Annotated in this window: 49 protein-coding genes and 1 other RNA gene (1 of these 50 running past the window's edge); 45 read left to right on the top strand and 5 right to left on the bottom strand. The window is 42.7% G+C overall.

The features are described from left to right. The 24 genes from EAI95_RS09715 to pepC form a co-directional block, all read left to right on the top strand. Positions 1 to 186, top strand: partial view of a YlxQ-related RNA-binding protein gene (locus EAI95_RS09715; RefSeq protein ID WP_023022287.1) — the 3' portion only. Its footprint begins 114 nt before the window's first position; the window shows 186 of its 300 coding nt (coding positions 115-300); its start codon lies beyond the left edge, outside the window; it ends in the stop codon at positions 184 to 186. Between the two features lie 16 nt (positions 187 to 202). Further along, positions 203 to 2,926 carry a translation initiation factor IF-2 gene (gene infB / locus EAI95_RS09710; RefSeq protein ID WP_023022289.1) on the top strand — a complete coding sequence of 908 codons (2,724 nt, stop codon included), beginning with the start codon at positions 203 to 205 and terminating at the stop codon, positions 2,924 to 2,926. A gap of 72 nt (positions 2,927 to 2,998) precedes the next feature. Then, on the top strand, positions 2,999 to 3,349 hold the full coding sequence (rbfA, locus tag EAI95_RS09705) for a 30S ribosome-binding factor RbfA (protein ID WP_023022291.1): 351 nt from the start codon (positions 2,999 to 3,001) through the stop codon (positions 3,347 to 3,349). A gap of 144 nt (positions 3,350 to 3,493) precedes the next feature. Continuing rightward, positions 3,494 to 5,125 carry a Na/Pi cotransporter family protein gene (locus EAI95_RS09700; protein ID WP_023022293.1) on the top strand — a complete coding sequence of 544 codons (1,632 nt, stop codon included), beginning with the start codon at positions 3,494 to 3,496 and terminating at the stop codon, positions 5,123 to 5,125. A gap of 579 nt (positions 5,126 to 5,704) precedes the next feature. Then, positions 5,705 to 6,856, top strand: a complete 1,152-nt coding sequence (nagA, locus tag EAI95_RS09695) for an N-acetylglucosamine-6-phosphate deacetylase (RefSeq protein WP_120701211.1) — start codon at positions 5,705 to 5,707, stop codon at positions 6,854 to 6,856. A 338-nt stretch (positions 6,857 to 7,194) separates the two neighbouring features. Next, complete coding sequence (locus EAI95_RS09685; protein ID WP_042507434.1) at positions 7,195 to 7,413, top strand: hypothetical protein; 219 nt, start codon at positions 7,195 to 7,197, stop codon at positions 7,411 to 7,413. A gap of 11 nt (positions 7,414 to 7,424) precedes the next feature. Beyond that, entirely contained in the window at positions 7,425 to 8,267 is an 843-nt protein-coding gene (locus tag EAI95_RS09680; protein ID WP_129822855.1) for an aldo/keto reductase, read from the top strand. Positions 8,268 to 8,514: 247 nt separating this feature from the next. Continuing rightward, positions 8,515 to 13,017 carry a S8 family serine peptidase gene (locus tag EAI95_RS09675; RefSeq protein ID WP_129822853.1) on the top strand — a complete coding sequence of 1,501 codons (4,503 nt, stop codon included), beginning with the start codon at positions 8,515 to 8,517 and terminating at the stop codon, positions 13,015 to 13,017. 502 nt (positions 13,018 to 13,519) lie between these two features. Further along, positions 13,520 to 14,437 (top strand): glycine--tRNA ligase subunit alpha, encoded by a 918-nt coding sequence (gene glyQ, locus EAI95_RS09670; protein WP_000038760.1) that lies wholly within the window; start codon positions 13,520 to 13,522, stop codon positions 14,435 to 14,437. Between the two features lie 208 nt (positions 14,438 to 14,645). Beyond that, positions 14,646 to 16,682 (top strand): glycine--tRNA ligase subunit beta, encoded by a 2,037-nt coding sequence (glyS, locus tag EAI95_RS09665; protein WP_129822851.1) that lies wholly within the window; start codon positions 14,646 to 14,648, stop codon positions 16,680 to 16,682. Between the two features lie 33 nt (positions 16,683 to 16,715). Then, positions 16,716 to 16,973 carry a DUF896 family protein gene (locus tag EAI95_RS09660; RefSeq protein WP_023920274.1) on the top strand — a complete coding sequence of 86 codons (258 nt, stop codon included), beginning with the start codon at positions 16,716 to 16,718 and terminating at the stop codon, positions 16,971 to 16,973. Positions 16,974 to 17,368: 395 nt separating this feature from the next. After that, complete coding sequence (gene rsmH, locus EAI95_RS09650) at positions 17,369 to 18,319, top strand: 16S rRNA (cytosine(1402)-N(4))-methyltransferase RsmH (protein WP_006596867.1); 951 nt, start codon at positions 17,369 to 17,371, stop codon at positions 18,317 to 18,319. A gap of 12 nt (positions 18,320 to 18,331) precedes the next feature. Beyond that, a complete protein-coding gene (ftsL, locus tag EAI95_RS09645) occupies positions 18,332 to 18,667 on the top strand; it encodes a cell division protein FtsL (RefSeq protein WP_006596866.1) in 336 nt (111 codons plus the stop codon). Continuing rightward, positions 18,660 to 20,945 (top strand): penicillin-binding protein PBP2X, encoded by a 2,286-nt coding sequence (gene pbp2X, locus EAI95_RS09640; RefSeq protein WP_129822847.1) that lies wholly within the window; start codon positions 18,660 to 18,662, stop codon positions 20,943 to 20,945. The genes ftsL and pbp2X overlap by 8 nt, the downstream gene beginning before the upstream one ends. A 1-nt stretch (position 20,946) precedes the next feature. Beyond that, positions 20,947 to 21,948, top strand: a complete 1,002-nt coding sequence (gene mraY / locus EAI95_RS09635) for a phospho-N-acetylmuramoyl-pentapeptide-transferase (RefSeq protein WP_129270649.1) — start codon at positions 20,947 to 20,949, stop codon at positions 21,946 to 21,948. 127 nt (positions 21,949 to 22,075) lie between these two features. Then, a complete protein-coding gene (locus tag EAI95_RS09630) occupies positions 22,076 to 23,419 on the top strand; it encodes a DEAD/DEAH box helicase (protein ID WP_129822845.1) in 1,344 nt (447 codons plus the stop codon). Positions 23,420 to 23,642: 223 nt separating this feature from the next. Next, positions 23,643 to 24,449 (top strand): amino acid ABC transporter permease, encoded by an 807-nt coding sequence (locus EAI95_RS09625; protein ID WP_129822843.1) that lies wholly within the window; start codon positions 23,643 to 23,645, stop codon positions 24,447 to 24,449. Continuing rightward, positions 24,446 to 25,189 (top strand): amino acid ABC transporter ATP-binding protein, encoded by a 744-nt coding sequence (locus EAI95_RS09620; RefSeq protein ID WP_129822841.1) that lies wholly within the window; start codon positions 24,446 to 24,448, stop codon positions 25,187 to 25,189. Before EAI95_RS09625 ends, EAI95_RS09620 begins: the two co-directional genes overlap by 4 nt. Before the next feature lie 195 nt (positions 25,190 to 25,384). After that, on the top strand, positions 25,385 to 25,612 hold the full coding sequence (locus EAI95_RS09615; protein ID WP_006596860.1) for a DUF4059 family protein: 228 nt from the start codon (positions 25,385 to 25,387) through the stop codon (positions 25,610 to 25,612). Positions 25,613 to 25,670: 58 nt separating this feature from the next. Next, positions 25,671 to 26,585, top strand: coding sequence for a thioredoxin-disulfide reductase (gene trxB / locus EAI95_RS09610; protein WP_023027724.1), 915 nt, complete (start codon positions 25,671 to 25,673; stop codon positions 26,583 to 26,585). A 198-nt stretch (positions 26,586 to 26,783) separates the two neighbouring features. Continuing rightward, positions 26,784 to 28,241: a nicotinate phosphoribosyltransferase gene (locus EAI95_RS09605; protein WP_129822839.1), complete on the top strand. Its 1,458-nt coding sequence runs from the start codon at positions 26,784 to 26,786 to the stop codon at positions 28,239 to 28,241. After that, positions 28,238 to 29,062, top strand: a complete 825-nt coding sequence (gene nadE / locus EAI95_RS09600) for an ammonia-dependent NAD(+) synthetase (protein ID WP_129270655.1) — start codon at positions 28,238 to 28,240, stop codon at positions 29,060 to 29,062. The genes EAI95_RS09605 and nadE overlap by 4 nt, the downstream gene beginning before the upstream one ends. Positions 29,063 to 29,118: 56 nt before the next feature. Beyond that, positions 29,119 to 29,670 (top strand): GNAT family N-acetyltransferase, encoded by a 552-nt coding sequence (locus EAI95_RS09595; protein WP_129822837.1) that lies wholly within the window; start codon positions 29,119 to 29,121, stop codon positions 29,668 to 29,670. 68 nt (positions 29,671 to 29,738) lie between these two features. Further along, a complete protein-coding gene (gene pepC / locus EAI95_RS09590; RefSeq protein ID WP_129822835.1) occupies positions 29,739 to 31,076 on the top strand; it encodes an aminopeptidase C in 1,338 nt (445 codons plus the stop codon). A 61-nt stretch (positions 31,077 to 31,137) separates the two neighbouring features. On the opposite strand, the gene pbp1a is transcribed toward pepC, so the two are convergent. Further along, positions 31,138 to 33,255, bottom strand: coding sequence for a penicillin-binding protein PBP1A (gene pbp1a / locus EAI95_RS09585; RefSeq protein WP_129822833.1), 2,118 nt, complete (start codon positions 33,253 to 33,255; stop codon positions 31,138 to 31,140). Next, a complete protein-coding gene (recU, locus tag EAI95_RS09580) occupies positions 33,256 to 33,849 on the bottom strand; it encodes a Holliday junction resolvase RecU (RefSeq protein WP_129822831.1) in 594 nt (197 codons plus the stop codon). 66 nt (positions 33,850 to 33,915) lie between these two features. Here recU and EAI95_RS09575 point away from each other — a divergent pair, with 66 nt between their 5' ends. From EAI95_RS09575 to EAI95_RS09555, 5 genes are all read left to right on the top strand, one after another. Beyond that, positions 33,916 to 34,443, top strand: a complete 528-nt coding sequence (locus tag EAI95_RS09575; RefSeq protein ID WP_129270663.1) for a DUF1273 domain-containing protein — start codon at positions 33,916 to 33,918, stop codon at positions 34,441 to 34,443. A 69-nt stretch (positions 34,444 to 34,512) separates the two neighbouring features. Continuing rightward, a complete protein-coding gene (gpsB, locus tag EAI95_RS09570; RefSeq protein WP_006597079.1) occupies positions 34,513 to 34,857 on the top strand; it encodes a cell division regulator GpsB in 345 nt (114 codons plus the stop codon). 22 nt (positions 34,858 to 34,879) lie between these two features. Beyond that, an RNA gene (rnpB, locus tag EAI95_RS09565) (RNase P RNA component class B) lies at positions 34,880 to 35,245 on the top strand. Between the two features lie 64 nt (positions 35,246 to 35,309). Next, a complete protein-coding gene (locus EAI95_RS09560) occupies positions 35,310 to 36,482 on the top strand; it encodes a class I SAM-dependent RNA methyltransferase (protein WP_129822829.1) in 1,173 nt (390 codons plus the stop codon). Continuing rightward, entirely contained in the window at positions 36,479 to 37,918 is a 1,440-nt protein-coding gene (locus EAI95_RS09555) for a cell division site-positioning protein MapZ family protein (protein WP_129822827.1), read from the top strand. Before EAI95_RS09560 ends, EAI95_RS09555 begins: the two co-directional genes overlap by 4 nt. Positions 37,919 to 37,961: 43 nt before the next feature. Here EAI95_RS09555 and EAI95_RS09550 read toward each other — a convergent pair whose 3' ends face one another. Continuing rightward, positions 37,962 to 38,444 carry an S-ribosylhomocysteine lyase gene (locus EAI95_RS09550; protein ID WP_006596848.1) on the bottom strand — a complete coding sequence of 161 codons (483 nt, stop codon included), beginning with the start codon at positions 38,442 to 38,444 and terminating at the stop codon, positions 37,962 to 37,964. 270 nt (positions 38,445 to 38,714) lie between these two features. Here EAI95_RS09550 and EAI95_RS09545 point away from each other — a divergent pair, with 270 nt between their 5' ends. From EAI95_RS09545 to EAI95_RS09485, 13 genes are all read left to right on the top strand, one after another. Next, a complete protein-coding gene (locus EAI95_RS09545; protein ID WP_129822825.1) occupies positions 38,715 to 40,322 on the top strand; it encodes a ribonuclease Y in 1,608 nt (535 codons plus the stop codon). A 209-nt stretch (positions 40,323 to 40,531) separates the two neighbouring features. Continuing rightward, positions 40,532 to 41,161, top strand: coding sequence for a guanylate kinase (gene gmk, locus EAI95_RS09540; RefSeq protein ID WP_006596846.1), 630 nt, complete (start codon positions 40,532 to 40,534; stop codon positions 41,159 to 41,161). Between the two features lie 28 nt (positions 41,162 to 41,189). Continuing rightward, positions 41,190 to 41,504: a DNA-directed RNA polymerase subunit omega gene (gene rpoZ, locus EAI95_RS09535; protein WP_126403850.1), complete on the top strand. Its 315-nt coding sequence runs from the start codon at positions 41,190 to 41,192 to the stop codon at positions 41,502 to 41,504. 62 nt (positions 41,505 to 41,566) lie between these two features. Beyond that, entirely contained in the window at positions 41,567 to 43,957 is a 2,391-nt protein-coding gene (locus EAI95_RS09530; protein ID WP_129822823.1) for a primosomal protein N', read from the top strand. Between the two features lie 11 nt (positions 43,958 to 43,968). Next, complete coding sequence (gene fmt, locus EAI95_RS09525; RefSeq protein WP_129822821.1) at positions 43,969 to 44,904, top strand: methionyl-tRNA formyltransferase; 936 nt, start codon at positions 43,969 to 43,971, stop codon at positions 44,902 to 44,904. Beyond that, complete coding sequence (gene rsmB, locus EAI95_RS09520) at positions 44,894 to 46,207, top strand: 16S rRNA (cytosine(967)-C(5))-methyltransferase RsmB (RefSeq protein WP_129822819.1); 1,314 nt, start codon at positions 44,894 to 44,896, stop codon at positions 46,205 to 46,207. The genes fmt and rsmB overlap by 11 nt, the downstream gene beginning before the upstream one ends. 21 nt (positions 46,208 to 46,228) lie before the next feature. Continuing rightward, positions 46,229 to 46,969 (top strand): Stp1/IreP family PP2C-type Ser/Thr phosphatase, encoded by a 741-nt coding sequence (locus EAI95_RS09515; protein ID WP_129822817.1) that lies wholly within the window; start codon positions 46,229 to 46,231, stop codon positions 46,967 to 46,969. Further along, positions 46,966 to 48,837 carry a Stk1 family PASTA domain-containing Ser/Thr kinase gene (gene pknB, locus EAI95_RS09510; RefSeq protein WP_129822815.1) on the top strand — a complete coding sequence of 624 codons (1,872 nt, stop codon included), beginning with the start codon at positions 46,966 to 46,968 and terminating at the stop codon, positions 48,835 to 48,837. The genes EAI95_RS09515 and pknB overlap by 4 nt, the downstream gene beginning before the upstream one ends. A 130-nt stretch (positions 48,838 to 48,967) precedes the next feature. After that, on the top strand, positions 48,968 to 49,663 hold the full coding sequence (liaF, locus tag EAI95_RS09505) for a cell wall-active antibiotics response protein LiaF (protein WP_048691924.1): 696 nt from the start codon (positions 48,968 to 48,970) through the stop codon (positions 49,661 to 49,663). Then, positions 49,660 to 50,679 (top strand): sensor histidine kinase, encoded by a 1,020-nt coding sequence (locus EAI95_RS09500; protein ID WP_129822813.1) that lies wholly within the window; start codon positions 49,660 to 49,662, stop codon positions 50,677 to 50,679. The genes liaF and EAI95_RS09500 overlap by 4 nt, the downstream gene beginning before the upstream one ends. Further along, positions 50,657 to 51,289 (top strand): response regulator transcription factor, encoded by a 633-nt coding sequence (locus EAI95_RS09495; RefSeq protein WP_129822811.1) that lies wholly within the window; start codon positions 50,657 to 50,659, stop codon positions 51,287 to 51,289. Before EAI95_RS09500 ends, EAI95_RS09495 begins: the two co-directional genes overlap by 23 nt. A 44-nt stretch (positions 51,290 to 51,333) precedes the next feature. Beyond that, entirely contained in the window at positions 51,334 to 52,740 is a 1,407-nt protein-coding gene (locus tag EAI95_RS09490) for a Cof-type HAD-IIB family hydrolase (protein ID WP_129822809.1), read from the top strand. Beyond that, positions 52,737 to 53,105, top strand: coding sequence for a S1 RNA-binding domain-containing protein (locus EAI95_RS09485; protein WP_048715304.1), 369 nt, complete (start codon positions 52,737 to 52,739; stop codon positions 53,103 to 53,105). Before EAI95_RS09490 ends, EAI95_RS09485 begins: the two co-directional genes overlap by 4 nt. A 51-nt stretch (positions 53,106 to 53,156) precedes the next feature. Here the strand turns inward: EAI95_RS09485 and cysK are convergent, their stop codons facing one another. Beyond that, positions 53,157 to 54,086: a cysteine synthase A gene (gene cysK, locus EAI95_RS09480; RefSeq protein WP_125329919.1), complete on the bottom strand. Its 930-nt coding sequence runs from the start codon at positions 54,084 to 54,086 to the stop codon at positions 53,157 to 53,159. Between the two features lie 91 nt (positions 54,087 to 54,177). Then, the gene (locus EAI95_RS09475) at positions 54,178 to 54,810 is read right to left on the bottom strand and encodes a YigZ family protein (RefSeq protein WP_129822807.1); all 633 of its coding nucleotides are present in this window, start codon (positions 54,808 to 54,810) and stop codon (positions 54,178 to 54,180) included. Positions 54,811 to 54,865: 55 nt separating this feature from the next. Between EAI95_RS09475 and EAI95_RS09470 the strand changes: the two genes are divergently transcribed. The 3 genes from EAI95_RS09470 (at position 54,866) to raiA (ending at position 57,465) form a co-directional block, all read left to right on the top strand. Further along, a complete protein-coding gene (locus EAI95_RS09470) occupies positions 54,866 to 56,164 on the top strand; it encodes a DEAD/DEAH box helicase (protein ID WP_129822805.1) in 1,299 nt (432 codons plus the stop codon). 62 nt (positions 56,165 to 56,226) lie between these two features. Continuing rightward, positions 56,227 to 56,832 carry a ComF family protein gene (locus tag EAI95_RS09465; RefSeq protein ID WP_229046351.1) on the top strand — a complete coding sequence of 202 codons (606 nt, stop codon included), beginning with the start codon at positions 56,227 to 56,229 and terminating at the stop codon, positions 56,830 to 56,832. 87 nt (positions 56,833 to 56,919) lie between these two features. Next, positions 56,920 to 57,465, top strand: coding sequence for a ribosome-associated translation inhibitor RaiA (gene raiA / locus EAI95_RS09460; RefSeq protein WP_006596830.1), 546 nt, complete (start codon positions 56,920 to 56,922; stop codon positions 57,463 to 57,465). Positions 57,466 to 57,671 lie beyond the last annotated feature (206 nt).

The following is a 57,671-nucleotide window of genomic DNA, read 5'->3' as shown; positions in this document are numbered from 1 at the left end:
TTTCTAGCAGATGATGCCGCTCCCAATCTTACCAAAAAAATCACAGATAAATGCCACTATTATGGCGTTCCGGTATTAACCGTGTTTTCAACACTAGAATTAAGCACTGCCATTGGTCGCTCACGAAAGGTTGTGGCCGTGACAGATGCTGGATTTTCAAAGAAAATGAGGTCTCTTATGGAATAGAAGAGGAGGACAGCAATTGTCTAAGAAAAGATTGTATGAGATTGCCAAAGAACTAGGCAAGGAAAGTAAAGAAGTCGTCACACGTGCGAAAGAATTAGGGTTGGAGGTAAAGAGTCACGCTTCTAGTATTGAAGGTGAAGCTGTTGAGCGTTTGGTGAATAGTTTTGCATCAAAGGCTCCTCAAACTCCTAAAGTGACGGAAGAAAAACAAGTAAAAGTTGTGCCGGTTGCAAAAGAACCCGTTGCAAACAATACAGAAAAAACAACTGAAACAGCTGTAGCACCTGTTGTGAAGCCAAAGAGTCGTAATTTCAAGGCGGAACGTGAAGCCCGTGCGAAAGAGCAAGCTGAACGTCGTCAACAACAAGGAAATCGACCTAAAAAACAACAAAACGACCGTCGGGACGGAGATCGTTTCCAAAATCGCAATGAGCGAAAGAATCAAGGGAATGACCGTCGAAATCAAGGGAATGATCGTCGTCGCGATCAAGCTGGAAATGGTCAAGGACGTCCAAATCCAGTAAACGGTGCACCCAAGATTGATTTCAAAGCCCGTGCTGCAGCATTAAAGGCAGAGCAAAATGCGGAATATGCACGTGGTAGTGAAGAACGCTACAAGCAAAACCAGGCAGCCAAGGTTGAGCAAGAACGACAACAACGTCGTAAGCGCGAAGAAGTGGTTGCCACTGAAGTTGTCGCTTCACAACCAAAGGCGGAGCCAGTGAAAGCAACTCCAGTAGCGAGTCCAAGTCCTGCAGCAGTTGATACACGTCGGAAAAAGCAAGCTAGACCAGACAAAAAACGTGAAGATTTTGATCGTGAAGAAGATGGTCCAAGAAAACAACAAAAGAATCGAAGTAGTCAAAACCAAGTGAGAAATCAAAGAAATAGTAACTGGAATAACAACAAAAAGAATAAAAAAGGAAAGAATAACCGCAATGAAGCTCCAAAACCAGTAACAGAGCGTAAATTCCATGAGTTGCCAAGTGAATTGGAGTACACAGATGGAATGACGGTTGCGGAAATCGCAAAACGGATTAAGCGTGAGCCGGCAGAAATCGTTAAGAAGCTCTTCATGATGGGCGTGATGGCGACACAAAACCAATCTTTGGATGGCGATACCATTGAACTTCTGTTAGTGGATTATGGAATTGAAGCTAAGAAAAAGGTTGAAGTGGATAATGCGGATATCGAGCGCTTCTTCGTCGAAGATGGTTATTTGAATCCAGATAAATTGGTGGAGCGTCCACCAGTTGTTACCATTATGGGACACGTTGACCATGGTAAAACAACCCTTTTGGATACCCTTCGTAACTCACGGGTTGCGACAGGAGAAGCCGGTGGGATCACCCAGCATATCGGAGCCTACCAAATCATGGAAAACGGCAAGAAGATTACCTTCTTGGATACACCTGGACACGCAGCCTTCACCTCTATGCGGGCACGTGGTGCATCTGTTACCGATATTACCATCTTGGTCGTAGCAGCGGATGACGGGGTTATGCCTCAGACGATTGAAGCCATTAACCACTCAAAAGCGGCTAACGTTCCAATTATCGTTGCCATTAACAAGATTGATAAACCAGGTGCCAATCCAGAACGTGTTATTGGAGAATTGGCAGAACACGGCGTTATGTCAACTGCTTGGGGTGGAGATTCTGAATTTGTAGAAATCTCAGCCAAGTTCAACCAAAACATCGATGAGTTGTTGGAAACGGTCCTTCTTGTAGCTGAAATCCAAGAACTCAAGGCAGACCCAACAGTCCGTGCTATTGGTACCGTTATCGAAGCGCGTTTGGATAAAGGAAAAGGTGCGGTTGCAACTCTTCTTGTGCAACAAGGTACTTTGAATGTCCAAGATCCAATCGTTGTCGGGAATACTTTCGGGCGTGTCCGTGCCATGACCAATGACCTTGGACGTCGGGTTAAGGTTGCAGGTCCTTCCACACCAGTTTCGATTACTGGTCTAAACGAAGCGCCGATGGCGGGTGACCATTTTGCGGTTTATGAAGATGAAAAATCAGCGCGTGCAGCGGGTGAAGAACGTGCCAAACGTGCCCTCTTGAAACAACGGCAAGCAACTAATCGTGTCAGCCTTGAAAACCTCTTTGATACTTTGAAGGCTGGTGAAGTGAAATCTGTTAATGTCATTATCAAGGCTGATGTACAAGGTTCGGTTGAAGCCCTTGCTGCTTCCCTTCAAAAGATTGAAGTAGAAGGTGTCAAGGTTACCATCGTTCACTCAGCGGTTGGTGCTATCAACGAATCAGACGTTACCCTCGCAGAAGCTTCAAATGCCTTCATCATTGGATTTAACGTCCGCCCTACTCCTCAAGCGCGTCAGCAAGCTGAAGCTGATGAGGTAGAAATCCGTCTTCACTCAATCATCTACAAAGTGATTGAAGAAATGGAAGATGCCATGAAGGGAATGTTGGATCCTGAGTTTGAAGAGAAAGTCATCGGGGAAGCGGTTATTCGTGAAACCTTCAAAGTCTCTAAAGTGGGTACCATTGGTGGATTTATGGTCCTCAGTGGTAAGGTCACTCGTGATTCCAAAGTTCGTGTCATTCGTGACGGTGTCGTGATTTATGATGGCGCTCTTGCTAGCTTGAAACATTATAAAGATGATGTCAAAGAAGTAACCAACGGTCGCGAAGGTGGATTGATGATCGAAGGCTACAATGATATCAAGACGGATGATACCATCGAAGCTTACATCATGGAAGAAATTAAAAAATAAACTGTTAACTAGGAAAGAAGAGAAGAAATCTCCCATTTCCTAGTTTTAAAGACAGATCAGAAAGGAGTTCCTATGGCAAGTCATTTTCGGACAGACCGAGTAGGGATGGAAATCAAGCGTGAAGTCAACGAAATTTTGCAAAAAAAAGTTCGTGACCCACGTGTTCAAGGTGTCACCATTACGGATGTTCAGATGCTAGGCGATTTGTCTATGGCTAAGGTCTACTATTCGATTATGAGTGACCTGGCTTCAGATAATCAGAAGGCTCAGACAGGGCTTGAAAAAGCAACAGGAACCATCAAGCGCGAATTAGGTCGGAATTTAAAATTATATAAGATTCCGGATTTAACCTTTATCAAAGATGAATCCATTGAATATGGAAACAAAATTGATCAAATGTTACGAGAGCTTGATAAAAAATAATGAACAAAACGATAGATTTTGTAGAGTCTATCGTTTTTTTAGGACAAAATTCAGAAGAAATTTCAAAAAAAAACTTGTGTCCAAGTGGTGGATGTTTTAAAATAGAGTGAGTAAACTTTTATCGAATGATGATGGAGGAAAGAAATGTCCATTGATTGGCAGAACATTTTATTTAACTTCTTAGGTGGCTTGGGTCTCTTTCTCTATAGTATTAAAACCATGGGAGAAGGCTTGCAACAGGCTGCAGGGGATCGCCTTCGATACTATATTGATAAATATACGAGTAATCCCTTTCTAGGGGTTCTAGTAGGGATTGGGATGACTGCTTTGATTCAGTCTAGTTCAGGGGTTACAGTGATTACGGTCGGTCTGGTGAGTGCTGGACTTCTAACCCTCCGTCAAGCTATTGGTATTGTTATGGGGGCCAATATTGGAACTACTGTTACCTCCTTTATCATTGGTTTTAAATTAGGAGACTACGCCTTGCCTATGCTTTTTATCGGAGCGATTTGTCTCTTCTTTACCAAAAATCGTTTGGTTAATAATGTTGGACGAATCGTTTTTGGTGTCGGTGGTATCTTCTTTGCCCTCAACTTGATGAGTGGGGCTATGGAACCTCTTAAAGATTTGCAAGTTTTTCGTGACTACATGGTGGAGTTGAGTAAAAGTCCTATCTTGGGTGTCTTTGTCGGATCAGGATTAACTCTTTTGATTCAGGCTTCCTCTGCAACCATTGGTATCTTACAAAATCTCTATGCTAGTCATTTGATTGACCTTAAAGGGGCTCTCCCAGTTCTCTTTGGTGATAATATCGGAACGACCATTACAGCCATCATTGCTTCCTTGGGAGCAAATATTGCGGCCAAACGTGTGGCGGGTGCCCATGTAGCCTTTAATGTTATCGGAACCATTATCTGTCTTGTCTTCCTTGTTCCGTTTACATCTTTGATTCAATGGTTTGAAACGACTCTTCATTTGTCTCCCGAGATGACCATAGCCTTTGCTCACGGGACCTTTAATATTACCAATACCATCATCCAGTTCCCCTTCATTGGAGCTTTGGCTTACTTTGTGACGAAATTGATTCCTGGTGAGGATGAAGTGGTCAAATACGAACCACTTTACTTGGATGAAAATCTGATTACCCAAGCTCCTTCGATTGCTTTAGGAAATGCCAAAAAAGAACTATTGCATTTAGGAACCTATGCTGAAAAGAGTTTCGACTTGGCCTATCGCTACATTGTAAATCAAGAAGAAAAGCTAGCTGAAAAAGGCCATAAAACAGAAGAAGCCATTAATACCATCGATGATCAGTTGACCAAATACTTGATCCGCTTGTCTAGTGAAGCTCTGAGTCCAAAAGAAAGTGAATCCTTGACTAATATTTTGGATTCTTCTCGAGATTTAGAGCGGATTGGAGACCACGCGGAATCCTTAATCAACCTGACGGACTACCTCATTCGGAAGAAAGTTGTGTTTTCTGATAATGCCTTGGCTGAATTAGAAGATATCTACCAACAAACTGCTACTTTTGTTAAAGATGCACTTAGAAGTGTAGAAGAGGATAACCAAGAGTTGGCAGCAGAGTTGGAACAGCGCCATCAGGCAATTGAAAAGCTCGAAAAGAAATTGCGGAAGACCCATATTTCTCGTCTAAACAAGGGCGAGTGTACACCTCAAGCAGGTGTCAACTTTATTGATATGATCTCTCACTATACACGTGTTGCAGACCATGCCATGAATTTAGCAGAGAAGGTACAATTAGAGCAGATCTAAAAAAGCAAAAAGAGGCTGGGACAAAAGTCCTAGCCTCTCAATTGTCTTTGGATTGTCGAGCAAGACGCAGTGGTTGAGTAGGGATCTACTAGGCTGATTTCATCAGCTTTTACAGTCCTACTCAACTGTGCGGAGGTGGGACGACGAAATCGAATCTAACGAGTGACCGATTTTTGTCCCACTCTCTTTAGATTGGTATAACATTTTTTTTAAAACTTTCCTTAGGTGAGTACGGACGTCAGCGAACTTCTTCGAAGTTCCATGACTAATTATTGAGCCTAAGGTCTCAATAATTCCGTGTACCTAGACCTTAATTGATCTAGGCACTTTTCTCACAGCGGAAAGTTTTAGATCTGCCTAATTTCTCAAAAAAGATAATTTTTTAAAAAAATCATCTATCTATTTTATGGAAAAAGTTTGTCAATATTCTGAAATCCAGTTCTTTAGAACTGGATTTCTTATTGTATTTATAAAGAATATTAATATATTTAAATAAAATAGGTCTAGACCATTTACAAATGTAGCACAAAGGATTATAATGTGTATGAATATATCGGTAGAAAAAGAAAGGAAATCACCATGACAACCTATATACAAGCAGATCAATTCTTTTATCCCCATGGAATTCGTAAGGGAGGATATCTAGAAATTGTCGATGGCAAATTCGGAAAACATGTGGATCAGCTACCAGAGGGAGCTACCGTTTTGGACTATACCGGCTATAGTATTGCTCCTGGTTTGGTCGATACGCACATCCATGGATTTGGTGGAGTTGACGTTATGGACAACAACATTGAGGGGACCCTTCATACTATGAGCGAGGGGCTCTTGAGCACAGGGGTTACTAGCTTTTTGCCAACAACTTTGACCTCTTCTTATGAGCAATTATTAGCAGTAACTGAAAACATTGGCGCACGATACCAAGAAGCTTCCGGTGCAAAGATTCGTGGGATTTACTTTGAAGGACCTTACTTTACAGAGAAGTACAAGGGAGCTCAAAATCCAGCCTATATGAAAGATCCTCGGATGGATGAATTCCGTGCATGGCAAAAAGCAGCCAACGGCTTGCTCAATAAAATTGCCCTTGCTCCTGAGCGGGAAGGTGTAGAAGACTTTGTCCGTACAGTAACAGGAGAAGGGGTGACGGTTGCGCTTGGGCACTCCAATGCAACCTTTGACGAAGCCAAAAAAGCAGTGGATGCTGGAGCTAGTGTCTGGGTGCATGCCTATAACGGAATGCGTGGCTTGACGCACCGTGAGCTTGGAATGGTTGGGGCTATGTACCAACTTCCTCATACTTATGCAGAGTTAATCTGTGATGGCCATCACGTTGATCCAAAAGCCTGTGATATTCTCCTCAAACAAAAAGGAGTGGAAAATATCGCTTTGATCACTGACTGTATGACAGCTGGTGGCTTGGAAGATGGCGACTACATGTTGGGTGAATTCCCTGTTGTCGTAGAAAATGGAACAGCCCGTTTGAAATCGACAGGGAACCTGGCTGGTTCGATCTTGAAGCTTAAAGATGGATTGAAGAATGTTGTTGAGTGGGGCATTGCCAATCCTCATGAAGCGGTCATGATGGCGAGTCTCAACCCTGCTAAATCCGTCCATATTGATGATGTCTGTGGCCAAATCCGTGAGGGTTATGACGCTGACTTTATTGTATTGGATAAAGATTTAGAGTTGGTAGCAACCTTCTTGGATGGCCAAAAACGATTTGAAGCTTAATGGTGAAAAATAGGTTCAAATACGAATCGATTGCTTTTGATTTCTTTTACCAGTTTTAAAATTGAATTTCTTCCATGAGGCTGGGACAAAAGTCCTAGCCTCTTAATTGTCTTTAGATTGTCTAGCAAGACGCAGTGGTTGAGTGGGCTCTACTAGGCTGATTACATCAGCTTTTACAGCCCTACTCAACTGTGCGGAGGTGGGACGACGAAATCGAATTCTAACGAATGACCGATTTCTGTCCCACTCTCATTTAAATAGGATTCCTTAGCCTAGCCATTTGTCTCTTTGCTCCGATACATGGTATAATGAAATTAATTGAATCGCGAGGTAGTTTTATGCATAAGATAAATGTACGTTTTTTATTGATGGGGTTGTTTTTCTTTATCTATGGTATGTTACGCCGTAGTCCCGTCATTCTAGTGGCAGGTAGTGCCTTTTTACTCTACGCCTTTTTTAGTAAGTCGATGGTGCAACCTAAGGAAAATATCTTTAAGCCAAAGTTGCGCTTGAATGCGAAGACTTCTAAGTCTGGTAAAAAAAACAAAGGAAAGTGACGGGCAATAAGATGAAGAGCTACAAACTAAATGATGGACGCCAAATTCCTGTACTAGGTTTTGGTACTTGGAAGGCGAAAGATGGCGAAGAAGCTTATCAAGCAGTAAAAACAGCCTTAGAAGCGGGCTATCGCCATATTGATACGGCAGCCATCTATCAAAACGAAGAAAGCGTCGGAAAGGCTATCCGGGATAGTGGTATTCCAAGAGAAGAACTTTTTGTAACGACCAAGTTGTGGAATAATCGTCATACCTATGAGGATGCTTTCAATGGCCTAGAAGAATCTTTGCACAAATTGGGACTAGACTTTATCGATTTGTATTTAATCCACTGGCCAAATCCTGTGACCCACCGAGAAAATGAGGCCTGGAAAGAACGGAATCGTGAGGTTTGGAGAGCCATGGAAGATATGCAGGCAGAGGGAAAGATTCGCTCTATTGGTGTGAGTAACTTCCTGCCCCATCACCTGGATGCTTTGTTAGAGAGTGCCAAAGTTTTTCCGGCGGTCAATCAGATCCGCTTGGCCCCTGGAGTCTATCAAGAGGAAGTGGTCCGTTATTGTCGTGATAAAGGAATTATATTGGAGGCATGGGGACCATTTGGCCAAGGAGAGCTGTTCCAAAATGAGACAGTTCTTACACTGGCTAAACAGTATGACGTGACACCAGCCCAGCTTCTCTTAGCTTGGAGTCTAGCAGAAGGATTTTTACCTTTGCCCAAGTCAGTGACTCCTGAGCGCATTGCAAGTAACCTACAATGCTTTGCGATTGCATTATCCCCAGAAGACTGTGAGCTCCTTCGGAAGATCCCAGTAGAGGCGGGAGCACCAGACCCAGACACTAAAGACTTTTAAGATCGTTTATTTATAGACAGTGAGAGGTTACTCTCGCTGTCTTTTTTGTGTAATAAGATGGAAAAACGAACAATTTGTTTTAGTTATCTAAGTATTTGAATATCGAAACCACAAAAAGCAAACGAAAAATAACTAATTAAAGATATCGTGCGGAAATATTACAATTTGATAACAAAGTTAATGTTGAGTGAATTTTCTGAAAAATTAGGAGTATAATAAGAATAATTTAGTATATAGGGGGAATTTTATGAGTAAACAGCGTTTCTCATTGAGAAAATATAAGTTTGGTGTTGCATCGGTGCTGTTAGGATTTGTTCTTGTCTTTGGAGCAGGGAATGTAAGTGCTGATGAAGCGAAACAGCCAGAGACTGCAGTCGTTGCATCTGCAGAAGCAAATCCAGTATCGCCAAGTGAGTCTGCGTCTCCTGTAACGAATCAGGCAAGTGAGCAGACTGCAGGCTCAGTAGTTGAAAATGGTAAAGTTGTTAACGAGCCAGCCTCTTCAGAAAAAGAGGCAACAAGTCCATCTGTCGAATCAGATAGCCAAGTCCTTGCGCAGGAAGCAAAAACAGAGGCTCAAGCTACTGAAAAGCAAGCGGAAGTCGTAACTAAAACCGAAGAAAAAACTGTAGAAAAAACTGGAGAAAAAGCATCCGAAGGACAGGAAAAAACAGAAGCAAAACCTTCTTCAACAGAGGAGAAGAGTGAGGCTAAACCTGTATCGGAAGCAAGAACCGAAAAGAAAGCTGAAGATAAGCCATTAAGTATCAGCAGCAATACGATTATTAATGTGCCCCAAACTTGGGAAAAAGGCTACAAGGGTGAAGGGACTGTTGTTGCAGTCATTGACTCTGGTTTAGATGTCTACCATGAAGTGTTGCGGATTTCAGATCCTACAAAAGGGAAATTCAAAAATCAAACAGAATTAGAAGCTGCTAAAAAAGCAGCGGGAATTGACTACGGAAAATGGTACAACGATAAGGTCGTCTTTGCCTATGATTATATGGACGGAGATGACAATATCAAAGAAAAAGACCATGATTCACACGGTATGCACGTAACAGGGATCGCGACTGGGAACCCTGACAAAAAAGCTGGGGATGGCAACTACGTATATGGAGTTGCTCCAGAAGCCCAAGTGATGTTTATGCGGGTTTTCTCTGATCGTAGTGGATCCACCAGCGATGTTGTCTATGTAAAAGCGATTGATGACGCAGTGGCATTGGGAGCCGATGTCATTAATATGAGTTTAGGATCTGGGACAGGATCTACAGTGAATGCTAGTCCTGCTGTCAGAGAAGCAATCCAACGAGCACGCGCAAAAGGAGTTAGCGTCATTATCGCGGCAGGTAATAGCAATACCTATGGATACGGTTATGACAACCCAAGTGCTGAAAACCCTGATTACGGTGTCGTGGGTAGTCCTTCAACCGTAGAAGAGTCTATTTCAGTTGCCTCAGTAAATGATTCATTTGTAACAGAAGAAGTCTTTACAGTACGTGGTTTGGAAGACAATGCCGACTTGGATAAAGGGAAGTTTACCTATACAGCAGCTGAAACAGATGCTAATTTTGAAAATGGGAAAGAATATGACTATGTGGATGCTGGTTTGGGGCGTGAGAGTGATTTAGAAGGTCTCGATTTGACTGGTAAAGTCGCCCTCATCAAACGTGGTGAAATCACCTTCTCAGATAAGGTCGCTAATGTCTATAAAAAAGGAGCGATTGGCGCCCTCATTTACAATAGTGTCGAAGGCGCGAATGTCAAAATGGGCCTCGAAGGCGATGCGAGAAAGATTCCTGCGGTATTTATTTCTAAGCGCTATGGAGAAGCGATCAAAGACAAAGACTACAAGATAGTCTTTGATGGCAGTCTGGATAACCGTCCAAACCCTGACGCAGGAAAAATGTCTGAATTCTCTAGTTGGGGAGTGTCAACGGATGGACAATTGAAACCAGATGTCACAGCACCTGGTGGATCAATCTTCTCTTCACTAAATGACAATAGCTATGGCAGTATGAGTGGAACCAGTATGGCCTCTCCTCATGTGGCTGGGGTATCGGCTTTGGTGAAGGAATACCTCCAAGCTCACCATCCAGAACTTTCACCAGAGGAGCTATCTGCAACGGTCAAGGCCTTGATCATGTCAACTGCAAAACCGCACTTTAACAAAGAAACGGGCGCCTACACTTCAGTACGTCAACAAGGGGCAGGGATTGTAGATACTGCTGCAGCCGTCTCAACAGATTTATATGTAACGAATGAAGATGCATACCCAAGCGTAACTCTTGGTAATGTGGAAGATCGATTCAGTTTTGATGTGACCGTTCATAATATTTCTGATACTGACAGAGAGTTGAAGATGATTGTGAATACCACTACCGACGATGTAAAAGACGATCACTTTACCTTGAAGCCACGGAAATTAACAGAGACTGTATGGCCAAATGTAACTGTAAAAGCCCATAGTAGTCAGACAGTGACGGTGACTGTCGATGCATCTAAGTTTGCAGAAGAATTGACTAAATTGATGCCGAACGGTTACTTCCTAGAAGGATTTGTTCGCTTTGTGGACCCTGCAGATGATGGCGATGTGGTTAGCATCCCATTTATGGGCTTCCGTGGTTCTTTCCAAGATATCCCTGCGGTTGAAAAACCAATCTACAACTTGGTAAGAGAAGGGAAATCAGGATTCTACTATGATGTCCCAGAAACCAAACACGTGCCATCGAATGCAAACGTCACCTCTTTAGTTTCAAACACGAATGATGTGCTCTATACGACTGCTAAGAAGGAAACAGCAGAACGAAGCCCAATCGTTCTTGGAACAGTGGAAACACCAGAAGGTTTGAACGTCCTCCATTTGGATGCTGATGGCAATGTCCGTCTGGCTATTTCTCCAGATGGAGATGGAAACAAAGATTACGTGCAGTACCGTGCAGTCGTCTTGCGAAACCTAAATAATATGAAAGCGGCTGTCTACAAGGCAGATGATCAAGCTTTTGCTAACCCAATTTGGACAAGTACAGGAGCTTTCTCTGCTCGTAAGAATTACTTTGATGGACGTGGGAAACGATCTTATCTAGTCGACAACTCGGCTTGGGAAGGAACGGATGCCAAGGGTGAAAAGGTGGCGGATGGTCACTATGTCTATGAGGTTCGTTATACGCCAGCAGTTCCAGGAGCAGAGGAGCAAGTTGTTCGCTTTAACCTCCAAATTGACACCCAAAAACCAGTCTTGACTTCAGGTTATACGACCAAGAAGGATGGAGTAGAAACCTTCTATGCTCGTAAAACAAAAGATATTGGCAACGGTGGAATCTTACGAGAGCAAGTCTTCTATGTCAAGGCCTTTGATGAAGAAGGAAACCTGGTTAAGGAGGGGAAAGATGTCCTAGGGAAGACTAGCCGCTTTGAAAACCGTGTCTATTTAACGGCAAATGAGGACGGTGGCTATACTCTTCCAGAAGGAATCAGTAAAGACTTACTTTACTATGTGGTAGAAGACTACGCTGGAAACCGCGACTTTGCTTCTCTTTCTGATTTTGCTGGTAGTGAAGATAGTGGCCGGATTAAGGTGTCAGTCCTAGATGCCGATACACATAAAGAATTAGATACCGATTTTGTCTACCGTATCAAGGATGATCAAGGACAGTATGTCAACTTAGACAAAGGGAAAGAAATCAATTTCCTTAAGTTTGGTAGCTACGTGGCAGAACTCTTTGCCTATGACAAATCAGATCTGAAACTTGTCAGCCAACGAACTCAGAAATTTGAAATCACTGCAGAGGACAGCTTTAAGACCATCGAATTCTTGGCCAAAGAGATTGTCACTGCACCTTTGAGCCTAGTCTTTGATCAAGCAGTACCAAGAACAACACCAGTTGTCTTGAAAAATCAAGCTGGTGAAACCTTTGTTCTTCCAGTTCAACGCTATGGCAAGAATGCTTTTGGAAAAGATGTCCCAGTTGGAACATACACGATTTCAGTCAGTCTACCAACAGGTTATGAGTTGTTTGAGGATGCACCGACTGTGACCGTTCTAGCAGACCAAAACAATCTCGCAAAACTTTCTGTAGTCATTAAGACCCAATTGTTGCAATTGTTGGCTCAACAAGCTAACTTGACCAGCACTCCTCAGTACTTTAATGCAACGAGTGAAAAACGTTTAGCTTATGATGCAGCTTATCAAGAAGCTCAGAAAGCTCTTGCGGCTAAGTTATCACAAGCAGAAGTTAACCAAATCTTTTCAAATCTTGGATTGGTTACGAGTCAATTAGATGGGAAAGAGTCTGATTTTACAGCGCTAAAATCAGCCATTGCTGCCTATGATGTAACCTCAAAAACAGGTCGTTATGCCAACGCTAAGGATTCTGCTCGACGTGCCTTTGACCAAAGCTTTAAGGCATTGGCTCTCTTGCTCGTCCGTGAAGGTGTGACACAAGAGCAAATCAACCAAGCACTTGCGAACTACCAGGCGGCTGATCAACAGTTAAATGGTAAAACAACTGATTTCTCAAGTCTGAAGAAATTGATTGCGGCAGAACTCCAGTTCCAAGCTAAGAATGCGAAGTTTATCTATGCAGCAGATAAGGTGAAGGTGAACTACCTACAAGCCTTTATCCGCGCTCAAGCTGTACTGGCTAATCCTGGTGCCAGTCAACAGGAAGTCAAGGCGGTATTAGCTGAGGTTAAAGCTGCTAAGAGAAAATTAAATGGGAAAAAACCAAAGGTTGTAAAACGCCCATAACAGTCACCTTTCTTTGAAAGGATTTGCAACAAGTCTGAAACACCTGTTTCGGACTTGTTTTTGGTTTACACTAGAGTAGAAATCTGCTATAATACTAGTCAAGAAAGAAAGGCTTATGGCGTTTTTTTAGCGAGCTTGGGATAGTGAAAGCCAAGCAGAACAAGATAAGCAAGTGGCGCTTTCTCTCAGTAGATAGCTGAGTACAGTAGAATAAAATGAAGTAATAAATTAGGGTGGAACCGCGTTTTTGACGCCCCTAGGTCACTTGACTTAGGAGCAAAGACACGGTTTTTTTGTATCCAAAGTCGCAAGAATTAAAAAAGGAGTAATCATGTCTAAGAAATTAACATTTCACTGTGTCAGTGGCAGAGACCTCCTTACAGTCGGACTGCCCCACGCTCAGCACTAGGCTGCCTGAGCTAGACGCAGTACTAACTCGTCTTGCCTCGTATGATCGACGAGGCAGACTCGTGTCGCAAGAAATTATAAAAAGGAGAAGAAGATGTCTAAAAAACTAACCTTCCAAGAAATTATTTTGACTTTGCAACAATACTGGAATGACCAGGGTTGTATGCTCATGCAGGCTTATGATAACGAAAAGGGTGCGGGAACCATGAGTCCTTACACCTTCCTTCGTGCCATTGGTCCTGAGCCATGGAATGCGGCTTATGTAGAGCCATCACGTCGTCCAGCTGATGGACGTTACGGAGAAAACCCAAACCGTCTTTACCAACACCACCAATTCCAAGTGGTCATGAAACCATCGCCTTCAAATATCCAAGAACTCTACCTTGAGTCATTGGAAAAATTGGGGATCAATCCTTTGGAACACGATATTCGTTTCGTTGAAGATAACTGGGAAAACCCATCAACTGGTTCGGCTGGTCTTGGTTGGGAAGTTTGGCTTGACGGTATGGAAATCACTCAGTTCACTTATTTCCAACAAGTTGGTGGTTTGGCAACTGGTCCTGTTACCGCTGAGGTCACTTATGGGTTGGAGCGTTTAGCTTCTTACATCCAAGAAGTAGACTCAGTCTATGATATCGAGTGGGCTCCAGGTGTTAAATACGGAGAAATCTTCCTTCAACCAGAATATGAACACTCAAAATACAGCTTTGAAGTTTCTGACCAAGATATGTTGCTTGAAAACTTTGAGAAATTTGAAAAAGAAGCAGGACGTGCTTTGGAATTGGGCCTTGTTCACCCAGCCTATGACTATGTTTTGAAATGCTCACACACCTTCAACTTGCTTGATGCTCGTGGTGCTGTTTCTGTTACAGAACGCGCTGGCTACATTGCCCGCATCCGTAACTTGGCTCGTGTCGTAGCCAAAACCTTCGTCGCAGAACGCAAGAAACTTGGTTACCCACTTCTCGACGAAGCCACACGCGCAAAACTCCTAGCAGAAGAGGAAGAATAAAGAGAGCGTATTAGATGGGATTGGCTGATCGAGCAATCCTACAGAACCAGTTGCCGCAGTGATAAAGGTATCGTTAGAGAAACTAACGATACCAGGCAAAATTGGAGACTTTAGGCTCCAATTTTAGCAATGAAACGACGAAGTCGGTTGCTTGCGTGCCAATCACATAAGGCAAACTGGAAAAAAAGATATTTTTCGGAGAAAAAACATGACAAAAAACTTATTAGTAGAACTTGGACTTGAAGAGTTGCCGGCCTACGTTGTCACACCAAGTGAAAAACAACTGGGTGAAAAAATGGCAGCCTTCTTGGATGACAACCGACTTTCATACGAAAGCATTCAAACATTCTCAACACCACGCCGTTTGGCTGTTCGTGTGATTGGTTTGGCGGATCAACAATCGGATTTGACTGAAGATTTTAAAGGACCTTCTAAGAAAATCGCCTTGGATGCAGATGGAAACTTCTCAAAAGCAGCGCAAGGATTCGTCCGCGGGAAAGGCTTGACAGTAGATGATATCGAATTTCGTGAAGTCAAAGGGGAAGAGTACGTTTATGTTACGAAGCACGAAGCTGGAAAACCTGCCAAAGAAGTCTTGGCTGGCCTTCCAGAAGTGCTTGCTTCAATGACCTTCCCTGTTAGCATGCACTGGGCTAACAACACCTTTGAATACATTCGCCCAGTTCACACCTTGATTGTTCTTTTGGGTGATGAAGCGCTTGACCTTGATTTCTTGGATATCCAGTCAGGTCGTGTGAGTCGTGGACACCGTTTCCTTGGACATGAAGTGGAAATTACCAATGCGGATTCTTATGAAGAAGACCTTCGTACCGTTTACGTGATTGCGGATAGCAAAGAACGTGAAAACATGATTCGTGAGCAAATCAAGGCTATCGAGGCTGCAGAAGGAGTAAAAGTCCAAATCGAAGAAGGCCTTTTGAATGAAGTCTTGAACTTGGTCGAATACCCAACGGCCTTTATGGGAAGCTTCGACACCAAATATTTGGATGTTCCAGAAGAAGTTTTGGTGACCTCAATGGAAACGCACCAACGGTACTTTGTGGTACGTGACCTGGATGGTCAGCTGAAACCAAACTTCATCTCCGTCCGTAATGGGAACGCTGAGCACTTGGAAAATGTTGTTCGAGGAAATGAAAAAGTATTGGTGGCACGTCTTGAAGATGGTGAATTCTTCTGGCGTGAAGACCAAAAACTTAAGATTGAAGACCTGGTTGCTAAATTGGCACACGTAACCTTCCATGAAAAAATTGGTTCTCTTTCTGAACACATGGCGCGTGCTGGTGTCATTGCAGCGTCACTAGCTGAGCAAGCTGGTTTGACTGCAGAAGAAAAGGCAGCCGTAGCTCGTGCAGCTGAAATCTATAAATTTGACCTCTTGACGGGTATGGTTGGAGAGTTCGATGAATTGCAGGGAATCATGGGTGAAAAATATGCCCTTCTCGCTGGTGAAGATGCAGCAGTAGCGACAGCTATCCGTGAGCACTACCTTCCTGATTCAGCAGACGGAGCTCTTCCAGAGACTAAGGTTGGTGCCATTCTTGCCCTTGCGGATAAATTGGATACCCTTCTTTCCTTCTTCTCAGTTGGCTTGATTCCATCAGGTTCCAATGACCCATATGCGCTTCGCCGTGCAACACAAGGGATTGTTCGGATCTTGGATGCCTTTGGGTGGAATATTCCTATGGATGAGTTGATTGACAGCCTTTATGGACTTTCATTTGATAGCCTTTCTTATGACAATCAAGCAGAAGTGCTCAACTTCATCAAGGCGCGTGTGGACAAGATGATGGGACGCACACCAAAAGATATCAAAGATGCTGTTCTTGCTGGTTCAAACTTTGTCGTGGCTGATATGCTGGAAGCAGCTGAAGCTCTTTCAGAAGTTGCGAAGACCGATGGTTACAAGGCGGCTGTTGAGTCCCTCTCTCGTGCCTTCAACTTGGCAGAAAAAGCAGATGCTTCAGTAGCAGTCGATGCTAGTCTCTTTGAAAATGATCAAGAAAAAGCTCTTGCCAAAGCGATTGAAGAGCTTGAATTGACTGGTGCAGCTAGTGACAAATTGGCTCAACTCTTTGCTCTTAGCCCAATCATCGATGATTTCTTTGACAATACCATGGTAATGGCAGAAGATGAGGCTGTTAAAAACAACCGTCTGGCCCTTCTTGCAGGCCTTGTAGCGAAAGCTAATAATGTTGCAGCCTTCAACCAATTGAACACAAAATAAGTACCTGATGACAGGTAGAAAGTAGGTCTTATTATGACACCTGAAAAAATCGCTCGCATCAATGAGCTTGCTAAAAAGAAAAAAACTGAAGGTTTGACGCCAGAAGAAGAAGTGGAACAAGCAAAACTTCGTGAAGAATACATTGAAGGATACCGTCGCTCCGTTCGCCACCATATCGAAGGAATTAAAGTGGTGGACGAAGAAGGTAACGATGTGACACCTGAGAAACTACGCCAAGTACAACGAGAGAAAGGTTTGCACGGCCGTAGTTTGGATGATCCCAATTCATAAATAGACAATAGAAAACTCGATCAGAAGTTGAACTGATCGAGTTTTCTTGTTCTATATGGGCTACTCTGAATCCTTATCTCTATTTTTGTAGTTTTTCCATTGATTTTTAAAAATCCAAATGGAGACGGCAAGAACGAAGGTTGCTGTCCAAAAAATCCAAGGGACAGGGGTGCGTAGGAAAAAGTAGACTGCAATTAGATCGGCCACTAGCAGGCCAAGGAGGAGGTATTTCTTATCTTTCATGGAATTATTGTATCACAAATTGCTTCTCTCGGTCTATTGGTTGATAGGATGAGCTTTTGAAGAATAGGGACTTTTTATCCGAAAATGATGAGCAGATAGAGAAGAGAATCTCAAGTGCATCCTGGTCAGATTTGTGGTAAAATAGATAGGATATGAGTAAAGAATTTCATCATGTAACGGTCTTGCTCCATGAAACGATTGATATGCTGGATGTAAAGCCAGATGGAATCTATGTGGATGCCACTCTAGGTGGAGCTGGCCATAGCGAATATTTATTAAGTCAATTAAGTGAAAAAGGACATTTATATGCCTTTGACCAGGATCAGCATGCGATTGATAATGCGGAGAAACGATTAGCTCCTTATGTTGAAAAGGGCATGGTAACCTTCATCAAAGACAATTTCCGGAATCTTCAAGCACGTCTCCAAGAATTGGGAGTCAATGAGATTGATGGAATCTGTTATGATTTAGGAGTTTCTAGTCCCCAGTTAGATGAGCGGTCTCGCGGTTTTTCTTATAAAAAAGATGCTCCCTTGGACATGCGGATGAATCAAGAAGCCTCTTTGACGGCTTATGACGTGGTCAACAACTATGATTACCACGATCTAGTCCGAATCTTTTTCAAGTATGGGGAAGATAAGTTTTCCAAGCAAATTGCTAGAAAGATCGAACAAGCGCGTGCGGTAAAACCGATTGAAACGACGACAGAATTGGCTGAAATCATCAAATCGGCAAAACCGGCTAAGGAACTAAAGAAAAAGGGGCATCCAGCCAAACAAATTTTCCAGGCGATTCGAATTGAAGTCAACGATGAATTGGGAGCGGCGGATGAATCAATCCAGCAGGCCATGGATTTATTGGCAGTTGGTGGTCGTATCTCAGTCATTACCTTTCATTCCTTGGAAGATCGTTTGACCAAACAATTGTTTAAAGAAGCTTCTACAGTAGAAGTACCGAAGGGCTTGCCTTTCATCCCAGAGGACCTAAAACCAAAAATGGAATTAGTCTCTCGAAAACCGATTCTTCCAAGCCAAGAAGAGTTAGAGAAGAACAACCGAGCTCATTCTGCAAAATTGCGGGTTGCTCGAAAAATTCATAAGTAAGAGGAAATAAACATGGCAGATCAACCATTACGATCTCGGGGCAGTCAATTGCAAGATCGTATTCGTCGCTTTACAAGAGTAGAAAAAGCTTTTTATGGCTCGATTGTCCTAACAGGGATTATTCTCGCTGTCAGTATTATTTTTATGCAGACGCGGATTCTACAAGTTCAAAGCGATTTGACAAACCTCAATACGGAACTAAAAACAAAAGAGACTGAACTAGAAGATATCCGACAAGAAGTTAATGAGTTGACTCGATATGAACGCTTGTCTAAGTTAGCTAGTTCTCAGGGGATGACCCTCCAAAAAGAAAATCGAAAAGTGGTGAGTTCAAGTAGCGATGAGTAAATTAAAGAAGAAAATCATTCGTTATTCCCTTAAAAAAAGGAAACTTCCAGACCAAAATCGTCGGCAAGTAGCTAAGAATTTAAGTTTGCTTTCCATTCTTGTTTTCTTCATTTTTCTTATTAATTTTGCAGTCATTATTGGCACAGATAGCAAATTTGGAAAAAATTTATCTGAGTTATCGCATCAGGTCCATCAGAAAACTGAGATTGTTCCAGCCAAACGAGGAACAATTTATGATCGAAATGGAGCTGTCATTGCTGAAGATGCGACGACTTATAATGTTTATGCTATCATCGACAAAACTTATAAATCAGCAAAAGGTGAAGTTTTATACGTTGAAGAAAGCCAATACAACCAAGTAGCGGACGTTTTTAATCGTTATTTGGGGATGGAAAAAGATTATGTCGTCCAACAACTGTCTCAAAAGAAGCTCAACCAAGTTTCTTTTGGTGCGGCGGGGAACGATATCAGCTATAGCAATATGGATGCTATCCGGAGTGAATTAGAAGCTGCCAACATTAAAGGTGTTGATTTTACGACGAGTCCAAACCGGAGTTATAAAAATGGGACCTTTGCCTCTCAATTTATCGGTCAAGCTCAATTGGTAGAAGATAAAGAAGGCAATAAAACCCTGCAGGGAACAACGGGAATAGAAAAATCCTTGGATCGTATCTTGGGTGGTCAGGATGGAGTTGTGACCTATGAAAAGGATCGTAACGGAAATATTGTGCCGGGATCAGACAAGGTTGCCGTGAAGACAGAAGATGGAAAGGATGTTTATACAACCCTTTCTGCAGAACTGCAAACCTATCTCGAAACCAGAATGGATGTATTCCAAGAAAAGGTAAAAGGCAAATTTGTCAGTGCGACCCTAGTGAGTGCCAAAACAGGGGAAATCCTGGCGACTACTCAACGTCCTACCTATAATGCAGATACCAAAGAAGGTCTGGATATCAAGAATTTGAGAACTTGGAATACGATTCTTTACCAGGATCAGTACGAACCAGGTTCGACTATGAAGGTCATGACCTTGGCCGCAGCGATTGATCATGGGACTTTCCCAGCCTATAATGAGGTATATTACAATAACGAACTGCAAGTAAAAGACGCGATCATCAAAGACTGGGAAATTAATATGGGCTTGTCAGAAGGTCGCTATATGAATATTGCCCAAGGTTTCGCCTATTCAAGTAACATTGGGATGACCAAGCTTGAACAGAAGATGGGCAATAATGTTTGGATGAATTACCTCACTCTCTTTAAATTTGGACTTCCTACGCGTTTTGGTATGGGAGACGAAAGTTTTGGAGGCTTGCCAGGTGATAACTATGTCACTCAAGCCATGTCTTCTTTTGGTCAGGGGATATCCGTTACTCAAACGCAGATGTTGCGAGCATTCTCTGCCATTGCCAATGATGGGGAAATGTTAGAGCCTAAATTTATCAGTGCGATCTACGACGGCAAGCATGAATCCGCTCGTAAATCACAAAGAGAGGTCGTCGGCAATCCAGTTTCTGCTTCAGCTGCTCAGCAGACTCGTAATTACATGATTACGGTAGGGACCGATCCTCAATTCGGTACTCTCTACTCGTCGGATGGTCCTATTATTCAAGTAGCTGGACAAAATGTTGCTGTCAAATCAGGGACGGCCCAAATTGCAACAGCTAATGGATATTTGGAAGGCGAAAATGACAATATCAACTCGATTGTTGTCATGACACCGGCTGAAGATCCAGATTTCATTATGTATGTGACGGTTCAACAGCCTGAAGTCAGCTTTAGTCCAAAGAGTTGGCAAGAACTGGTTAATCCAGTTCTAGAAGATGCGGTTGCTTTGAAGGATGAATTGAATCTGGTATCAGAAACCAAGGCCTTAGATGGGGTCACGAAAGAGGATACCTATAAGATGCCGTCGGCAGAATCCTTGTCGAAAGAATTGAAGTTGAAGCAGACCATCAGTCCAGGTGGCTTCGCAGATGAACTGCGTCGCAATCTGATCCAGCCTGTCGTCCTAGGAACTGGAAAAAATATTAAAAAGATGTCAGTTTCAGCAGGAACAAAATTAAAGGCAAATGAGCAAGTATTATTGTTGACAGATGATTTGGATTCAGTTCCTGATATGTATGGCTGGACCAAGGAAAATGTTGATAAATTTGCGGAATGGACGGGCATTGAGGTCACCTATAAAGGGGAAGGTTCTCGTGTGAGCAAACAAAACGTCAAAGTAGAAACTGCTTTAAAGAAGACGAAGAAAATAACAATTACATTAGGAGATTGATATGTTACTTGCTACCCTAGTAGTATCCTTTATACTGACGGTTATTGGCATTCCTGCCTTTATCCGTTTCTATCAACGGGCCCATATTTCGGGGCAACAAATGCACGAAGATGTGAAGCAACACAAAGCCAAGGCGGGCACTCCTACTATGGGGGGAGTGGTCTTCTTGATCACTTCAGTCTTTGTCACCCTTGTTTTTAGCTTTTTAACTGGGAACTTTACGCGACCTGTTCAATTAATTCTCTTTATTTTGGTCTTGTATGGAATCGTCGGTTTCTTAGATGACTTCTTAAAAGTTTTTCGTAAGATTAATGAAGGGCTGAATCCCAAGCAAAAATTAGCCCTGCAATTGTTGGGAGGGATCATTTTCTATCTCTTCTCTGAACGCCATGGAGCTGGTAGTCTTCTCAATGTCTTTGGTTGGGATGTCTATTTGGGACATTTCTATATTGTCTTTGCCTTGTTCTGGTTGGTTGGTTTTTCAAATGCAGTCAACTTAACGGACGGGATTGATGGCTTGGCAAGTATTTCGGTAACCATCAGCTTGATCGCTTATTCCATCATCGCTGTTTGGCAAAGACGAATCGATATCCTTTTTGTAACGATTAGTATGATTGGAGCTCTATTAGGTTTCTTCGTCTACAACCACAAGCCGGCCAAGATTTTCATGGGAGATGTTGGAAGCCTAGCCCTAGGTGGGATGCTTGCGACTCTATCCATGGCTCTCCACGTAGAGTGGACCTTGCTCTTGATTGGGATTGTCTACGTCTTTGAGACTAGCTCTGTCATGCTCCAGGTGTCCTATTTCAAATGGACGAAAAAACGGACAGGGGAAGGACGCCGGATCTTCCGCATGACGCCTTTCCATCACCATTTAGAATTAGGTGGTCTGTCAGGTAATGGACCTAAATGGTCTGAGTGGAAGGTCGATGCCTTTCTCTGGAGTGTTGGTGCAGGAATGAGCGCCTTGACCCTCTTGATCTACTATTTGATCAATTCATAAGCCATGAATCATAAAAGGTTGGGATTGCTATCTCAGCCTTTTTCGCTGGCTAGGAATTGCTGTCCAAAAGAAGAGCGGGAAGAGGAGTTTTTTGATATAATAGTGGAGATGATGAAAGGATAAGAGAATGAAATTTACAGATTTTAAGTTTAAGGACTATATCCAAGAGGCCTTAAAAGAGATTAATTTTATCGAAGCAACAGAAGTTCAAGAAAAGCTGATCCCGATTGTTTTAGCAGGCCGTGATCTGGTCGGTGAATCTAAAACAGGATCAGGGAAGACCCATACTTTCCTCTTACCAATTTTTCAAACCTTAAATGAGGATAGTAGCAATGTCGAAGTGGTCATTACAGCGCCTAGTCGGGAATTGGCCACACAGATTTACCAAGCGGCTCGTCAGATTGCTAGCCATTGTGAAAAAGAAATTCGGATTGCCAACTACGTTGGGGGAACTGATAAGGCTCGTCAAATCGATAAGCTCCAAGTAGCCCAACCCCATATTGTCATTGGGACACCTGGACGGATCTATGATTTGGTCGCTTCTGGAGACTTGGCTATTCATAAGGCTCACACTTTTGTGGTTGATGAGGCGGATATGACTCTCGATATGGGCTTTTTGACGACGGTAGACAAGATTGCATCCAGTCTTCCAAAGAAGCTTCAGTTTTTAGTCTTCTCAGCAACGATTCCACAAAAGTTACAACCCTTCTTGAAGAAATATTTGTCTAACCCTGTCATGGAGCAGATCAAAACCAAAACGGTGATCTCGGACACCATTGATAACTGGTTGGTATCGACAAAAGGGCGAGATAAGAATGAGCAAGTCTATCAACTAACCCAGGCTCTTCAACCTTATCTAGCTATGATTTTTGTGAACACCAAGGATAGAGCGGACGATTTGCATGCTTTTCTGGTAGAGAAGGGGCTTAAGGTCGCTAAAATCCATGGAGGGGTTCCTCCGCGGGAGCGTAAGCGCATCATGAACCAAGTCAAAAACCTGGATTTTGAATATATCGTGGCGACGGACTTGGCAGCGCGTGGTATTGATATTGAAGGGGTCAGTCATGTCATCAACGATGCTATTCCACAAGACTTATCCTTCTTTGTTCACCGTGTTGGCCGGACTGGTCGGAATGGTCTTCCTGGTACAGCGATCACCCTCTATCAACCGAGTGATGACTCAGACATTCGGGAGCTTGAAAAATTAGGCATCCAGTTTTTCCCTAAGGTCTTGAAGGCTGGAGCTATCGAGGATACCTATGACCGGGACCGTCGGGCTAATCGTGAAAAACGCCAAGAAAAACTCGATATTGAGATGATCGGCTTGGTCAAGAAGAAAAAGAAAAAAATCAAACCAGGCTACAAGAAAAAAATCAAATGGGCTGTGGACGAGAAACGTCGTAAAGCTAAGCGAGCTGAGAATCGTGCTCGTGGTCGGGCAGAAAGAAAGGCCAAACGTCAAACCTTTTAGTGATAAAGAAATTTAAAGATTTCCATAAAAATTAACTATTTGGTCGCTGATTTATTTTGTGATAGACTATCTATAGATAGTCTATTTTTTGCTCTTAAAGAAGATGCTTGCTTGAGATCACATCAGACCTGAAGCATGATTTACGAACAATCAATAGCAAAACTCAGTATTTTAACTGTAAATATGATAGAATGATTCATTATCGAGGGAGGAAGTAACGAAGATGTTTACAACTACTTATCTGGCATCCGGCTGGTACGAAGAGTTTTTAAAATGGATACCAGAAGGAGAAATCTTTAACCTACGCGTCGTTTTTGAAGCAATTCCAGGAATTTTAAAAGAGCTTCCAAATACGATTTTGTTAACCTTGGCAGGAGCCTTTTTTGGTTTATTGCTAGCCCTATTGTTTGCCATTGTCAAAATCAATCGGGTAAAAATCCTTTACCCGATCCAAGCCTTGTTTGTGAGTTTTTTAAGAGGGACACCAATTTTGGTTCAGTTGATGCTGACCTACTATGGAATCCCGCTCCTATTGAAGGCCATTAACCAACAATATGGGACAGCCTTTAATATCAACGATGTACCAGCCCATTTATTTGTCATTGTGGCCTTTGCCTTCAATGAGGCGGCCTATGCCAGTGAGACCATTCGGGCTGCGATTTTGTCTGTTGATGCGGGAGAAATCGAAGCAGCGAAGAGTCTCGGGATGACCAATGCCCAAGTTTATCGTCGGATTATTATTCCAAATGCAGCCGTGGTTGCGACTCCGACCTTGATCAACTCTTTGATTGGTTTGACCAAGGGGACTTCCCTGGCCTTTTATGCAGGTGTTTTGGAAATCTTTGCCCAAGCCAAGATTATGTCGGGGAATGACAGTCGCTACTTCGAGCGCTTTATCTCTGTTTCATTGATCTACTGGGCCATTAATATTTTGATTGAACAATTGGGACGTTGGATCGAACAGGTACTCTCTATCAAAGATCCAAAAGTTGTTACCCAAACCTTGCAAGAGGAGGAACGAGCAGCATGATTCGGATTTCACAATTATCAAAATCTTTTTCCGGTCAAGTGGTCCTAGACCATCTCGATTTGGAAGTTCAAAAAGGGGAAGTTGTTGCTTTGATCGGTTCTTCTGGAGCTGGGAAATCAACCTTCTTGAGAAGTTTGAATTATCTGGAAGCTCCGGATAGTGGCAGCATTGAGATCAATGGGGAAAAGGTAGACTTTGAAAACATCAGCAAGGACGATATCCTGACCCTTCGAAGAAAGCTAGCTATGGTCTTTCAACAGTTTAATCTTTTCAGCCGCAAGACAGCCTTGGACAACGTCAAGGAAGGTTTGGTCGTCGTCAAAGGCTTATCCGACCAGGAAGCGACCAAGATTGCCAAAGAAGAACTCGCAAAAGTCGGTCTGTCGGACCGCGAAACCCATTACCCTCGTCATTTGTCAGGAGGGCAGAAACAGCGGGTGGCCTTGGCACGTGCCCTAGCCATGAAGCCAGAAGTCCTCTTATTGGATGAGCCAACTTCAGCCCTCGATCCGGAATTGGTCGGAGAGGTAGAAAAAGCCATTGCAGCAGCAGCTCAGGCAGGTCAAACCATGATTCTGGTCAGTCATGATATGAGCTTTGTTTCCCAGGTGGCAGACAAGGTCTTGTTCCTCGACAAGGGGAAAATTATTGAATCTGGGACACCAGAAGAGATTATGAAAGCTCCTAAAGAAGAGCGGACAAAAGAATTCTTTGCTAGTTACAAACGAACATTTGTTTGATATAATATATAAGAGCTCGAGTCTGGAACGCGATGTTTCAGACTCGGATTTTTCTTTGAGTAGGTGCCTCAGGAAAAGAGGATTATTAGTAGTTCATTTTTCCGCATAGATAGAAGTTTCAAGTTGATCCAATGGTGAACGAAACGAATCGGCATCTCGTCCCCTCATTCCAATCTTGGATACTAAGGAGATCTTATGTTAAACCAATTGCTATCTCTCTATATCGAGAGCCTAATCATCACTTCAATTGGGGTGTTGGTTGCTTCAGCTATTTGGATAGGCTTGCGAGCGGCTCGTAAGACGGATAAAACAGCTAAGGAACGCCAGTTACACCTCTATGATATTTTATTAATTGATATTATGACAATTCCAGTTCTTACCTTTGCAGTTATCGGAGTTCTGTTTATTCTTCGAGCAAGATAATTGCAAAATGGTTCAATTGGAGTTAGAATCAAGATAGTTACAACAAAAGGAGAAGCTTATGTATGATACACTGATTATCGGCGCAGGACCTGCGGGAATGACTGCAGCCTTGTATGCAGCCCGCAGCAATCTAAAGGTTGCCTTGTTAGAAGCTGGAATTCCTGGCGGACAGATGAACAATACGTCCGATATCGAGAATTATCCAGGCTATGCCAATATCAGTGGACCTGAATTGGCTGAAAAGATGTTTGAACCTCTAGAAGCCCTAGGTGTGGAACACTTGTTCGGTAGAGCTGAAAACATTGTGGATCAAGGAAGCTACAAGGAAATTACGACAGATGATGGCCTCTTGCAAGCCAAGACCGTTATTATTGCGACTGGTTCTAACCATCGCTTGTTGGGAGTTCCAGGTGAAGAAGAATTAAATAGTCGTGGGGTTTCTTATTGCGCTGTCTGTGATGGCGCCTTCTTCCGAGATGAAGACCTCATGGTTGTTGGTGGAGGAGATTCTGCGGTTGAAGAGGCAATCTTCCTGACTCAGTTTGCTAAGTCTGTTACCATTGTTCATCGACGCGATGCCCTACGTGCCCAAAAAGTTCTTCAAGACCGAGCTTTTGCCAATGAAAAGATTCACTTTGCTTGGAATACAGTGGTCGAAGAGATCAAAGGGGACAACCGTGTGACCAGTCTGGTCTTAAAAGATGTTCAAACTGGTGAGGTTCGCGAGCAAGCAGCTGGTGGTGTCTTTATCTATGTGGGCTTGGATCCTGTCAGTGACTTTGCCAAAGACCTCGGTATTCTAGACGACCAAGGTTGGGTGATCACTGATGATCATATGAAGACCTCCGTGCCGGGTGTCTTTGCGGTTGGAGATGTCCGCCAAAAAGATCTTCGTCAGGTCACCACAGCGGTTGGGGATGGCGCTGTCGCCGGTCAAGAAGCTTATAAATATATTACTGAACACGAAGAATAAGAGAGAAGAAAGGGATGTTCGTCTGATGGAAAGAGGCGAAGATCCCTTCTTTTTTACGATAAAAATGAGGCTTAACCCGGATTAAACTCATGTGGTCCTGCTTAAAATGTGCTATAATGTGTTTAAAATTATTTTGGACTGTGCCAGTTGACAGAGCGTGACTGGTACCATGACGTAAAAAAAGAAGAGGGATCAAACATGTACCCAGATGATAGTTTAACTCTCCATACTGATTTGTACCAAATCAATATGATGCAGGTTTACTTTGAGCAAGGCATCCACAATAAAAAGGCGGTCTTCGAAGCCTATTTCCGCCAGCAACCCTTCAAAAATGGCTATGCCGTCTTTGCAGGTCTTGAGCGCATTGTCAACTATTTGAAGAATCTACGTTTTTCAGAGTCGGATATTGCCTACTTAGAATCCTTAGGCTACGAAGGAGCCTTCTTGGATTACTTGAAAAATTTTAAAATGGAATTGACTGTTCGTTCTGCCAAAGAAGGGGACCTGGTCTTTGCCAATGAGCCGATTGTCCAAGTAGAAGGACCGCTTGCCCAGTGTCAGTTGGTTGAAACGGCCCTCCTCAATATTGTCAATTTCCAAACCTTGATTGCCACAAAAGCCGCTCGGATCAAGGCTGTGATCGAAGACGAACCTTTGATGGAGTTCGGAACTCGTAGAGCGCACGAAATGGATGCGGCTATTTGGGGAACCCGTGCAGCCGTTATTGGAGGCGCTAGCGGAACCAGTAACGTACGTGCAGGAAAACTCTTTGACATCCCTGTCCTTGGGACACATGCCCATGCCTTGGTGCAGGTCTATGGCGATGATTATAAAGCCTTCAAGGCCTATGCTGAGACCCATCGCAACTGTGTCTTCCTGGTGGATACCTATGATACGTTGCGCATCGGAGTTCCAGCTGCGATTCAGGTGGCGCGTGAGATGGGCGATCGTATCAACTTCCTAGGAGTGCGGATTGACTCTGGAGATATTGCCTACATCTCGAAAAAGGTTCGCCAACAGTTGGATGAAGCTGGTTTCACAGAAGCGAAGATCTATGCTTCAAATGATTTGGATGAGAACACCATCCTCAACTTGAAGATGCAAAAGGCTAAGATTGATGTCTGGGGTGTCGGAACTAAGTTGATCACAGCCTATGACCAACCAGCGCTCGGAGCAGTCTATAAGATTGTTGCTATCGAAGACGACAATGGTCAAATGCGAAATACCATCAAGCTTTCTAACAATGCTGAAAAAGTTTCAACCCCAGGGAAGAAACAAGTTTGGCGGATTACCAGTCGGGAAAAAGGAAAATCTGAAGGGGATTACATTACTTATGATGGAGTAGATGTCAATGAACTGACAGAAATTAAGATGTTCCATCCGACCTATACCTATATCAAGAAGACAGTTCGAGATTTTGATGCCATCCCGCTCTTGGTCGATATTTTCAAAGATGGGAAACTAGTCTACGAATTGCCAGCTTTGATGGATATCCAATCCTATGCTCGGAAGGAATTTGACAAGCTCTGGGATGAGTACAAACGTGTCCTCAATCCACAACATTACCCAGTGGACTTGGCCAAGGATGTATGGCAAGATAAGATGGACCTCATTGATCAAATGCGTCAGAAAGCCTTGGGAGGTGAAGAAGAATGAGCCTACAAGAAGACATTATTGCCCAATTAGGGGTCAAGCCAGTCATTGATCCTCAAGAAGAGATTCGCCGGTCGATTGATTTTTTGAAGGACTACCTGCAAAAACATCCTTTTCTAAAGACCTTTGTCTTAGGAATTTCGGGAGGACAGGACTCGACCCTAGCAGGTCGCCTGGCTCAATTAGCCATGGAGGAAATGCGGGCAGAGACTGGAGATGCTAGTTATCAGTTTGTTGCAGTCCGCTTGCCCTACGGTGTCCAAGCAGATGAAGCAGATGCCCAAAAGGCCTTGGCCTTCATCCAGCCAGACGTCAGCCTGGTCGTGAACATCAAGGAATCGGTCGATGCCATGGAGCGTGCTGTCGAAGCGACAGGAACGGATGTCTCAGACTTTAACAAGGGCAATATCAAGGCACGGAGCCGGATGATTGCTCAGTATGCCTTGGCAGGTGCCTATAGTGGAGCCGTCATTGGGACAGACCATGCAGCCGAAAATATCACAGGATTCTTTACCAAGTTTGGAGATGGCGGAGCCGATATTCTGCCTCTCTACCGCCTTAACAAGCGCCAAGGCAAGCAGTTGCTTCAGGCACTGGGAGCTGATCCAGCCTTGTATGAAAAGGTACCGATTGCGGATTTGGAAGAGGAGAAGCCAGGTATCGCTGACGAAGTAGCTCTTGGGGTGACCTATGCAGAAATTGATGACTACCTAGAAGGAAAATCAGTTAGCCCGGAAGCTCAAGCAACCATTGAAAACTGGTGGCACAAAGGCCAACACAAACGCCATCTACCGATTACGGTATTTGATACCTTCTGGCGTTGATAGGAAAGAAAAGTCGGTTGAGCCGACTTTTTTAAAACAGGATAGGAGGAAAGAGAATGAGAAAATTGGGTACTATTGAACTGAAGACCAAGCGTTTATTACTAAGACGCTTTGTTGTAGAGGATGCAAAGGCAATGTTTGAAAATTGGGCGTCTGATACAGATAATCTTAAATATGTGACTTGGGATCCCCATACAAATCCTCAAGTGACTCAAGCTTCAATTGAGAGATGGCTCCTTTATTACCAAGAGGAAAACACCTACAAATGGGCGATTTGCAAGAAAGATGATCCCACACAAGTGATAGGTGATATCAGTGTCGTTTCTCAGAATCCACAAAAAGAACTGTGTGAAGTCGGCTATATTCTAGGGAAGAACTTCTGGGGTCAAGGTCTGATGACAGAAGCCCTCCAGACTGTTTTACACTTTTTGTTGGTAGAGGTGGGATTCAAGGAAATTCAGGCCAAGTATGTCAGTTTGAACCCTGCTTCGGGAAGGGTTATGGAAAAAGCTGGGATGCAATATCTAGCTACTCTCCCAAATGCTGTTGCCAGAAAAGGCTATGTCGGAGATCAAATAATCTACACTATCCATTCTTCTGACCTTTAAAACAATTTTTACTTGAAGATTTTAGCCAATGGTCTATAATGGTAAGTAGCTTTACAAAGGAGAATCTTATGTCAGAATTAACACAAGAATTTACAGATCAACTCTATGCGAATTACCAAGCAAATGTGAAATTTGTGGCTCTTGAAAATGCCATCACCCACAATGGGATTCATGCAGCTTTAGAGACACGCAAAAGTGCAGTTGAAAATACACCCGTCTTTTCTCTTGATTTAACCAAGGACAAGGTGACGGACCAGAAAGCTTCAGGTCGTTGCTGGATGTTTGCGGCTCTGAATACCTTCCGTCATAAAATGATTGCCAGCTTCCAATTAGAGGATTTTGAGTTGTCTCAAGCTCATACCTTCTTCTGGGACAAGTACGAAAAATCCAACTGGTTCTTGGAACAAATCATTGCGACAGCGGACCAGGATTTGACCAGCCGCAAGGTGGCCTTCCTCCTTCAAACCCCTCAACAAGATGGTGGTCAATGGGATATGGTCGTTTCCCTTTTTGAAAAATATGGGGTCGTACCCAAGTCTGTCTATCCAGAATCTATCTCATCTAGCAATAGCCGGGAGCTCAATACCTACTTAAACAAATTGTTGCGTCAAGATGCGCAGATCCTGCGCGAATTGCTTGCGACTGGAGCAAATCAAGCAACGCTTCAAAGCAAGAAAGAAGAGCTCCTCCAAGAAATCTTTAATTTCTTAGCTATGTCACTGGGCTTGCCCCCTCGTACATTTAGTTTCTCTTATCGCGATAAGGACAATAACTTCCACACAGAGTCTGGCTTGACACCTCAAAGTTTTTACAAAAAATATGTGGATCTTCAGTTGGAGGACTACGTTTCTGTTATCAATGCGCCAACGGCAGACAAGCCTTATGGCCAGTCCTACACAGTTGAGATGCTGGGGAATGTGGTCGGTAGCCGGGAAGTCCGCTACCTCAACGTTCCGATGGAGCGCTTGAAAGAATTGGCCATTTCCCAAATGAAAGCTGGGGAAACTGTTTGGTTTGGATCGGATGTCGGCCAAGTCAGCAACCGGAAAGCTGGAATCCTTGCGACAGATGTCTACGATTTTGAAGCGGGAATGGATATCCAGCTGACTCAAGATAAGGCAGGGCGTTTAGATTATGCGGAAAGTCTCATGACCCATGCCATGGTCTTGACTGGTGTGGATCTGGACGAAGCTGGACGCTCTCTCAAATGGAAGGTTGAGAATTCTTGGGGAGATAAAGTCGGAACAGATGGCTACTTTGTAGCTTCTGATGCCTGGATGGACGAATACACCTACCAAATCGTCGTCCGCAAGGAACTGTTGACGGCGGAAGAATTGGCTGCTTATGAGGCAGAACCGATTGTCCTAGCTCCTTGGGATCCGATGGGTGCCTTGGCTTCTAAATAATATACATAAAAAACACGATTGTTTAAGAACAATCGTGTTTTATTAATATAGTATGGTCTAATTAGTGATTTTGCTCATTCTCTTTAGAAGATGATTCTGTGTGTTCAGAATTTTCTTCTGAGCTAGATGAACTTGAGCTGTCTTCTGTTGATTCGCTCGTTTCTTCAACTGTATAGCTTGGCTCATAATAGTAGTAATTGTAGTTGTTCTTACCATTATTGAGATAGAGGTAGGAACCGCTACGGTATACGCCACTTGGTTGGGTCCAGTCTTCGCTACCTGATCCGTATTGCTCATACAAATACAGCATCATTTGTTTGTAGACATCCGTCGCGACTTTGATTCCATCATCTAGGACTGGAGTCAAGCGATTGGTATATCCTGTCCATACAGCCATAGAATATTGCGTGGTGTAACCCACAAACAATTCATCAGGTGTCACAATGCTTGAGTAATTGTAGTCTTTGGTCAGTTTTTTTAATTCGTTGTCGGCATAGTTAGAGGTACCTGTTTTACCAGCGTGATAAAGACCAGAGATATTTGCATTGTATCCTGTACCAGCTGTGATAACTGATTTCAACATATCTGTCATCATGTAAGCTGTAGCTTCTTTCATCACTCGTGTTCCAGAGGTATCAAAGTTCTTCGTTGTACCATCGCTAAAGACAACCCGATTCACATATTGTGGCTTGTAATAGGTACCGCCATTTGCGAAGGTTGCATAAGCAGCGGCCATTTTCTCACTGCTAGCCCCGTATTTGTTGCTAGAGTCGCTGGTATTACTTGAGATGGCATTTGCATATACCATTTCTGGATAATCGATTCCGATGCTGCTCAAGAATTTTTGAGCCTTCTTCAAACCAACTTTTTCGAGGGCCCGGACCGCAGGAACGTTACGGGATTGTTGGAGAGCATAGACCATGCTGATATTACCATAGTATTGTCTATCCCAGTTATAAATTTGCGTATTTGTACCAGGGAAGTTGTAAGGTGTATCAGGAATGGTTACTCCAGTGGAGCTATATTCTTCATGTTCAATCGCGGGAGCATAATCTGAGATAGGTTTCATTGTAGAACCCCAATCTCGGTTCGTTTCGACAGCTTGGTTGGTACCGAAGGATACATTAGATGATTGATGACGGGATCCCAACTGAGCAATGACTTTTCCGTTTGTCACGTCGATGATAGTAGAAGCAACTTGCAATTCATTATCTGGATAATTGACATATTCGTCAGAGTTGTAAATATCCCACAGACGTTTTTGAGCTGCGGTATCGACGTTGGTGTAGACATCCATACCAGTTGTCAAGACATTGTAGCCTGTTTCTTCTTCGACTTGTTGGATGACTTCTTTAAGGTAGTTATCCATATAAGCAGGATAGTTGCTTGAGCCTGTCAGACTTTGTAAGCCATCTGTAACAGGTGTATTGACGGCACTTTCGTACTGTTCGTTTGTAATGGACTTCATGTCCAACATTTCTTTAAGAACCAGATTACGGCGTTGGAGTGCAGCTTCTGGATTGGTATAAGGGTCATATTGGTTGGGTGCCTGAGGCATTCCGGCCAATAGGGCCACTTGTGGCAGAGAAAGGTCCTTCAAGTCTTTTGCATAGTAGCTACGAGCAGCTGTTTGCATTCCGTAGTTACCGTTAGACATGTAGACTTTGTTGATGTAGTAGGTCAAAATCTCTTGTTTAGTGGCTTTTTGTTCTAATTGTGTCGCAAGCCAAGCTTCTTGGATTTTCCGAGATAGGGTTTGGTCGGACGAAGAAGTAGAGAAGTAAGTGAGCTTGATCAATTGCTGTGTAAGAGTGGATCCCCCTTGGCGACCTCCGCGGAGGTTACTGAAGAAGGCTCCTCCAATACGAATAAAGTCGACCCCTCTGTGGTTGAAAAAGCGGTGGTCTTCAATCGCCACAATCGCATTGACCAAGTCGGTTGGGATTTCATTTGTTTTTACGTTGATTCGTTTCTCAGCACCCAAGTCGGCAATCAGATTGTTTTGATTGTCATAGATTTTACTGGAAGTTGTTGCGATGAGGTCTTTCTCAGAAAGAGTCGGTGCTTTTGAGGCATAGTATCCAAATACCAACCCACCCAGGATAAGTAAAAGGAAAAATAAGGAAATAGCCGCAATCGCTGCATATTTTAACCACTGGATAACTGTTTGTTTGTTCATTTAATTACCGCCTAGTAGATTCTGTTCGATAATATCGAGATAAGGAACGCTTGGAAGGCAATCTGTCTCGATACGATAACCATTTTCCTGTATATAGGTCAATGGCATAGATTTACTGCCGTGATCGATGTTGTAAAAGTCGATTAAGGAAGGAGCAGGCAGTAGATAGGTCTCATTGAGCTTTGCAAAATGCAAGAGCACAAAACAAATTCCTCCCTGTTGGACGACCGCAGTCATGTGATCAATCTGGTGCTGATGAAAGTTCTTCATCGGCATGGATTGTTTCTGCTGGGTCTCTTTTGCTTCAAAATCAATGTAGTGTCCTTTATAAACACCAGAATAGTCTGTGGTAGACGCCTGGCGAAAATAAGCTTCCACAATCTTTGCCCGACTGCGATGAGGATAGTCCACCTTTACAATCTGGATGGGTGTCGGCTTTTTATGAATCACCGCTAGCCCTCTAGAAAGGTAGTACTGATTGCTCTCATTAATCATTTTTTCAAATGTCATCCCCCGATTGGCAAAGTTTACACTTTGCTTCCTCTGGATGGGCGAAGAAGATTTCTTGCTAAGTTTGTGAGGATAGTTGACCATAATTCTCCTTATTGGTACAATTACATCACTCTATTATATCACAAAATGAAGAAGGGAGGGGAAATAATGAATAGTTTACTGATTACAGGATACAAGGCATTTGAATTGGGAATTCTGACAGCAAAGGACCCTAGACTTCCCATTATTAAAGAGGCGATTCGCAGGGATTTAGTCCGTTTTTTGGAAGAGGGCGTCAAGTGGCTGATTTTTACGGGTAATCTAGGTTTTGAAGCCTGGGCCTTGGAGGTTGCCCAGGAATTAAAAAAAGAATACGAGATACAGTTGGCCACGATTTTTATGTTTGAAAACCAAGGAGAGAACTGGAATGAGGCCAATCAAGAACTCCTTAGTCGCTTTAAACAGGTTGATTTTGTCAAGTATGCCTATCCCTCTTATAGCCAGCCAGGCCAATTTAAAGAATACAATACTTTTTTGTTAGAAAATACAGATGGCGCTTATTTATTTTACGATCCAGAACACGAAACAAATCTCAAATATCTTTACAAAATGATGCTAGAAATGGATCAGTATCAGGTCAAAAGATTAAACTTTGATGACTTAAATGAAGTAGCGGAAAAAATTTACGAAAAATAAGTGATTTACCTTGATTTTTGCTCCTCATTTTTTATATAATGATTATGATTAACTAGAACGGAGAGAATGATGGCAAGTATTATTTTTACTGCGAAAGATATTTTTGATCAAGATTTCAAAAAAGAAGTTCGTGGATTTAGTAAAGTTGAGGTAAATGAGTTTTTGGATGATGTCATCAAAGACTATGAAACCTATGCTGCCTTAGTGAAGGAATTGAAAGAAGAAAATGCTCGGCTCCGTGAAGAATTAGCGAAGAAAACGAGCCAAGCAACTCCGAGTCCATCAGTTCCTGAATCTGCTCCAAAGCATGAGTTTCCTCAGGTCACTACTACGACAAACTTCGATATTTTGAAACGCTTAAATCGTCTAGAAAAAGAAGTCTTCGGAAAACAAGTCGTTGATCGTGATTTTTAAGATATAACATATGAATCGTGCAATTTTTGGATAATCGCGTGAGAGCTTTCTCTCATGAGGAAAGTCCATGCTAGCACAGGCTGTGATGCCTGTAGTGTTTGTGCTAGGTGAATCCATAAGCCTAGGGACTTGATGTTCAAGTTACGGCGAGCGAACGGGCTAAGTCTTAGGATAAGTTCTACTAGCTCTGAAAGTGCCACAGTGACGTAGTTTTTAGGGAAACCTAAAAAGTGGAACGCGGTAAACCCCTCAAGCTAGCAACCCAAACTTTGGTCGGGGCATAGGATGCATGGAAACGAACATAGCATTCTGACTGGAAACAGTAGACAGATGATTATCGAAGGAAATGGTACCTAGTCATTTCTGGAACAAAACATGGCTTATAGAAAATTGCATATAGGTGGCGAGGGGGAGAGAAATCTCAACCTCCTTTTTTAAACAATGGGGAATAAATGAAAAAACAATTTGAATTAATCGCGACAGCTGCTGCTGGATTAGAAGCAGTAGTTGGACGTGAATTGCGTGAGCTAGGCTACGATTGCCAAGTGGAAAATGGACGGGTTCGTTTCAAAGGCGATGTTCGTGCGATTATCGAAACCAATCTTTGGTTGCGTGCCGCTGACCGAATCAAGATCGTCGTAGGATCTTTTCCTGCCCGCACCTTTGAAGAACTCTTTCAAGGAGTTTTTGCCTTGGATTGGGATCAATATCTCCCTTTAGGAGCGCGTTTCCCTATCTCAAAAGCAAAATGCGTCAAATCCAAACTGCATAACGAACCGAGTGTACAAGCTATTTCGAAAAAGGCAGTTGTTAAAAAGTTGCAAAAACACTATGCTCGTCCGGAAGGCGTTCCATTGATCGAAAATGGAGCAGAATTTAAAATTGAAGTTTCTATCTTGAAGGACCAAGCGACTATTTTAATTGATACCACTGGCAGTAGCCTGTTTAAACGAGGTTATCGGACTGAAAAGGGTGGGGCACCCATCAAGGAAAATATGGCGGCAGCCATTCTTCAACTTTCTAATTGGTATCCAGATAAGCCCTTGGTTGATCCGACTTGTGGATCAGGGACCTTCTGTATCGAAGCAGCGATGATGGCTCGCCAGATAGCGCCAGGCTTGAGACGGACCTTCTCATTTGAAGAGTGGAATTGGGTGGATGATCGACTGATTCAAGAAGTTCGCACAGAGGCTAGTAAAAAAATCAATCGGAACCTTGTCCTAGACATCATGGGAACTGATATCGATGCGCGGATGGTTGAGATTGCCAAAGAAAATGCTCAAAAAGCTGGAGTTGCGAGCGATATCACCTTTAAGCAAATGCGGGTGCAAGATTTGCGCTCGGAGAAGATCAATGGGGTCATTATCTCCAATCCACCGTATGGTGAACGCTTATCCGATGATGCAGGAGTTACAAAATTGTACGCTGAAATGGGAGAGGTCTTTGAGCCCTTGAAGACTTGGAGCAAATTTATCCTGACCAGCGATGAAAATTTTGAGAAGAAATTTGGGCGACAAGCAGATAAAAAACGAAAATTATATAACGGAACCTTAAAGGTTGACTTGTATCAGTTCTTTGGGGAACGAGTACGTCGACAAGCGACTAGTGAGAAAGGAAACATATGACAAAAGAAGATAAACAGCAGTTGGGCCAAGAGGCAGAGTCAGTTCTTGATTTTAAGGACGCCAAAGAGATGACGATTGGCCAAGCGAATCGCAAAGCTGAAGAAATCGAAGCAGGCGTCAAGGAAACAGACAATGTCCTTGATAAATACATCAAACAGCACCGTGACGAAATCGAAGCTCACAAGTTTGATACCATCGTCATGCAAAAGGAAATGTTGGCTGAGGCAGAGGCTGCAACCACTGTGGAAGCAACAGAGTCAATTCCAAACGAAGAACCAGTGAAAGAAGCAACACCGGCTGAAGCAAGTCAAAAAGAGGTTGCATCTGCTCGCATTCCAGATCCAATTCCTGGGGAACGCCCTGCAAAAATTAAGTTTGGTCCAGAGCCAACAGAACCATATGTGGATGAAGAAATTGAGATTCCTGAAGAACCGAAAAAAAGCCGGGTCAAACCAATTTTGTTTTCAGTTTTAGCTCTGACAGCAGTTGCTACGGCTAGTTGGTTGTCTTATCAATGGATCCGTAACCAGTCTAAAGGGGAAACGACAGTGGTCTCTTCTACTAGCTCATCTAGCAAGAAGTCCTCTAGTTCTTCTTCCTCAACGAGTGCGAATACAGAGGCTTTGCTGAAGGATTTTAATGATCAGTATGCAGCTTTCTTTACAGATGACACGCAGACGAAGTTGAAAAATGATTCTTTTGGTAATTTGGAAAAACTAAAAGCCAGTTTAGATAAATTGAAAGACACCAAGGAATACGATGCAGCCAAAAGTAAATACGATGAATTGGTGAAGCAGGTTTCTGCTATTCAAACAGTAAACTCTCAGTTTACCAGCCCAGTTATTAAGGATGGGGCCATCGATACCAAGGCGCAGGTAAAGAGTGATGCAGTCTTTTCAGATGTGTCGACATCTAATACACAATTGAACCAATTATTGAAGGATGCAGCTTCTCAGGGTCGCTCGCAACAAGTTGCGACTCCAGCACCCGTGACAGATGGTGGTAGCAGTGCTGCAGGTGGAAATGCAGTTTCTTCAGGAACGGTAACCAGTCCTGCTCCTACCCCAGCCCCAGCTACTGAAGGCAACACGACAGGCGAAGTGAACCCAGGCTATTCTGGCTTTGGTCTTCAAAGTACTGGTGTGCCACTTCAACGAAACTTGAGCCGGGTGCCATACAACCAAGCAGCGCTTGACGATGTAAACAATCCTGCATGGACCTTTAACCCTGGTATTTTGGAGAAAGTTCTGAAGATTGCTCGGGAACGTGGTCATATCGTTGGGGATCAATACATCTTAGAACGCGTGAATATTATCAACGGCAATGGTTATTACAACCTCTTTAAGCCAGATGGAACTTATTTGTTTAGTATCAATGCTAAAACAGGCTACTTTGTCGGAAACGGAAAAGGCCATTCCGATGCATTGGATTATTAAGAATTAAAAAAGACTTCTCTTTCAAAGAGAAGTCTTTTGTTTTTTATACGATATGGCGTGTGAATGGATCGTCAGAAATACCTTGTTCGAGAATCAATTTGCACCACTCTTTGGCAGAAAAGAGGCTGTGATCTTTATAGTTTCCACAAGATTCAATCGTCGTTCCTGGCACGTCTTCCCAGCTTGTCGCTTCAGCAATTTCCTCTAAAGAGGATTTAATGACTTGTGCAATGGTTTTTGGATCGTGCTGTCCCCACATAATCATATGAAATCCAGTACGACACCCAAATGGGGAACAATCGATCATGCCATCAATGCGTTTACGGATCAACATAGCTAATAGATGCTCAATTGTATGTAAACCAGCAGTCGGGATAGAGTCTTCATTTGGTTGAACCAAGCGGATATCGTAGTTTGAGATGACATCTCCTTTTGGTCCAGTTTCCTCTCCGATTAGGCGGACGTAAGGGGCTTTTACAGCAGTGTGGTCTAATTCAAAACTTTCCACAATAACTTCTTTCGTCATGTATCTTCCTCAATTTCTTTTTTCTTGATTATAGCACAATTGTCAGTGGATGAAAACATAAGAGAAGAGAGAGGCAAGTAGCCGTTGAAATAAGATTCAGAAGCTTGTTTTTAGGGTGTTTTTCCGTTAGAATCAAAGGAAAGAAGCATTAGAATAATAGCAGAAATAGATTAGTTTTCGCTAGAAAATTTGTTTGTTAATTTTGTAAAAATATGATAAAATAATAAAGAATTTTTTAATTCAACTATTCATTAGATTAGGGGTAAAAACATGGAATTTGGAATTGCAATTGTTTTTGCCGCAATCATTGGTTTAGTCATTGGATATGTAGGGATCTCAGTCAAGATGAAAGCATCGAAAGAGGCTGCAGAACTTACTCTTTTAAATGCTGAACAAGAAGCAACGAATTTACGTGGACAGGCAGAGCGCGAAGCTGATTTGATTTTGAAAGAAGCTAAGCACGAGTCTAGTTCACTTAAAAAAGAAGCACTTTTGGAGGCAAAGGAAGAAGCCAGAAAATATCGAGAAGAAGTCGATGCTGAGTTTAAATCAGAGCGTCAAGAATTAAAACAATTAGAAACCCGCTTAGCGGAACGTTCGAATAATCTTGATCGCAAAGATGACAATCTTACGAGCAAAGAGCAAGCTCTTGAACAAAAAGAGCAAAGTCTTTCAGATAGAACTAAACACATTGATGCGCGTGAAGAACAATTACATGAGCTAGAAAAGAAGAAAGAAGAAGAATTAGAAAAAATTGCTTCTCTGACTCAATCGGAAGCACGTGATATTATCTTAACGCAAACAGAAGAACGACTTTCCAAAGAGATTGCGACTCGAATTCGAGAAGCAGAAGTGGAAGTGAAAGAACGTTCAGATAAAGTTGCAAAAGATATCCTGGTTCAAGCCATGCAAAGGATGGCCGGGGATTTTGTGGCAGAACAGACCAACTCAACGGTTCATTTACCAGATGATGGAATGAAGGGCCGGATTATTGGTCGCGAAGGTCGAAATATCCGAACCTTCGAAAGCTTGACAGGTGTGGATGTGATTATTGATGACACTCCAGAAGTAGTCACCCTGTCTGCATTTGATCCGATTCGTCGGGAAATCGCACGAATGACCATGGAAAGTCTCTTGAAAGATGGTCGCATCCATCCAGCTCGGATTGAAGAGTTGGTAGAGAAGAACCGTTTGGAAATTGACCAACGGATTCGTGAATATGGTGAAGCAGCAGCCTATGAAATTGGCGCACCAAATCTACATCCTGATTTGATGAAGATTATGGGATGCTTGCAATTCAGAACTTCTTATGGACAGAACGTCTTGCGTCACTCCATTGAGGTTGCTAAGTTATCTGGTATTATTGCTAGTGAGCTTGGTGAAAATGCTACCTTGGCTCGTCGAGCTGGTTTCCTTCATGATATTGGTAAAGCCATCGACCGTGAGGTAGAAGGTAGCCACGTAGAAATTGGTACTGAATTAGCTCGTAAATACAAAGAGCATCCAGTTGTTGTCAATACGATTGCCAGTCACCATGGTGATGTCGAACCAGAAAGTGTCATCGCAGTTATTGTTGCAGCAGCTGATGCCTTGAGTGCAGCGCGTCCAGGTGCTCGGAGCGAGTCTCTTGAAAGCTACATCAAACGCCTGCAAGATCTTGAAGAAATTGCAAATGGCTTTGAGGGAGTTAAGACCAGCTTTGCCTTGCAAGCAGGTCGTGAAATTCGAATTATGGTCAGCCCTGAAGAAGTCAAGGATGATAAGTTGACCATCTTGGCTCATGATATCCGTGAGAAGATTGAGTCCAACTTGGAGTACCCTGGTAATATCAAGGTAACCGTTATTCGTGAATTACGTGCCATTGATTATGCAAAATAGAGCTTGTTAAAAGCCATATATAAAAAGATAGTCAGCGAAGGTGGAACAACCTTAGTTGGCTATTTTTTTAAGTCGTGTTAAAAATGGGATAGCACAGATGAGATGGTTCATTGGTAGAGAAGCGGTTAGGGCCTTGCCTCTAGGAAAAATCTGTTGAAAAATCTTTCTATTTTTGTTACACTAGATAGAAAGACAGCGAAGGAGACAAAATGGCGGATCGAGGATTATTAATCGTTTTCTCAGGACCCTCAGGTGTTGGGAAAGGAACGGTTAGACGTGAGATTTTTGAAAGCTCAGACAATCAGTTTCAATACTCAGTATCGATGACAACACGTGCACAACGTCCAGGTGAAGTGGACGGAGTAGATTATTTCTTCCGGACACGTGAAGAATTTGAGGAGTTGATTCGTCAAGGTCAAATGCTCGAATATGCTGAATATGTTGGCAATTACTATGGGACTCCCTTGACCTATGTGAACGAAACCCTCGATAAAGGGATCGATGTTTTCCTTGAAATCGAGGTGCAAGGGGCTTTGCAGGTCAAGAAAAAGGTACCAGATGCCGTCTTCATTTTCCTGACTCCTCCAGATTTGGATGAGTTGCAAGATCGTTTGGTTGGACGTGGCACAGACAGTGCGGAAGTCATTGCCCAGCGGATTGAAAAAGCAAAAGAAGAAATTGCCCTCATGCGTGAGTACGATTATGCCATTGTCAACGATCAAGTACCTTTGGCTGCAGAACGTGTTAAACGTGTGATTGAGGCAGAACATTTCCGTGTTGATCGGGTCATTGGACACTACCAAGAAATGCTTCCCAAAGCCACTCAAGTGGTACGATAATTTAGAATAGGAATTAGGTAAAAAGATTATGATGTTAAAACCATCCATTGATACATTGTTGGATAAAGTACCGTCAAAATACTCTTTGGTTATTCTTGAAGCCAAACGAGCTCATGAGTTAGAGAGTGGTGCAAGTCCCACTCAAGAATTTCAATCAGTAAAATCTACCTTGCGTGCCTTGGAAGAGATTGAAGCAGGAAATGTGGTGATTCACCCAGATCCAGAAGCCAAGCGTGAAGCAGTTCGTCGTCGAATCGAAGCAGAACGCTTGCGTAAAGAAGAAGAAGAGCGTAAAATTAAAGAACAAATCGCGAAAGAAAAAGAAGATGGTGAAAAAATTTAAGGTTGGGTTCGCTCAATCTTATTTTTTGCTATTTAGCGGTAGGACAGGAAGGAGGTGAAAGCATGCTCGCACAAGTCATTGTTGATGTTCCCTTGATGCAAACAGACAAGCCCTATAGTTACCGAGTACCAGAAGAGTTTTCTCCTTTCTTGGAAAAAGGAATGCGGGTACATGTTCCCTTTGGAAAGGGAAATCGGCTCATTCAAGGGATTGTGGTTGACCTTGAAGAGAACACTCTAGCAGCTCAAGACCAAGAATTGAAAAGTATTGTAGAGGTCTTAGACTACCAACCGGTTCTAGGAGAGGAGCAATTTTGGTTGGCAGATCAGTTGCGAAAGACGGTTTTTGCCTACAAGATCACCCTCTTGAAAGCCATGTTACCAAGTGTTTTAAATTCTTCCTATGACAAAATTCTCCATCCGACAGAACTGCTATCGCCAGAAGATAGAGAGGACATTTTTGGAACAGCGACCAGTTTGGCCTTTTCTTCTTTGGATATTGATGCTCAAGCACGAATGATGCGACTGACTCGTAAGGGAGAGTTGGAAGTAGAATACCAAGCAGTGGATCGTAAACATATCAAAACAGAAAAATGGTATCGGGTAAATCATCACCTACTTGAAAATTTGGAAATCGCCAAGAATGCCAAAAAGCGCTTGGCCCTGCGTGAGTTCGTCCAAGGTCAAGAAGTGGAAGCACCTTTGAGTGACTTATTAGCGGAATTCTCTCGTCCTGTTGTGAACTATTTCATTAACCAGGGAGCCGTGCTTATTTTTGAAAAAGAAGTCAATCGTGCGGCAGCCTACTTTAAGGACAAGGAGTCGACGGAGGCCTTGGTTTTGAATGCTGAACAAGAACGAGCAGTCCAAGCAGTCACGCGTCAAATCGGCCAGGACTCCAAACCTTTCTTACTTGAAGGAGTGACGGGGAGTGGGAAGACGGAGGTTTATCTCCAAATCATCCAAGAGGTGCTAGAAAAGGGAAAAACAGCTATTATGTTGGTTCCCGAAATTTCCTTGACGCCTCAAGTGACGGATCGCTTTATTTCTCGCTTTGGGGATCGGGTGGCCATCCTCCATTCGGGCCTATCCAACGGTGAAAAATACGATGAGTGGAGACGTGTTGAGCGAGGGGAGGCCCAAGTAGTTGTTGGAGCACGGTCTGCTATCTTTGCTCCTCTGAAGAACCTAGGAGCTATCATTATCGATGAAGAACATGAAGCAACCTATAAACAAGATAGCAATCCCCGCTACCATGCGCGTGAAGTGGCTTTGCTACGAGCTCAGTATCACCAGGCTGTTTTGGTCTTGGGGTCGGCGACACCTAGTCTAGAAACACGAGCCCGTGCAGGAAAAGGGGTCTATGAATTTCTTCAATTGACCCAACGGGCTAATCCGCTTGCCCGCATTCCAGAGGTAGAAGTGATCGATTTCAGGGACTATATTGGCCAGCAGGAATCTGGAACTTATACGCCCAAGTTGTTGGAGGCTATTGCAGAACGTCTGCAAAGAAAAGAGCAAGTCGTCCTTATGCTCAATCGCCGAGGTTATTCCAGTTTTGTCATGTGTCGGGAATGTGGTCAGGTAGATACCTGTCCGAATTGTGATATCTCCTTGACCTTCCACATGGACACCAAGACGATGGACTGCCATTATTGTAATTACCATAAGGCCATCCCAACTGTCTGTCCCAATTGCCAAAGTCGATCCATTCGTTATTACGGGACGGGGACCCAGAAGGCCTACGATGAGCTACAAGAAATTTTCCCAGAGGCTCGTATTCTGCGGATGGACGTTGATACTACTCGGAAAAAAGGGAGTCACGAGGCCTTGTTGGACCAGTTTGGTCAAGGGCAAGCCGATATTTTGCTTGGGACCCAGATGATTGCCAAGGGCTTGGATTTCCCCAATGTAACGCTAGTCGGTGTCCTCAATGCTGATACAGCCCTAAATTTGCCTGATTTTCGCTCGTCAGAGCGGACCTTCCAACTGTTAACCCAGGTGGCGGGACGGGCCGGTCGTGCGGATAAAGAAGGCCAGGTTCTGATTCAGACCTATAATCCTCATCATTATGCGATTGAATATGCGAAACGCCAAGATTATGAAGGGTTTTATGCCTATGAAATGAAGGTGCGCCACCAATTAGGCTATCCACCTTATTATTACACGGTAGGTTTAACCCTCTCTCACAAACAAGAAGAGGTCGTGGTTAAAAAAGCTTATCAGGTGATGGACCTGTTGAAAGCAGGTCTGTCCGATCAGGTCCAAATCTTGGGACCAACGCCAAAACCGATTGCTCGCACGCATAATTTGTTCCATTATCAAATCCTGTTGAAGTACCGGTTTGAAGACCAATTGCCACAGGTTTTAAATCAGATTTTGGACTATACTCAAGAGCGGGAAAATCAAGATCTTCGAGTCAGCATTGACAATGAACCGCAAAGTTTTATGTAGAAGGAGAAAAAATGACAAAAATACTATTTATGGGAACGCCTGATTTCTCAGCTACAGTCTTAAAAGGCTTGATTTCTGATGAACGCTATGAAATTCTAGCCGTTGTGACCCAACCAGATCGGGCAGTTGGCCGGAAAAAAGAAATCCGAATGACGCCAGTAAAAGAAGCGGCTTTAGAAGCAGGCTTGCCAATCTATCAGCCGGAGAAACTATCTGGAAGTCAAGAACTAGAAGACTTATTGGCTTTGGGAGCAGACGGGATTGTCACAGCAGCCTTTGGACAATTCTTGCCGAGTTGTTTGTTAGAGGCGATGAAGTTTTCTGTCAACGTGCATGCTTCCCTTCTTCCAAAATACCGTGGTGGAGCTCCTATTCATTATGCCATCATGAATGGGGATAAAGAAGCTGGTGTGACCATCATGGAAATGGTCAAAGAGATGGATGCTGGAGATATGATTTCCTCTCGTGCCATCCCTATTTTAGAAGAGGACAATGTGGGAACCATGTTTGAGAAATTGGCTCTTGTCGGTCGAGATCTTCTTTTAGAAACTCTGCCAGCTTACCTTGCGGGAGAGCTTAAGCCCCAACCGCAGGATCCCCAACAAGTCACCTTCTCTCCAAATATCAAGCCAGAAGAAGAACGTTTGGATTGGACACGGACCAATCGTGAACTCTTTAACCAAGTTCGTGGCATGTATCCTTGGCCAGTTGCCCATACCTTATGGAAGGGTGAACGCTTTAAGATATACCAAGCAAAACCGTGTGAAGGTCAAGGAGAACCAGGAGAAATTTTAGCTCTCCATAAAAATGAAATCGTTGTTGCGACGGGTGAGGGAGCCTTGGCCTTGACCCTTGTTCAGCCAGCCGGTAAACCCAAGATGGCTGTTGGAGATTTCTTAAATGGTTTGGGGCGACAATTGCAAGTAGGTGATCAATTTGGTAAATAAGATGCAGACTGCACGAGGGGTGGCCCTATCTACCCTAGGAGAGATTTTCCAGGACGGTGCTTTTTCAAATATCGCCCTCAAAAAATCCTTGGGCAAGGCAACCTTGTCAGATGTGGATAAAAGTCTAGTAACCGAAATCGTCTATGGGACGGTTTCACGCAAACTAACCTTAGAATGGTATCTATCGCACTTTGTCGCTGATCGGGACCAGGTAGATCCCTGGATCTATCATCTTTTATTGATGAGCCTCTATCAGTTCGTCTATCTGGAGAAGATTCCTCCCCATGCTGTTGTTCATGAAGCAGTAGAGCTTGCCAAGCAACGGAAAAAGGGGAGCGAAAAATATGTCAATGCTCTCTTACGGAAAATGCTACGAGAGGGGCTCCCATCGATTGACCAGATAAAACGAGTCAACAAACGACTTTCAATCCGCTATTCTCTTCCGGTTTGGTTGGTGAAAAAGTTGATGGACGAGTATGGTGAAGAACGGGCCATTGCGATTTTTGAGAGTCTCTATGTTCGCAACAAGGCCAGTGTTCGAGTTGTCGATTTGGATCAAAAAGAAGACATCAAGGAGCAATTGCAGGCATCGGATTCCTTGTTGGCCTCAACAGCTCTTGTGAAAGAGAATGGCTATTTTGCGGGCTCTGACTACTTCAAACAAGGGAAATTAACCATTCAAGATGAGACCAGTCAATTGGTCGCTCCGGCTTTAGAGGTCCAACCATCAGACCAGGTATTAGATGCCTGTGCAGCACCTGGGGGCAAGACCACCCATCTAGCTTCTTATCTAGTCGATGGGAAGATTACAGCCTTGGACTTGTACAATCATAAGCTCCAATTAATTCAGGAAAACGCGGAACGTCTGGGAGTTGCAGATAAAATCCAGACAAAAAAACTGGATGCCAGCCAGGTATTTGAAGCTTTTGGAGCGGATGCCTTTGATAAAATCTTGGTAGACGCACCTTGCTCTGGGATTGGTTTGATCCGCCGTAAGCCAGATATCAAGTACAATAAAGACAATGCTGACTTTGCGTCTCTACAGGCGATTCAATTGGAAATATTGGATGGAGTTTGTCAAAGTGTGCGGAAAGATGGTATAATAGTCTACAGTACATGCACAATTATAGGAGAAGAGAATTTTGATGTGGTTGACCAGTTTTTAAAAAACCATCCAAATTTTGAACTCGTGCCATTAGATCATGAACGAAAAGATATTCTGAAAGATGGCTGTATTTTAATTACACCAGAATTGTATGGAAGCGATGGTTTCTTTATTAGTCGTTTTCGAAGAATATCGTAATCTCAGGAGGATACGGACAGTATGGAAATTTCTATCTTAACCGATGTAGGTCAAAGACGGACAAATAACCAAGACTATGCAAATCAATATAAAAATAAAGCGGGAAAATCCATGATTTTTCTAGCTGACGGGATGGGGGGGCATCGTGCTGGTAATATTGCTAGTGAGATGGCTGTTACCGATCTCGGCGCTGCTTGGGTAGCGACTGAAATCAGCACCATTAACGAAGTCAGAGAGTGGTTTGCAGAGAATTTGGAAAAAGAAAACCAGCAGATCCATCGCATTGGTCAAGATGAAGAACATAAAGGAATGGGAACAACTCTCGAAGCTGTTGCCATTATCGATGACCAAGTCTTATTTGCACATGTAGGGGATTCCCGAATTGGACTCGTACGTAATGGGGAATACCATCAATTAACCAGTGACCATTCTTTAGTAAACGCCTTGCTTAAGGCAGGACAGATTACGGAAGAAGAGGCAGCTCATCATCCCCAACGCAATATCATCACCCAATCCATTGGACAAAAAGATGAATTGCAACCAGACTTTGGTATGGTTACGGTTGAAGCGGGAGATTTCATTGTTATCAATAGTGATGGATTAACCAATATGATTTCTGGCGATGAAATCCGTGATATCGTTGTTAGCGATTTATCGGTTGAAGAAAAGGCAAAAACCTTGGTTCGCTTTGCGAATAATGCTGGCGGTTTGGACAATATTACAGTTGTACTGATTCGCTTTGCTGAGGAGGATGTGGCATGATTCAAATCGGCAAAATTTTTGCCGGACGATATAAGATAATCCGTCAAATCGGGCGTGGAGGGATGGCAGATGTCTACCTCGCTCGGGATTTAATCTTAGATGGTGAAGAAGTTGCAGTTAAAGTACTGAGGACCAATTACCAAACAGATCCAATTGCAGTTGCACGCTTTCAACGAGAAGCCAAAGCGATGGCAGATTTGGATCATCCAAATATCGTTCGGATCACGGATATCGGTGAAGAGGATGGCCAGCAATACTTGGCGATGGAATATGTCGCTGGTTTGGACTTGAAACGTTATATCAAAGAAAATGCCCCTCTCTCAAATGAAGAAGCTGTTCGCTTGATGGGGCAAATCCTCCTTGCTATGCGCTTGGCGCACACGCAAGGCATTATTCACCGTGATTTGAAACCTCAAAATGTCCTTTTAACATCGGACGGAAATGCCAAGGTTTCTGACTTTGGGATTGCAGTAGCCTTTGCAGAGACCAGTCTCACCCAGACCAACTCTATGTTGGGTTCGGTTCATTATTTATCACCAGAGCAAGCCAGAGGATCGAAAGCTTCTATTCAAAGTGATATCTATGCAATGGGGATCATTTTCTACGAAATGCTGACGGGTCATATCCCTTATGATGGGGATAGTGCAGTGACCATTGCGCTGCAACATTTCCAAAAACCACTTCCGTCCATCATTGAAGAGAACAAAAATGTTCCGCAGGCTTTGGAAAATGTGGTGATTAAGGCAACAGCAAAGAAGCTATCCGATCGCTATAAGTCGGTAGCTGAAATGTATGTCGACTTGTCAAGTTGTCTATCTTATGAACGCCGTAATGAGAAAAAATTAGTCTTTGATGATGCTTCAAAAGCGGATACCAAGACCCTACCAAAGGTGAACGTGGTTCCAAAACCGGCTCCACTTCCAACATCGGAAGCTCGTCCTGCAGTTCATGAGGACCGACCAGTGGCTTCAGAGGATCGAACAGCTCCAGTTTCTCCAAAAAATAAGCCACGTCGTCGTTTGCGGACGCGCTACAAGGTCTTGTTTGTCGCCCTAGCTTTGGTACTAGCTGCCTTTGCCTTTCTTCTTTATATGAGTCCAGCCAACAAAACAGTGCCGGATGTATCTGGAAAAACAGTAGCAGAAGCGCGTGCTATCATTGAAGATCAGGATCTTCAAGTGGGAGACGAAAAAGAAGAATACAGTGATTCGGTGCTGGAGGGTTATGTAATCCGTACCAATCCAAATGCAGGAGCTCAGAAAAAGGAAAACAGCAAGGTTGATTTGGTTGTCTCGAAAGGACCAAGCACCTTTGACATGCCGAACTATATAAAAATGTCTAGAGAAGATGCTGAAAATGACCTGAAAAATAACTATAAGCTGTCTAGCAAGCTGATTTCGATTGAAGAAGTCGAGACCGATGAAGTGGAGCCAGGAATTGTACTTGAGCAATCTCCTACCGCTGGTCAAAAATATGATTTGACTTCTAATACCAAGGTTGTTCTGAAAGTATCGAAGGAAAGTAATTCGATCGAGTTACCAAGTTATGTTGGTTCTAATTATGAATTTGCTGTCTCTAATCTCGTTCAGATCTACGGGGTGAAGGAAGCAAATATTGAACGGAAGACTACATCGCATCTGCCGGCTGGTGTGGAAGTTCTACCTGGTCAAATTGTGAGTCAGACTCCAGAAGCTCAATCGAGCATCGATATTAAAAAGACTCGCATTGTCTTAACCGTATACGAACCGAAGACGGAACCATCAAGTAGCACGAAAGCTTCAAGTAGTTCATCAGAAAGTTCAACCTCTACAACAGTAGAATCCCATTCCAATACGGAACCTTCGGCTACTACTGAACCAGAATCTTAACATGATGACCTTATAAAACCAGACCCCATCGGTCTGGTTTTTTTAGTAAAGAGAGAGTTGGAATGAATCCTTCTAGAGGCGGAAGCGAATCCTATAGAATTTTGATAAAATAGAATAGAGAGGTTCAATTATGTGGAAGATTCAATTGTTTGTGTTTGTCGAAGCTTTGTTACTCACCATGGCTGCAATCACTATTTTGGCGGGAAATATATCTCGTATCGTCCTAATCGTGGTTCTGTGCTTGCTTCTATTGTATTATTACATCGGAAAACAGCGGAGTAATTTTCTTTTAGTGGCGTCCAGCATTCTGCTGTTTTTTATTGTCATGTTAAATCCTTATGTCATTGCTGCGCTTTTGTTTGCTGTTGTCTATGCCATGCTGGTGGCTTATCCCTATTTTTACCGTGAAAATGAAGAAGTGAAGATAGATTATGAGGAAGATGTAGAAATCCGACAAGAGAAAACGCCTTGGATTGGGGATCTGCATCATTTTTCAAAGGTAAACTGCCATTTTCGTGATTTAACGATTACTCGTTTAGTGGGGCGGGATACGATCCATTTAGACGAAGTGATTGTTGTGAATCATGACAATGTCATCATCATGAGAAAGATGTTTGGCAATACGAAAATTATTCTGCCGGTGGATGTGGAGCTGAGCTTGCAGGTGAATACCTTGTATGGAGAATTGCGCCTCTTCTCTCAAAAACCTAGAAAATTGAGAAATGAGACAGTAAGCATGGAGACACCGAATTATCGAAGTTCCCATCGAACAGTGAAGCTTGTTATTGCGGGGATTGTAGGAGATGTGGAGGTCGTCAGAGGATGAAACGAACAGACTATCTTTTAATCTTCCTTTATACGGTCTTAATTCTAGCTGTTATTATCCATTCAATCTTTGGTCTTTTCGACTTTCAGTGGACTTATCTATTGGAAGATTTATCCAAACTGCGTGCTTTTCTGTTTATTGGTTTTGGCTTGACGGTTGCTCTGACTATTTTGATGATTCTATTGATTAAATTGATTCAATTTACAATCATGAACACCGTCCAAAAAAACCTGAGAAACTTGCTCGAAGGCAAGAAGCTAAAACTCGGAGAAAACAAAGAGATTAATGAGGAGTTTCAACGCTTGGATCGCAAGCTCAAACGCCTGACAGAAAATTTGCAACGAACAGAAAATCGGGTCATGCAAAATGAAGAAGAGATTGTGGAGAGAGAACGCAGGCGAATTGCTCGAGATCTCCATGATACGGTGAGCCAAGAATTATTTGCAGCTAATATGATTTTGTCTGGTGTAGCCAGCCAGGATCAAGTTCTTCAACTGCCTAAAGTAGGGCAACAGTTGAAGGGAGTCACAGAAATTTTAAACACCGCTCAAAATGACTTGCGGATTCTCTTATTACACTTGCGGCCGACAGAATTAGAAGGTCGAAACTTGGTAGAAGGTCTCCAGGTGATTTTTAGAGAACTACAAGAAAAGAGTAATTTAGAAGTTTATTTTGAACATGATGTTCAAAAATTACCAAAATCAATTGAAGAGCATATTTTTCGAATTGTACAAGAAGTAGTGAGCAATACACTAAAACATGCCCATGCGAAGCGCTTGGATGTTTATCTGTTGCAAACAGAACAATCACTCCATCTCAAATTAGCAGATGATGGAGTGGGGTTTGATCCAGAATCTTTGGGTGAACTAAGTTATGGTATGAAGAATATTCAGGATCGAGTAGATGACATGGCAGGAAGAATTAAGATTTTGACCAGTCCCAAAAAGGGAGTGGCTATTGATATTAAAGTGCCATTAGTAGAAGGAGAAGATAATGAAATTATTACTAGTAGATGATCATGAAATGGTCCGATTAGGATTGAAAAGTTATTTAAGTATGCAAGATGGAATCGATCAAGTCCTAGAGGCCAGTGATGGTCAAGAGGGTGTTGAGTTAGCCCTAAAGGAGCGACCAGATGTCATCATTATGGATATTGTCATGCCCTATATGACGGGGATTGAAGCGACACTCGCAATCCTAAAGGAGTGGCCAGATGCAAAAATATTAATCCTGACATCCTATTTGGACAATGAAAAAATCTATCCTGTCTTGGATGCGGGAGCAAAGGGCTATATGCTCAAAACCTCTAGTGCAGAGGAAATTTTACGGGCCATTCGCAAGGTGGAGCAAGGAGAGTTGGCAATTGAGACAGAGGTCAGCCAAAAAGTAGAGTATCGGAAAAACCACGTGGAACTCCATGATGACTTGACAGCGCGTGAACGAGATATCTTAGCTTTGCTAACCAAAGGATATGAAAACCAACGAATTGCTGATGAGTTATTCATTTCATTAAAAACAGTCAAGACCCATGTATCGAATATTTTGTCAAAATTAGAAGTGAGCGACCGTACTCAAGCAGTGGTCTATGCCTTCCAGCATCACTTGGTTTCTCAGGAAGATTTTTAGTCAAAAACATGCTATAATAGACAGCATACTGAATGGAGACCCACATGGATGCAAAAACACGCTACAAAGCAAAAAAGATTAAAATAGTATTTTTTGATATTGACGATACCTTACGAAATGTTGAGACCGGCTATGTTCCGGCTTCGGTCACCAGAGTATTCTCTCAATTACGAGAAAAAGGAATTTACACAGCCATTGCTAGTGGAAGAGGGATTTTTGGAGTTCCAGAAGAAATCAAGGCTCTCCAACCTGATTTCTACGTCACTTTGAACGGTTCCTACGTGATTGATCGTAAGGAGAATGTCATTTATGAAGAAAGGGTACCAAATCCACTTGTTCAGGACTTTATTGCTTGGGCTAAGCAGGTAGGGATTCATTATGGTTTGGTTGGGAGTCATCAAGCAGCTCTTTCGACTCGGACAGAAGAGATAAGTCGTGCTATTGACCCCATTTATCCAAAGCTACCAGTAGATCCTGATTTTGCTGCCAAACATCCCATTTATCAGATGTGGACTTTCGAGACTGGTAAAACAGTTGATGCCCTACCTGAGAATTTGGAGCAAAAATTGCGTTTGGTTCGCTGGCACCCAATCTCATCAGATGTTGTCTTAGATCAGCAATCAAAAGCTCATGGTGTCTCAAAAGTAGTCGAAAAATTGGGATTCAAACCAGAAAATGTCTTAACATTTGGGGATGGATTGAACGACTTAGAACTATTTGACTATGCTGGTTTAGCGATTGCCATGGGAAACGCCCAGGATGCATTAAAAGCTAAAGCAGATTATGTCACAAAAAATTTAGAAGAAGATGGCATCTTACATGCCTTAGAGGAGTTAAAAATGGTTGAAAAAGAATTGCACTTACCACAAACAAAAATGGATCAAGAAACAGGACCAATTGCGACGATTCATACCAACTATGGAGATATGAAGATTCGTCTCTTCCCTGATCAAGCACCGAAAACAGTAGCAAATTTTATTGCACTTGCAAAAGATGGCTACTACAATGGAGTGATTTTCCACCGCATCATTAAAGATTTCATGATCCAAGGTGGGGACCCAACTGGAACAGGTATGGGTGGAGAATCCATCTATGGAGAGTCTTTTGAAGATGAATTCTCAGAAGAGTTGTACAATATCCGTGGTGCGCTATCCATGGCCAATGCTGGTCCAAATACCAACGGTAGTCAATTCTTCATTGTTCAAAACCAACACCTTCCTTATTCTAAAAAGGAAATTGCCCGTGGTGGTTGGCCTGAAGCCATTGCAGAGATTTATGCAGAAGAAGGAGGAACTCCTCATTTGGACCGTCGTCACACAGTATTCGGGCAATTGATGGATGAAGCTTCTTATCAAGTATTGGATACAATTGCGGCTGTTGAGACAGGTGCCATGGACAAACCTAAAGAAGACGTGGTCATGGAATCGATTGACATTGAGGGAGAGGCATGAGAATCGGGGATAAACTCAAGGGTGTTGTGACAGGCTTGCAACCTTATGGAGCCTTTGTTGAATTAGAGACAGGGGTAACCGGTTTGATTCATATTTCTGAAATCCGCAGTGGATATATCGACAACATTCATGATATCTTAAAAATTGGGGATCAAGTTTGTACCCAGGTTATTGATATAGATGAATACTCTGGGAAGGCTAGCTTGTCCCTTCGAGCCTTAGAAGCTGGGAACAGAAAGCATTTTCGCCATCATCGTTTTTCAAATGATCGCCATAAGATCGGTTTTACTCCTTTAGCCAAACAATTACCTATTTGGATTAAAGAAAGTAAAGAATTTTTGAGTGACACCAGTCAGGGAAAATAAGAATTTGTTTCTGCAGATAGAAAGAAAAGAGGCTACATCGTAGCCTCTTTTTTATTCTTGATCAAAATCGTAAAGGGTAGTTGAAAGGTAACGTTCCCCATTATCCGGTGCCAAAGCCAAGACTTTTTTACCAGCTCCAAGCTCTTTAGCGACTTCAATTGCTGCATAGATAGCGGCAGCAGATGAAATCCCAACTAAGAATCCTTCTTTTCCACCAATGTAGCGACCTAATTCTAAAGCTTGTTCAGAAGTGACGCGGATTACGCCATCATAAGAATTGGTATCCAACGTTTCTGGAATGAAACCTGCTGACAATCCTTGGATTTTGTGTGGTCCAGGTTTTTCACCAGAAAGAATCGCTGATTCATCTGCTTCAACTGCATAGACTTGGACAGCTGGGTTGACTTTTTTCAAGGCATGAGAAACACCTGAAATAGTTCCACCAGTTCCAACACCACTGACATAAGCATCCAATCCATTTGGTCCGAAAGCTTCTAAAATTTCTTGTCCTGTTGTTGCTTCATGGACTTCTGGGTTGGCGCTATTGTTAAATTGGAGGGGAAGGAAACCGTTTCGTTCTGCAGCGATTTCTTCTGCTTTAGCGATAGCTCCTTTCATTCCTTCACTACCTGGAGTTAAGACAAGTTCTGCTCCATAAGCTTGAATGATTTTCCGACGTTCAACACTCATGGTTTCAGGCATGACGATGACCACTTTATACCCTTTGGCAGCCCCGACCCATGACAAACCAATTCCTGTATTTCCGCTGGTTGCTTCAACGATAGTAGAACCGGGTTGAAGAAGACCATCTCGTTCTGCTTTTTCAATCATGCTAAGAGCAATCCGGTCTTTAACAGATGAACCAGGGTTGAAGGCTTCTAATTTAACATAGACATCAGCAGCCCCTTCAGGTACTAGGTGATTCAATTTTACAATAGGTGTTTTTCCGATTAATTCTGTAATATTTTGATAGATTGGCATACGATATACACTCCTTTGTTAGTGTATCCAGTATACCGCCAGTAAGAAGGTTTGTAAAATATAAAAAAGCTATCGATGCGATAGCCTTTTTTTATAACGGGATAGGAACTTCCACTTCCTTTAATCCCTGATCACTAATCTCAACCTTTCCATGGTAAAAATCAATCAGGTCCGCAATCACATCTTCTTTTTGCTCTTTATCTACATAGATCAGGCTAAAGACAGCATCGGTGAAGTCTGTCTGGAATTCTGTTAATTGGTGAGCGGATAAAAAGTTCGCAAACTCTTGGTATTGGGGATAAGTTAAGCTAATCCCTAGACCAACCTGCTCTTTGATTTCAACGAGACCGATTTCTTTTACAGCTTGTGCGACACTGCCAGCATAAGCGCGAATGAGTCCACCGGCTCCAAGCTTGATGCCTCCAAAATAACGAGTGACAACGCAACAGACATTGGTCAGTTCGTGGTTCTCTAAAACACCAAGCATGGGCACGCCAGCAGTCCCACTCGGTTCGCCATCGTCACTAGTCCGTTTAATTTCAAATTGTTCTCCAATGACAAAAGCAGAACAATTGTGAGTTGCTTTGTAATGTTCCTTCTTGATAGCGGCTATAAAGTCGCGAGCTTCCTCTTCAGTATAAACTCGTTTAGCATGGCAAAGAAAGCGGGATTTTTTAATTTCTTCTTGGACGAGACCGTCCTCTTTAAAAGTCTTGTATTCCATACATTTATTTTACAAAAAAACTCTTAAAACTGCGAGCTTTTACGAATATATAAGTATGAAACTTGAAGATTGTTATGGACGCTTGTTCACCCAAGACCAATTGGAGGTGGAACTGCTTGGAGAAGCCCAGGAACTGCCAGCTATGGTAGAGGAAAAGACGGGCTTGTTTTGTAATCGGTGTGGGACCAAGATAGATAAGGCTAGATGGAAACTACAGATAGGAAGCTACTATTGTAGAGCTTGCATTCAATTAGGAAGAGTTAGGAGTGATCAAAAACTCTATTACTTTCCCCAGCAAGCCTTTCCGCAAGAAGAAGTCCTAAGATGGCAGGGCACCTTAACTTCCTTTCAAAGTCGGATTTCTCAGGAGTTGGTTCAATCCTTAACAGAAAGCCAGCCAATGATGGTACACGCAGTAACAGGAGCAGGTAAAACGGAAATGATGTACCAAGTGGTAGCGGAAACAATTAAAAAAGGGATTTGTGTTTGCATTGCTACCCCAAGGATTGACGTGTGTATTGAATTGTATAAACGAATGACCAAGGATTTTTCCTGTCCCATCTCCTTGTTGCATGGTGATTCAGAACCTTATTTTCGAACAACTCTTGTCATATCCACCACCCATCAACTATTAAAGTTTTACCAGGCTTTCGATCTTCTCATTATCGATGAAGTCGATGCCTTTCCTTTTGTTGATAACCCCGTTCTTTATCATGCCGTTTCAAATGCCGTAACTAAGAATGGGAAGCTCATCTATTTGACAGCCACCTCTACAAAAGAGTTAGATAAAAAAGTCAAAAAACAGGAGATAAAACGCGTTAGCCTACCTAGACGCTTTCATGGCAATCCCCTTGTGGTCCCTAAGAAAATATGGTTAAAAGATCTACGTAAAAAAGTAGAAAAGAAACAAGTGCCAATGAAGTTGCTCAAGCTAATAAAAGAACAACGGAAGACCTCCTTCCCCCTAATCCTATTTGTATCAGAAATCGAATTAGGAGAAAAAATCCTCATTCTATTAAGGAAGGCCTTCAAGGATGAAAACATCAAACTGGTAACCTCTAAAACGGAAAATAGGTTGGAATTGGTAGAAAAATTTCGCAATCAAGAAATCACCATCCTTGTGTCAACGACCATTCTTGAACGGGGGGTCACCTTCCCTAAAGTAGACGTGTTCGTGATTGAGGCCAATCATCGACTGTTTACCAAGAGCGCTCTGGTTCAAATCGCTGGTCGTGTGGGAAGAAGTATGGAAAGACCCACAGGGGAATTACTATACTTGGCAGAAGGTAGTAGCAAAGAGATGACACAAGCAATTAAAGAAATAAAAGAAATGAATCGGGAGGCAGGTTTTTGAGTAATTGTTTGCTATGTGATGAAGAGATTTTCAATCAAGAATCCTTAAAGAGCCTCATCCTAATGAAAAAGGATAATCCAACAATGTGTGACAACTGTAAAAACAAGTTTGACCCAATTAGTGAAGCTAGTTGCAAGACTTGTTGTAAAAAAAGCACCGAGACATTTTGTGAAGATTGCCAAGAGTGGAAACGAAAAGGAAAGAAGGTAAATCATAGAGCGCTTTACTATTATAATGAAGAAATGAAGGAATATTTTCAAAGGTATAAATTTCAAGGTGACCAATTGTTAGCTTGTCTCTTTGCTGAAGAAATGAAGGCGGAACTAAAAAGATATAAAGGCTATACCATAGTTCCCATACCTTTAAGCGATGAGAGGAAAGAGAAGAGAGGCTTTAATCAAGTAACCGCCATTTTAGAATCTGCGGGAATCTCCTATCAAGACCTATTGAGAAAAAAGGATACAAAGGCCCAATCACAAAAAAATAAAAAGGAAAGATTGAAAGCAGAACAAGTCTTTGAACGCATAGAGCTAGAAAATCAAAACTGGCCTGAAAATATAGTGATAGTAGATGATATCTATACAACAGGAGCAACAATCGAAAGAGCCAAAGAAATGTTAATTGTAAATGGGGTGAAAGAAATAATATCTTTTTCATTAGCAAGATAGAATATTCAAAAATATATTTGCAAAAACAAAATGAAAGCGTTATAATATAGATATAAAAAGAAAAACGTTTAGAAAGAAGGTACTTATATGATTAAATATAGTATCCGTGGTGAAAACCTAGAAGTAACAGAAGCCATTCACGACTACGTCGTTTCTAAACTCGAAAAAATTGAAAAATATTTTCAAGCAGAGCAAGAATTGGATGCCCGCGTAAACCTAAAAGTTTATCGTGAAAAAACTGCAAAAGTTGAGGTCACGATTCCACTTGGTTCCATTACACTTCGTGCAGAAGATGTTTCTCAAGATATGTATGGATCAATCGACTTGGTAGTTGATAAGATTGAACGTCAAATTCGAAAGAATAAAACAAAAATTGAAAAGAAAAATCGTAGCAAATCTGCAACCAGCAAAATCTTTACAGACGCTCTGGTTGAGGAAAGCGTTGCTCTTGAAAAAGTTGTCCGCACAAAAACGATTGACATTGAACCAATGGAACTAGATGAAGCCATTCTACAAATGGAACTATTGGGACATGACTTCTTCATCTACAAAGATGTGGAAGACAACACAACAAACGTCATCTACCGTCGTGAAGATGGAGATGTAGGACTTCTTGAAGTCAAAGAAAAATAAGCTAATACAATAAGAAAGCTCCTGTAGAACATACAGGAGCTTTCCTATATTAAAGGAAGATAAAGTTTCTAAATAAAAAACAAAAAAATTTAAAAAAATAGAAAAAAGATATTGACAAGGTCATATGGACGTGATATACTAATATAGTTGTCGCGCGAGAGCGACAAAGACCTTTGAAAACTGAACAAGACGAACCAATGTGCAGG

The organism is Streptococcus sp. bf_0095, assembly GCF_004166885.1.
GTDB lineage: Bacteria > Bacillota > Bacilli > Lactobacillales > Streptococcaceae > Streptococcus.
Note: the sequence above shows the minus strand (reverse complement) of the source record. Positions and strands in the feature narration are given on the sequence as shown.

Excerpts from the sequence above, each read along its gene's own strand:
- rbfA (WP_023022291.1), top strand. The coding sequence starts at position 2,999 with ATGGCAAGTCATTTTCGGACAGACCGAGTAGGGATGGAAATCAAGCGT.
- EAI95_RS09700 (WP_023022293.1), top strand. The coding sequence starts at position 3,494 with ATGTCCATTGATTGGCAGAACATTTTATTTAACTTCTTAGGTGGCTTG.
- nagA (WP_120701211.1), top strand. The coding sequence starts at position 5,705 with ATGACAACCTATATACAAGCAGATCAATTCTTTTATCCCCATGGAATT.
- EAI95_RS09685 (WP_042507434.1), top strand. The coding sequence starts at position 7,195 with ATGCATAAGATAAATGTACGTTTTTTATTGATGGGGTTGTTTTTCTTT.
- EAI95_RS09680 (WP_129822855.1), top strand. The coding sequence starts at position 7,425 with ATGAAGAGCTACAAACTAAATGATGGACGCCAAATTCCTGTACTAGGT.
- EAI95_RS09675 (WP_129822853.1), top strand. The coding sequence starts at position 8,515 with ATGAGTAAACAGCGTTTCTCATTGAGAAAATATAAGTTTGGTGTTGCA.
- glyQ (WP_000038760.1), top strand. The coding sequence starts at position 13,520 with ATGTCTAAAAAACTAACCTTCCAAGAAATTATTTTGACTTTGCAACAA.
- glyS (WP_129822851.1), top strand. The coding sequence starts at position 14,646 with ATGACAAAAAACTTATTAGTAGAACTTGGACTTGAAGAGTTGCCGGCC.
- EAI95_RS09660 (WP_023920274.1), top strand. The coding sequence starts at position 16,716 with ATGACACCTGAAAAAATCGCTCGCATCAATGAGCTTGCTAAAAAGAAA.
- rsmH (WP_006596867.1), top strand. The coding sequence starts at position 17,369 with ATGAGTAAAGAATTTCATCATGTAACGGTCTTGCTCCATGAAACGATT.
- ftsL (WP_006596866.1), top strand. The coding sequence starts at position 18,332 with ATGGCAGATCAACCATTACGATCTCGGGGCAGTCAATTGCAAGATCGT.
- pbp2X (WP_129822847.1), top strand. The coding sequence starts at position 18,660 with ATGAGTAAATTAAAGAAGAAAATCATTCGTTATTCCCTTAAAAAAAGG.
- mraY (WP_129270649.1), top strand. The coding sequence starts at position 20,947 with ATGTTACTTGCTACCCTAGTAGTATCCTTTATACTGACGGTTATTGGC.
- EAI95_RS09630 (WP_129822845.1), top strand. The coding sequence starts at position 22,076 with ATGAAATTTACAGATTTTAAGTTTAAGGACTATATCCAAGAGGCCTTA.
- EAI95_RS09625 (WP_129822843.1), top strand. The coding sequence starts at position 23,643 with ATGTTTACAACTACTTATCTGGCATCCGGCTGGTACGAAGAGTTTTTA.
- EAI95_RS09620 (WP_129822841.1), top strand. The coding sequence starts at position 24,446 with ATGATTCGGATTTCACAATTATCAAAATCTTTTTCCGGTCAAGTGGTC.
- EAI95_RS09615 (WP_006596860.1), top strand. The coding sequence starts at position 25,385 with ATGTTAAACCAATTGCTATCTCTCTATATCGAGAGCCTAATCATCACT.
- trxB (WP_023027724.1), top strand. The coding sequence starts at position 25,671 with ATGTATGATACACTGATTATCGGCGCAGGACCTGCGGGAATGACTGCA.
- EAI95_RS09605 (WP_129822839.1), top strand. The coding sequence starts at position 26,784 with ATGTACCCAGATGATAGTTTAACTCTCCATACTGATTTGTACCAAATC.
- nadE (WP_129270655.1), top strand. The coding sequence starts at position 28,238 with ATGAGCCTACAAGAAGACATTATTGCCCAATTAGGGGTCAAGCCAGTC.
- EAI95_RS09595 (WP_129822837.1), top strand. The coding sequence starts at position 29,119 with ATGAGAAAATTGGGTACTATTGAACTGAAGACCAAGCGTTTATTACTA.
- pepC (WP_129822835.1), top strand. The coding sequence starts at position 29,739 with ATGTCAGAATTAACACAAGAATTTACAGATCAACTCTATGCGAATTAC.
- pbp1a (WP_129822833.1), bottom strand. The coding sequence starts at position 33,255 with ATGAACAAACAAACAGTTATCCAGTGGTTAAAATATGCAGCGATTGCG.
- recU (WP_129822831.1), bottom strand. The coding sequence starts at position 33,849 with ATGGTCAACTATCCTCACAAACTTAGCAAGAAATCTTCTTCGCCCATC.
- EAI95_RS09575 (WP_129270663.1), top strand. The coding sequence starts at position 33,916 with ATGAATAGTTTACTGATTACAGGATACAAGGCATTTGAATTGGGAATT.
- gpsB (WP_006597079.1), top strand. The coding sequence starts at position 34,513 with ATGGCAAGTATTATTTTTACTGCGAAAGATATTTTTGATCAAGATTTC.
- EAI95_RS09560 (WP_129822829.1), top strand. The coding sequence starts at position 35,310 with ATGAAAAAACAATTTGAATTAATCGCGACAGCTGCTGCTGGATTAGAA.
- EAI95_RS09555 (WP_129822827.1), top strand. The coding sequence starts at position 36,479 with ATGACAAAAGAAGATAAACAGCAGTTGGGCCAAGAGGCAGAGTCAGTT.
- EAI95_RS09550 (WP_006596848.1), bottom strand. The coding sequence starts at position 38,444 with ATGACGAAAGAAGTTATTGTGGAAAGTTTTGAATTAGACCACACTGCT.
- EAI95_RS09545 (WP_129822825.1), top strand. The coding sequence starts at position 38,715 with ATGGAATTTGGAATTGCAATTGTTTTTGCCGCAATCATTGGTTTAGTC.
- gmk (WP_006596846.1), top strand. The coding sequence starts at position 40,532 with ATGGCGGATCGAGGATTATTAATCGTTTTCTCAGGACCCTCAGGTGTT.
- rpoZ (WP_126403850.1), top strand. The coding sequence starts at position 41,190 with ATGATGTTAAAACCATCCATTGATACATTGTTGGATAAAGTACCGTCA.
- EAI95_RS09530 (WP_129822823.1), top strand. The coding sequence starts at position 41,567 with ATGCTCGCACAAGTCATTGTTGATGTTCCCTTGATGCAAACAGACAAG.
- fmt (WP_129822821.1), top strand. The coding sequence starts at position 43,969 with ATGACAAAAATACTATTTATGGGAACGCCTGATTTCTCAGCTACAGTC.
- EAI95_RS09515 (WP_129822817.1), top strand. The coding sequence starts at position 46,229 with ATGGAAATTTCTATCTTAACCGATGTAGGTCAAAGACGGACAAATAAC.
- pknB (WP_129822815.1), top strand. The coding sequence starts at position 46,966 with ATGATTCAAATCGGCAAAATTTTTGCCGGACGATATAAGATAATCCGT.
- liaF (WP_048691924.1), top strand. The coding sequence starts at position 48,968 with ATGTGGAAGATTCAATTGTTTGTGTTTGTCGAAGCTTTGTTACTCACC.
- EAI95_RS09500 (WP_129822813.1), top strand. The coding sequence starts at position 49,660 with ATGAAACGAACAGACTATCTTTTAATCTTCCTTTATACGGTCTTAATT.
- EAI95_RS09495 (WP_129822811.1), top strand. The coding sequence starts at position 50,657 with ATGAAATTATTACTAGTAGATGATCATGAAATGGTCCGATTAGGATTG.
- EAI95_RS09490 (WP_129822809.1), top strand. The coding sequence starts at position 51,334 with ATGGATGCAAAAACACGCTACAAAGCAAAAAAGATTAAAATAGTATTT.
- EAI95_RS09485 (WP_048715304.1), top strand. The coding sequence starts at position 52,737 with ATGAGAATCGGGGATAAACTCAAGGGTGTTGTGACAGGCTTGCAACCT.
- cysK (WP_125329919.1), bottom strand. The coding sequence starts at position 54,086 with ATGCCAATCTATCAAAATATTACAGAATTAATCGGAAAAACACCTATT.
- EAI95_RS09475 (WP_129822807.1), bottom strand. The coding sequence starts at position 54,810 with ATGGAATACAAGACTTTTAAAGAGGACGGTCTCGTCCAAGAAGAAATT.
- EAI95_RS09470 (WP_129822805.1), top strand. The coding sequence starts at position 54,866 with ATGAAACTTGAAGATTGTTATGGACGCTTGTTCACCCAAGACCAATTG.
- EAI95_RS09465 (WP_229046351.1), top strand. The coding sequence starts at position 56,227 with ATGAAAAAGGATAATCCAACAATGTGTGACAACTGTAAAAACAAGTTT.
- raiA (WP_006596830.1), top strand. The coding sequence starts at position 56,920 with ATGATTAAATATAGTATCCGTGGTGAAAACCTAGAAGTAACAGAAGCC.